The sequence below is a fragment of the Aquipuribacter nitratireducens genome, assembly GCF_037860835.1.
Taxonomy (GTDB): Bacteria; Actinomycetota; Actinomycetes; order Actinomycetales; family JBBAYJ01; genus Aquipuribacter; species Aquipuribacter nitratireducens.
Genome location: NZ_JBBEOG010000003.1, coordinates 115,343 through 172,307, shown reverse-complemented (window position 1 = coordinate 172,307; position 56,965 = coordinate 115,343). Strand labels below are relative to the sequence as shown.

56 protein-coding genes (2 of these 56 cut by a window edge) are annotated in these 56,965 nt (G+C 75.4%); 32 read left to right on the top strand and 24 right to left on the bottom strand.

The features are described from left to right. Nucleotides 1-466: the 3' portion of an LLM class F420-dependent oxidoreductase gene (locus tag WAB14_RS07090; protein WP_340268824.1), read on the top strand. Its footprint begins 341 nt before the window's first position; 466 of the gene's 807 nt are visible here — the last part of the coding sequence; the start codon falls outside the window, past its left edge; the stop codon is at nucleotides 464-466. A gap of 35 nt (nucleotides 467-501) precedes the next feature. Beyond that, nucleotides 502-1,662 carry a phosphoserine phosphatase SerB gene (gene serB, locus WAB14_RS07085; RefSeq protein WP_340268822.1) on the top strand — a complete coding sequence of 387 codons (1,161 nt, stop codon included), beginning with the start codon at nucleotides 502-504 and terminating at the stop codon, nucleotides 1,660-1,662. A 22-nt stretch (nucleotides 1,663-1,684) separates the two neighbouring features. Here serB and WAB14_RS07080 read toward each other — a convergent pair whose 3' ends face one another. The 3 genes from WAB14_RS07080 to WAB14_RS07070 are packed head-to-tail and all read right to left on the bottom strand — an operon-like array spanning nucleotide 1,685 to nucleotide 3,779. Then, nucleotides 1,685-2,257: a SixA phosphatase family protein gene (locus tag WAB14_RS07080; protein ID WP_340268820.1), complete on the bottom strand. Its 573-nt coding sequence runs from the start codon at nucleotides 2,255-2,257 to the stop codon at nucleotides 1,685-1,687. Nucleotide 2,258: 1 nt separating this feature from the next. After that, complete coding sequence (gene fabI, locus WAB14_RS07075) at nucleotides 2,259-3,029, bottom strand: enoyl-ACP reductase FabI (protein WP_340268818.1); 771 nt, start codon at nucleotides 3,027-3,029, stop codon at nucleotides 2,259-2,261. Between the two features lie 30 nt (nucleotides 3,030-3,059). Continuing rightward, nucleotides 3,060-3,779, bottom strand: coding sequence for an SDR family oxidoreductase (locus WAB14_RS07070; RefSeq protein WP_340268816.1), 720 nt, complete (start codon nucleotides 3,777-3,779; stop codon nucleotides 3,060-3,062). A 74-nt stretch (nucleotides 3,780-3,853) separates the two neighbouring features. On the opposite strand from WAB14_RS07070, the gene WAB14_RS07065 reads away from it, so the two are divergent. The 8 genes from WAB14_RS07065 to WAB14_RS07030 are packed head-to-tail and all read left to right on the top strand — an operon-like array spanning nucleotide 3,854 to nucleotide 10,338. Further along, nucleotides 3,854-4,846 (top strand): quinone oxidoreductase family protein, encoded by a 993-nt coding sequence (locus tag WAB14_RS07065; protein WP_340268814.1) that lies wholly within the window; start codon nucleotides 3,854-3,856, stop codon nucleotides 4,844-4,846. Between the two features lie 10 nt (nucleotides 4,847-4,856). Further along, nucleotides 4,857-6,356, top strand: a complete 1,500-nt coding sequence (locus WAB14_RS07060) for a TldD/PmbA family protein (RefSeq protein WP_340268812.1) — start codon at nucleotides 4,857-4,859, stop codon at nucleotides 6,354-6,356. After that, a complete protein-coding gene (locus WAB14_RS07055) occupies nucleotides 6,353-7,762 on the top strand; it encodes a metallopeptidase TldD-related protein (RefSeq protein ID WP_340268810.1) in 1,410 nt (469 codons plus the stop codon). Before WAB14_RS07060 ends, WAB14_RS07055 begins: the two co-directional genes overlap by 4 nt. 53 nt (nucleotides 7,763-7,815) lie before the next feature. After that, nucleotides 7,816-8,157, top strand: a complete 342-nt coding sequence (locus tag WAB14_RS07050) for a DUF3099 domain-containing protein (RefSeq protein ID WP_340268808.1) — start codon at nucleotides 7,816-7,818, stop codon at nucleotides 8,155-8,157. Then, nucleotides 8,141-8,389: a hypothetical protein gene (locus tag WAB14_RS07045; RefSeq protein WP_340268806.1), complete on the top strand. Its 249-nt coding sequence runs from the start codon at nucleotides 8,141-8,143 to the stop codon at nucleotides 8,387-8,389. The genes WAB14_RS07050 and WAB14_RS07045 overlap by 17 nt, the downstream gene beginning before the upstream one ends. Further along, a complete protein-coding gene (locus WAB14_RS07040) occupies nucleotides 8,386-9,186 on the top strand; it encodes an SURF1 family cytochrome oxidase biogenesis protein (protein WP_340268804.1) in 801 nt (266 codons plus the stop codon). Before WAB14_RS07045 ends, WAB14_RS07040 begins: the two co-directional genes overlap by 4 nt. A 55-nt stretch (nucleotides 9,187-9,241) precedes the next feature. Then, a complete protein-coding gene (locus WAB14_RS07035; RefSeq protein WP_340268802.1) occupies nucleotides 9,242-10,006 on the top strand; it encodes an SDR family oxidoreductase in 765 nt (254 codons plus the stop codon). After that, a complete protein-coding gene (locus WAB14_RS07030) occupies nucleotides 10,003-10,338 on the top strand; it encodes a biopolymer transporter Tol (protein ID WP_340268800.1) in 336 nt (111 codons plus the stop codon). Before WAB14_RS07035 ends, WAB14_RS07030 begins: the two co-directional genes overlap by 4 nt. 4 nt (nucleotides 10,339-10,342) lie before the next feature. On the opposite strand, the gene WAB14_RS07025 is transcribed toward WAB14_RS07030, so the two are convergent. The 4 genes from WAB14_RS07025 to WAB14_RS07010 form a co-directional block, all read right to left on the bottom strand. Next, nucleotides 10,343-12,244 (bottom strand): ABC transporter ATP-binding protein, encoded by a 1,902-nt coding sequence (locus WAB14_RS07025; protein WP_340268798.1) that lies wholly within the window; start codon nucleotides 12,242-12,244, stop codon nucleotides 10,343-10,345. Between the two features lie 26 nt (nucleotides 12,245-12,270). Then, nucleotides 12,271-13,047: an enoyl-CoA hydratase/isomerase family protein gene (locus WAB14_RS07020; protein ID WP_340269165.1), complete on the bottom strand. Its 777-nt coding sequence runs from the start codon at nucleotides 13,045-13,047 to the stop codon at nucleotides 12,271-12,273. Further along, on the bottom strand, nucleotides 13,044-13,268 hold the full coding sequence (locus WAB14_RS07015) for a helix-turn-helix domain-containing protein (RefSeq protein WP_465251626.1): 225 nt from the start codon (nucleotides 13,266-13,268) through the stop codon (nucleotides 13,044-13,046). Before WAB14_RS07015 ends, WAB14_RS07020 begins: the two co-directional genes overlap by 4 nt. Nucleotides 13,269-13,329: 61 nt before the next feature. Continuing rightward, nucleotides 13,330-14,928, bottom strand: coding sequence for an ABC-F family ATP-binding cassette domain-containing protein (locus WAB14_RS07010; RefSeq protein ID WP_340268796.1), 1,599 nt, complete (start codon nucleotides 14,926-14,928; stop codon nucleotides 13,330-13,332). Nucleotides 14,929-15,009: 81 nt separating this feature from the next. On the opposite strand from WAB14_RS07010, the gene WAB14_RS07005 reads away from it, so the two are divergent. The 4 genes from WAB14_RS07005 to WAB14_RS06990 all read left to right on the top strand — a co-directional run bounded on the left by WAB14_RS07005 (nucleotide 15,010) and on the right by WAB14_RS06990 (nucleotide 18,210). Beyond that, nucleotides 15,010-15,639: a biotin transporter BioY gene (locus WAB14_RS07005; RefSeq protein WP_340268794.1), complete on the top strand. Its 630-nt coding sequence runs from the start codon at nucleotides 15,010-15,012 to the stop codon at nucleotides 15,637-15,639. Between the two features lie 14 nt (nucleotides 15,640-15,653). Then, nucleotides 15,654-16,385 carry an energy-coupling factor ABC transporter ATP-binding protein gene (locus WAB14_RS07000; protein ID WP_340268792.1) on the top strand — a complete coding sequence of 244 codons (732 nt, stop codon included), beginning with the start codon at nucleotides 15,654-15,656 and terminating at the stop codon, nucleotides 16,383-16,385. A 4-nt stretch (nucleotides 16,386-16,389) separates the two neighbouring features. Further along, nucleotides 16,390-17,037: a CbiQ family ECF transporter T component gene (locus WAB14_RS06995; protein ID WP_340268790.1), complete on the top strand. Its 648-nt coding sequence runs from the start codon at nucleotides 16,390-16,392 to the stop codon at nucleotides 17,035-17,037. 234 nt (nucleotides 17,038-17,271) lie between these two features. Next, nucleotides 17,272-18,210, top strand: coding sequence for a hypothetical protein (locus tag WAB14_RS06990; RefSeq protein WP_340268788.1), 939 nt, complete (start codon nucleotides 17,272-17,274; stop codon nucleotides 18,208-18,210). A 67-nt stretch (nucleotides 18,211-18,277) separates the two neighbouring features. On the opposite strand, the gene WAB14_RS06985 is transcribed toward WAB14_RS06990, so the two are convergent. From WAB14_RS06985 to WAB14_RS06960, 6 genes are read right to left on the bottom strand one after another with little or no spacing between them, the layout of a single operon-like run. After that, nucleotides 18,278-18,928, bottom strand: coding sequence for an acVLRF1 family peptidyl-tRNA hydrolase (locus WAB14_RS06985; protein WP_340269163.1), 651 nt, complete (start codon nucleotides 18,926-18,928; stop codon nucleotides 18,278-18,280). Nucleotides 18,929-18,935: 7 nt separating this feature from the next. Continuing rightward, nucleotides 18,936-19,265, bottom strand: coding sequence for a metal-sulfur cluster assembly factor (locus WAB14_RS06980; protein WP_340268786.1), 330 nt, complete (start codon nucleotides 19,263-19,265; stop codon nucleotides 18,936-18,938). A 10-nt stretch (nucleotides 19,266-19,275) separates the two neighbouring features. Next, nucleotides 19,276-20,034, bottom strand: a complete 759-nt coding sequence (gene sufC, locus WAB14_RS06975; RefSeq protein WP_340268784.1) for a Fe-S cluster assembly ATPase SufC — start codon at nucleotides 20,032-20,034, stop codon at nucleotides 19,276-19,278. Nucleotides 20,035-20,078: 44 nt separating this feature from the next. Further along, nucleotides 20,079-21,329 carry a Fe-S cluster assembly protein SufD gene (gene sufD, locus WAB14_RS06970; RefSeq protein WP_340268782.1) on the bottom strand — a complete coding sequence of 417 codons (1,251 nt, stop codon included), beginning with the start codon at nucleotides 21,327-21,329 and terminating at the stop codon, nucleotides 20,079-20,081. Then, the gene (gene sufB / locus WAB14_RS06965) at nucleotides 21,326-22,780 is read right to left on the bottom strand and encodes a Fe-S cluster assembly protein SufB (protein ID WP_340268780.1); all 1,455 of its coding nucleotides are present in this window, start codon (nucleotides 22,778-22,780) and stop codon (nucleotides 21,326-21,328) included. Before sufB ends, sufD begins: the two co-directional genes overlap by 4 nt. Continuing rightward, entirely contained in the window at nucleotides 22,777-23,490 is a 714-nt protein-coding gene (locus tag WAB14_RS06960) for a helix-turn-helix transcriptional regulator (RefSeq protein ID WP_340268778.1), read from the bottom strand. The genes sufB and WAB14_RS06960 overlap by 4 nt, the downstream gene beginning before the upstream one ends. Nucleotides 23,491-23,656: 166 nt before the next feature. Between WAB14_RS06960 and WAB14_RS06955 the strand changes: the two genes are divergently transcribed. The 14 genes from WAB14_RS06955 to pgl all read left to right on the top strand — a co-directional run bounded on the left by WAB14_RS06955 (nucleotide 23,657) and on the right by pgl (nucleotide 39,272). Next, nucleotides 23,657-24,643, top strand: coding sequence for an ABC transporter ATP-binding protein (locus tag WAB14_RS06955; RefSeq protein ID WP_340268776.1), 987 nt, complete (start codon nucleotides 23,657-23,659; stop codon nucleotides 24,641-24,643). Further along, nucleotides 24,640-25,410, top strand: a complete 771-nt coding sequence (locus WAB14_RS06950; protein ID WP_340268774.1) for an ABC transporter permease — start codon at nucleotides 24,640-24,642, stop codon at nucleotides 25,408-25,410. Before WAB14_RS06955 ends, WAB14_RS06950 begins: the two co-directional genes overlap by 4 nt. Before the next feature lie 150 nt (nucleotides 25,411-25,560). Beyond that, nucleotides 25,561-26,373 carry a DUF4397 domain-containing protein gene (locus tag WAB14_RS06945; protein WP_340268772.1) on the top strand — a complete coding sequence of 271 codons (813 nt, stop codon included), beginning with the start codon at nucleotides 25,561-25,563 and terminating at the stop codon, nucleotides 26,371-26,373. Nucleotides 26,374-26,477: 104 nt separating this feature from the next. Continuing rightward, a complete protein-coding gene (locus tag WAB14_RS06940) occupies nucleotides 26,478-27,293 on the top strand; it encodes a class F sortase (protein ID WP_340268769.1) in 816 nt (271 codons plus the stop codon). 98 nt (nucleotides 27,294-27,391) lie between these two features. Continuing rightward, complete coding sequence (locus WAB14_RS06935) at nucleotides 27,392-28,036, top strand: RNA polymerase sigma factor (protein WP_340268767.1); 645 nt, start codon at nucleotides 27,392-27,394, stop codon at nucleotides 28,034-28,036. Further along, nucleotides 28,020-28,874 (top strand): anti-sigma factor domain-containing protein, encoded by an 855-nt coding sequence (locus WAB14_RS06930; RefSeq protein ID WP_340268765.1) that lies wholly within the window; start codon nucleotides 28,020-28,022, stop codon nucleotides 28,872-28,874. The genes WAB14_RS06935 and WAB14_RS06930 overlap by 17 nt, the downstream gene beginning before the upstream one ends. 77 nt (nucleotides 28,875-28,951) lie before the next feature. Continuing rightward, nucleotides 28,952-29,896, top strand: coding sequence for a COX15/CtaA family protein (locus WAB14_RS06925; RefSeq protein ID WP_340268763.1), 945 nt, complete (start codon nucleotides 28,952-28,954; stop codon nucleotides 29,894-29,896). After that, complete coding sequence (locus WAB14_RS06920) at nucleotides 29,893-30,846, top strand: heme o synthase (protein WP_340268761.1); 954 nt, start codon at nucleotides 29,893-29,895, stop codon at nucleotides 30,844-30,846. The genes WAB14_RS06925 and WAB14_RS06920 overlap by 4 nt, the downstream gene beginning before the upstream one ends. A 135-nt stretch (nucleotides 30,847-30,981) precedes the next feature. Beyond that, complete coding sequence (gene tkt / locus WAB14_RS06915) at nucleotides 30,982-33,108, top strand: transketolase (RefSeq protein WP_340268759.1); 2,127 nt, start codon at nucleotides 30,982-30,984, stop codon at nucleotides 33,106-33,108. Between the two features lie 45 nt (nucleotides 33,109-33,153). Further along, nucleotides 33,154-34,302 carry a transaldolase gene (tal, locus tag WAB14_RS06910; protein WP_340268757.1) on the top strand — a complete coding sequence of 383 codons (1,149 nt, stop codon included), beginning with the start codon at nucleotides 33,154-33,156 and terminating at the stop codon, nucleotides 34,300-34,302. Continuing rightward, nucleotides 34,299-35,969: a glucose-6-phosphate isomerase gene (locus tag WAB14_RS06905; protein ID WP_340268755.1), complete on the top strand. Its 1,671-nt coding sequence runs from the start codon at nucleotides 34,299-34,301 to the stop codon at nucleotides 35,967-35,969. The genes tal and WAB14_RS06905 overlap by 4 nt, the downstream gene beginning before the upstream one ends. Continuing rightward, the gene (gene zwf / locus WAB14_RS06900) at nucleotides 35,966-37,561 is read left to right on the top strand and encodes a glucose-6-phosphate dehydrogenase (RefSeq protein ID WP_340268753.1); all 1,596 of its coding nucleotides are present in this window, start codon (nucleotides 35,966-35,968) and stop codon (nucleotides 37,559-37,561) included. Before WAB14_RS06905 ends, zwf begins: the two co-directional genes overlap by 4 nt. Then, complete coding sequence (gene opcA, locus WAB14_RS06895; protein ID WP_340268751.1) at nucleotides 37,558-38,493, top strand: glucose-6-phosphate dehydrogenase assembly protein OpcA; 936 nt, start codon at nucleotides 37,558-37,560, stop codon at nucleotides 38,491-38,493. Before zwf ends, opcA begins: the two co-directional genes overlap by 4 nt. Then, nucleotides 38,490-39,272 (top strand): 6-phosphogluconolactonase, encoded by a 783-nt coding sequence (gene pgl, locus WAB14_RS06890; RefSeq protein WP_340268749.1) that lies wholly within the window; start codon nucleotides 38,490-38,492, stop codon nucleotides 39,270-39,272. Before opcA ends, pgl begins: the two co-directional genes overlap by 4 nt. Nucleotides 39,273-39,317: 45 nt before the next feature. Here the strand turns inward: pgl and WAB14_RS06885 are convergent, their stop codons facing one another. The 11 genes from WAB14_RS06885 to uvrA all read right to left on the bottom strand — a co-directional run bounded on the left by WAB14_RS06885 (nucleotide 39,318) and on the right by uvrA (nucleotide 51,953). Further along, nucleotides 39,318-39,668 (bottom strand): RNA polymerase-binding protein RbpA, encoded by a 351-nt coding sequence (locus WAB14_RS06885; RefSeq protein ID WP_340268747.1) that lies wholly within the window; start codon nucleotides 39,666-39,668, stop codon nucleotides 39,318-39,320. A 78-nt stretch (nucleotides 39,669-39,746) separates the two neighbouring features. After that, the gene (gene secG, locus WAB14_RS06880) at nucleotides 39,747-39,995 is read right to left on the bottom strand and encodes a preprotein translocase subunit SecG (RefSeq protein ID WP_340268745.1); all 249 of its coding nucleotides are present in this window, start codon (nucleotides 39,993-39,995) and stop codon (nucleotides 39,747-39,749) included. Nucleotides 39,996-40,122: 127 nt separating this feature from the next. Beyond that, a complete protein-coding gene (tpiA, locus tag WAB14_RS06875; RefSeq protein WP_340268742.1) occupies nucleotides 40,123-40,914 on the bottom strand; it encodes a triose-phosphate isomerase in 792 nt (263 codons plus the stop codon). A gap of 5 nt (nucleotides 40,915-40,919) precedes the next feature. Continuing rightward, nucleotides 40,920-42,155 (bottom strand): phosphoglycerate kinase, encoded by a 1,236-nt coding sequence (locus WAB14_RS06870; protein ID WP_340268740.1) that lies wholly within the window; start codon nucleotides 42,153-42,155, stop codon nucleotides 40,920-40,922. Between the two features lie 2 nt (nucleotides 42,156-42,157). After that, the gene (gene gap, locus WAB14_RS06865; protein WP_340268738.1) at nucleotides 42,158-43,165 is read right to left on the bottom strand and encodes a type I glyceraldehyde-3-phosphate dehydrogenase; all 1,008 of its coding nucleotides are present in this window, start codon (nucleotides 43,163-43,165) and stop codon (nucleotides 42,158-42,160) included. Between the two features lie 171 nt (nucleotides 43,166-43,336). Continuing rightward, nucleotides 43,337-44,317, bottom strand: a complete 981-nt coding sequence (whiA, locus tag WAB14_RS06860) for a DNA-binding protein WhiA (protein ID WP_340268736.1) — start codon at nucleotides 44,315-44,317, stop codon at nucleotides 43,337-43,339. A gap of 92 nt (nucleotides 44,318-44,409) precedes the next feature. Next, nucleotides 44,410-45,396 (bottom strand): gluconeogenesis factor YvcK family protein, encoded by a 987-nt coding sequence (locus WAB14_RS06855; RefSeq protein WP_340268734.1) that lies wholly within the window; start codon nucleotides 45,394-45,396, stop codon nucleotides 44,410-44,412. Nucleotides 45,397-45,428: 32 nt separating this feature from the next. Further along, nucleotides 45,429-46,328: an RNase adapter RapZ gene (gene rapZ, locus WAB14_RS06850; RefSeq protein WP_340268732.1), complete on the bottom strand. Its 900-nt coding sequence runs from the start codon at nucleotides 46,326-46,328 to the stop codon at nucleotides 45,429-45,431. A 34-nt stretch (nucleotides 46,329-46,362) separates the two neighbouring features. Beyond that, nucleotides 46,363-48,369, bottom strand: a complete 2,007-nt coding sequence (uvrC, locus tag WAB14_RS06845; protein ID WP_340268730.1) for an excinuclease ABC subunit UvrC — start codon at nucleotides 48,367-48,369, stop codon at nucleotides 46,363-46,365. 30 nt (nucleotides 48,370-48,399) lie between these two features. Next, the gene (locus WAB14_RS06840) at nucleotides 48,400-48,963 is read right to left on the bottom strand and encodes a QcrA and Rieske domain-containing protein (RefSeq protein WP_340268728.1); all 564 of its coding nucleotides are present in this window, start codon (nucleotides 48,961-48,963) and stop codon (nucleotides 48,400-48,402) included. Between the two features lie 71 nt (nucleotides 48,964-49,034). Next, nucleotides 49,035-51,953 carry an excinuclease ABC subunit UvrA gene (gene uvrA, locus WAB14_RS06835; RefSeq protein WP_340268726.1) on the bottom strand — a complete coding sequence of 973 codons (2,919 nt, stop codon included), beginning with the start codon at nucleotides 51,951-51,953 and terminating at the stop codon, nucleotides 49,035-49,037. 114 nt (nucleotides 51,954-52,067) lie between these two features. Here uvrA and WAB14_RS06830 point away from each other — a divergent pair, with 114 nt between their 5' ends. The 4 genes from WAB14_RS06830 to WAB14_RS06815 all read left to right on the top strand — a co-directional run. Next, nucleotides 52,068-53,912, top strand: a complete 1,845-nt coding sequence (locus tag WAB14_RS06830; RefSeq protein WP_340268724.1) for an HD-GYP domain-containing protein — start codon at nucleotides 52,068-52,070, stop codon at nucleotides 53,910-53,912. 91 nt (nucleotides 53,913-54,003) lie between these two features. Next, a complete protein-coding gene (locus tag WAB14_RS06825; protein ID WP_340268722.1) occupies nucleotides 54,004-55,932 on the top strand; it encodes a glycoside hydrolase family 15 protein in 1,929 nt (642 codons plus the stop codon). 83 nt (nucleotides 55,933-56,015) lie between these two features. Continuing rightward, on the top strand, nucleotides 56,016-56,657 hold the full coding sequence (locus tag WAB14_RS06820) for an MBL fold metallo-hydrolase (RefSeq protein ID WP_340269162.1): 642 nt from the start codon (nucleotides 56,016-56,018) through the stop codon (nucleotides 56,655-56,657). Between the two features lie 2 nt (nucleotides 56,658-56,659). After that, nucleotides 56,660-56,965, top strand: partial view of a pyridoxal phosphate-dependent decarboxylase family protein gene (locus WAB14_RS06815; RefSeq protein ID WP_340268720.1) — the 5' portion only. 1,113 nt of this gene lie beyond the right edge of the window; only the first 306 of its 1,419 coding nucleotides appear in the window; it begins with the start codon at nucleotides 56,660-56,662; its stop codon lies beyond the right edge, outside the window.

Below are 56,965 nucleotides of genomic sequence, written 5' to 3'. Positions count from 1 at the left end.
CATCGGCGCCGGGTGGTTCGAGCGGGACTACGACGAGTACGGCTACCCCTTCGGCACGGCCGGCAGCCGGCTCACGACGCTCGCCGACGCGCTCGTGCGGATCGAGGCCCGCTGGTCGGCGCTCAACCCGGCCCCGACGCGGCGCATCCCCGTCATGGTCGGCGGGGGCGGGGAACGGAAGACGCTGCGCCTCACGGCCCGCCACGCCGACATCTGGCACGGCTTCGGCGACGCCGACGTCATCGCCCGCAAGCACCGCGTCCTCGACGAGTGGTGCGACGCGGAGGAGCGCGAGCCGTCGGCGATCGAGCGCTCCGCCGGGGTCGAGGGCGAGCCGGACGACGTCGGCGAGCGGCTGCGCGCCCTCGGCACGCGCCTGTTCACGATCGGGCTCGGCGGACCCGACTACGACCTGTCGCGGGTGTCGCGCTGGGTCGCCTGGCGCGACCGCGTCAACGGCGGGTGAGCCCCGGCCTCACCGGCGGGGGGCCGACGCTCCTGGTGACCGTCTCGGGTGAGGACCGCCCCGGCCTCACGACGGCGCTCTTCACGGCGGCGTCGCTGCCGGGCGTCGAGGTCCTCGACGTCGAGCAGGTCGTCGTCCGCTCCCGGCTCACCCTCGCCGTGCTCCTCGGTCTCGGTCCGGGCACGGACGCCGCCGGGGTCGAGCGGGCGCTCGCGACCAGCGCGGCCGAGCTCGGCCTCGCGTGCGCGACGACCCCGGGTCGCGGCGACACCACGGTCCGCCGCGGCGGGCACCTCCACGTCACGATGCTCGGCCGGCCGCTGCTGCCGGCGGCGGTGGCCGCCGTCGCCGGGGTCCTCGCCGAGGCGGGCGCGAACGTCGACCGCCTGCGCCGGCTGGCCTCCGAGCCCGTCACCGCCCTGGAGCTCGACGTGTCCGGGGTGTCCGACATGACGGCGCTGCGCCTGGCCCTCACGCGCAGCGCGAGCGAGGAGGGCGTCGACGTCGCCGTCTCGCCCGGCGGGATCGTGCGGCACGGCCGCCGCCTCGTCGTGATGGACGTCGACTCCACGCTCATCCAGGACGAGGTCATCGAGCTCCTCGCCGCCCACGCCGGCCGGGAGGCGGAGGTCGCCGCCGTCACCGAGCGCGCCATGCGCGGCGAGCTCGACTTCGCCGCGTCCCTCCACGAGCGTGTCGCCGCCCTGGCCGGGCTGCCCGTGTCGGTCTTCGACGACGTCCGCGACGCGGTCCGGCTCACGCCGGGCGCCGGGACGCTCGTGCGGACCCTCCACGAGCTCGGCTTCACCGTCGCCCTGGTGTCGGGCGGCTTCATGGAGGTCGTGGGCCCGCTCGCCCGGTCCCTCGGGATCCGGCGGGTGCGGGCGAACCGGCTCGAGGTCGCCGGGGGCCGGCTCACGGGGCGGGTGCTCGGCGGGGTCGTCGACCGCGCCGGCAAGGCCGAGGCGCTGCGCGCCTTCGCGCGGGAGGAGGACCTGCCGCTGTCGCGCACCGTCGCGATCGGCGACGGCGCCAACGACCTCGACATGCTCGCCGCGGCGGGCCTCGGGGTCGCCTTCAACGCGAAGCCGCTCGTGCGCGAGCAGGCCGACGCCGCCCTCACCGGCCCGTACCTCGACGCCGTCCTCTTCCTGCTCGGCCTCGACGCCGACGAGATCGCCGACGCCGCGTCCTGAGCCCGGCGGCCGCGCGCGACCGTCAGGACCGCGGCACGACCACCCGCGCGAGCACGAGCCCGCCGAGCGGCGTGTCGACCCACGCCGAGCGGGTCCGCATGACGACGACGCCCGCGGTGGGGAACCGGTCGCTGAGGCCCGCGAGCTCCTGCGGGTCCGACGTCTCCGGGTCCGCGAGCGTCCTCGCGAGCGTCGACAGGCCCGGCTCGTGGCCGAACACCGCCACGGTGTGGGCGTCCCCGCCGTGCGTGCGGACGAGGTCGAGGACCGTGTCGGCGTCGGCGTTGTAGAGCCGCCGCTCCACGTGCACCTCCGGCTCCACGCCGAGCTCCGGCGCGACGAGCTCCCACGTGCCGAGCGCCCTGACCGCATCGGAGGTGAGGACGACGTCCGGCACGAAGCGCTCCGTCGCCATCCACCGCCCGACCGCGGCCGCGTCCCGCTCGCCGCGCTCGGTGAGCGGGCGGTCGTGGTCGACGACACCGTCAGGGTAGGCCGCCTTCGCGTGGCGGACGACGAGGAGCCGCCGCGAGCCGCGGCGGGTGCGGGACTCGCCGGCCGCCGTCGCGGCGATGCCTCCGGCCGCGTCGCTCACCTCAGGCCCCCATCGCGTGGAAGCCGCCGTCGACGTGGACGATCTCCGCCGTCGTCGCCGGGAACCAGTCCGACAGCAGCGCGCACACCGCGCGCGCCGTCGGCTCCGGGTCGCGGACGTCCCAGCCGAGCGGGGCGCGCTCCTGCCACGTCTCCTCGAACTGCTCGAAGCCCGGGATCGAGCTCGCCGCCGTCGTGCGGACCGGGCCCGCGGACACGAGGTTGACCCGGACGCCCTCCGGTCCGAGGTCGCGGGCGAGGTAGCGGGCCGTCGACTCGAAGGCGGCCTTCGCCACGCCCATCCAGTCGTACACCGGCCACGCGTAGGAGGCGTCGAACGTCAGGCCGACGACGGCGGAGCCCGGGTGCAGCAGCTCGCGGCACGCGACGGTGAGCGACTTCAGCGAGTACGACGACACGTGCAGCGCCGTCGCGACGTCGTCCCACCCGGCGTGGAGGAAGTCGAAGGCGCCCTGGGGGGCGAAGCCGATGGAGTGGACGACGCCGTCGAGGCGCCCGTCCTCCCCGAGGTGCGCCCGCAGCGCCGTCGGCAGCCCCTCGAGGTGGGTGGGGTCGGTGACGTCGAGCTCCACGACGGGGGCGGGGGCGGGCAGCCGCCGCGCGATCGCCTGCGTGATCTTCATGGTGCGCCCGAAGGACGACAGCACGACGTCCGCGCCCTCCTGCTGGGCGAGGCGTGCGACGTGGAACGCGATCGAGGTGTCCTTGAGCACACCGGTCACGAGCAGGCGCTTGCCGTCGAGCAGTCCCATGTGCGTCCCGTCCTCTCAGGTGGCTGTGTCTCAGTGGCCCATGCCGAGGCCGCCGTCGACGGGGACCACGGCCCCGCTGATGTACCCGGCCGCGTCGTCGAGCAGGAACGACACCGCCGCGGCGACGTCGTCGACGGCGCCGAAGCGACCCGCCGGGATCGCCCCGAGGTACGACTGCTTCCGCTCGTCGTCGAGCGCCGCCGTCATGTCGGTGTCGATGAAGCCCGGCGCGACGACGTTGCACGTGATGCCGCGCCCGCCGAGCTCGCGCGTGACGGAGCGGGCGAGGCCGACGAGGCCCGCCTTGCTCGCGGCGTAGTTCGTCTGCCCGGGCGAGCCGTAGAGCCCGACGACGGAGCCGACGAGCACGACCCGGCCCGTCCGGGCGCGGATCATCGACTTGCTCGCGCGCTTGAGCAGGCGCCAGGCGCCGCCGAGGTTGGTGTCGACGACGCCGGAGAACTCCTCCTCGCTCATGCGGAGCAGCAGCTGGTCGGCGGTGACGCCCGCGTTCGCGACGACGCGCGTGAGCGGCCCCCGGGCCTGCTCGGCGGCGGTGACGGCAGCGTCGACGGACGCCGCGTCCGTCACGTCGCACGCGACGACGCCCAGGCCCGCGGGCGCGCCGTCCGGCAGGGCGCCGCTGCGGGAGGTGGCGGTGACGGCGTACCCGTCGGCGAGCAGCCGCGTGGCGATCCCCAGACCGATGCCGCGGTTGCCGCCGGTCACGAGGACGTGCGCGTCAGGCATGGGGGCGAACCTAGCCGATGGACGCCTGTCGGCCCCTCCGGCGAGCGGGTGGTCCGCTCGCCTAGAGTGCGCGGGTGCGCGCCGTCGTCGTCCGCTCCTTCGGCGGCCCCGAGGTCCTCGTCCCGGAGGACGTGCCCGACCCGCGGCCGGGTCGCGCGGACCTCCTCGTCGAGGTGGAGGCGTGCGGGGTCAACTACGCCGACACCCACACCACCGAGAACACGTACCTCGCCCCGCAGCAGCTGCCCCTCGTGCCGGGCGCCGAGGTCGTCGGCCGCGTCGTCGAGGCGGGGCCGGACGCCGACGCGACGCTGGTCGGCCGGCGGGTCGTCGCGCTCGTGCCGAGCGGGGGCTACGCCGAGCTCGCGGCCGTGCCGCAGGCGACGAGCGTCGTCATCGACGAGGAGCTGCCCGCCGCGGACGCCTGCGCCCTCGTGCTCCAGGGCGTCACCGCGTGGCACCTGCTGCGCACGTGCACCCGCATGGCGCCGGGCGAGAGCGTCGTCGTCCACTCCGCGGCCGGCGGGGTCGGCACGGTCGCGGTGCAGCTCGCCCGGCAGTGGCGGGCCGGGCGGATCATCGCGTCGGCCTCGACGGTCGACAAGCGGGCCCTCGCCCACGACCTGGGCGCGGACGTCGTCGTCGACGTCAACGCCGCCGAGGCGGGCGGCGCCGCGTCCGTGCGCGACCTCCTCATCTCCGCCAACGACGACCGTCCCGTCGACGTCGTCCTCGAGATGACCGGCGGCGACGTCTTCAACGGCTCCTACCTCGCCCTCGCGCCCATGGGCCGCATGGTCGTGTTCGGTCTGGCCTCCCGGCGGGCGGGACGCAGCGTCGCCCCCGTCGACCTCATGGCGACCTCGCGCACCGTCGGCGGGTTCTGGCTGCAGGCGGCGCTCGCCCGCGGCGGCCTCGTGCCGATCATGGACGAGCTGCTGTCGATGGTCCGGGCCGGGCTGCTCCGCGCCGTCGTCGGCGGCACGTACAAGCTCGACGAGGCCGCGGCCGCCCACGCCGACCTCCGGGCCCGCAGGAGTGCCGGGAAGCTCGTCCTCGTCCCCTAGCGTGGGGCGGGTGCCCGGCAGCCGCGGCGTCGACGCCGACTTCCTCGCCCTCCCGCTCGACGCCCTCGTCGACGCGGCGCTGCAGGAGGCGCGCGACGCGGGTGCGACGTACGCGGCCGTGCGCGTGCAGCGGTCCCGGGACCGGGTCGTCCGCGTCCGCGACCGCGCTGTCGAGGGCGTCCACGACACCGTGCGGGTCGGCGTGAGCGTGCGGGTCGTGCTCGACGGGGCGTGGGGCTTCGCCGCCACCGGCGACCTCACCCCGGAGGCGGCGCGCGCCGCCGCCACCGTGGCCGTGCGCGGCGCCCGGGTCGCCCGCCCGCTCGTGCACCGTCCCGTCGAGCTCGCCGACGCCCCGGTCGAGCAGGGCACGTGGGTGTCGCCGTACGACGTCGACCCCTTCGACGTGCCGGCGGCCGAGCAGGCCGCCGTGCTCGTCGGCTGGTGCGGCGACGTCCTCGCCACCGGCGGGACGCACGCCGACGCGCTCGTCCACAGCGTGAAGGAGCAGAAGCTGTACGCCGACCTCGCCGGCACCCGGACGGTGCAGCAGCGGGTCCGCGTCCAGCCGGAGGTCACCGCCGTCGTCGTCGCCGACGACGGCCGCGCCGACACGATGCGCAGCCTCACCGCGCCGTCCGCGCGGGGCTGGGAGCACGTCGTCGCCCCCGGCGGCTGCACCGCCGAGGCCCCGACCCTCGCGCCCCTCGCGGCGGAGAAGCTCGCCGCCCCGTCGGTGGAGCCAGGACGCTACGACCTCGTCATCGACCCCACCCAGCTGTGGCTGACCGTCCACGAGTCCGTCGCCCACGCCACGGAGCTCGACCGCGCCTTCGGCTACGAGGCGGCGTACGCGGGCACGTCGTTCGCGACGCCCGACGGGCTCGGCACCCGCCGCTACGGCAGCGACCTCATGACCGTCACGGGCGACCGGACCGAGCCGCACGGGCTGTCGAGCCTCGGCTGGGACGACGAGGGCGTGCCCGCCCAGCGCTGGGACATCGTCCGCGACGGCCGCCACGTCGGCTACCAGCTCGACCGGGCGATGGCGGCGGAGCGCGGGGAGCGCTCGAACGGGTGCGCGTACGCCGACGAGCCCCTCCACGCGCCGCTGCAGCGCATGCCGAACGTGTCCCTCGCCGCCGACCCCGCCGGTCCCGCGTCGCTCGAGGCGCTCGTCGCCGGCGTGGAGGACGGGATCCTCGTCGTCGGCGACCGGTCGTGGTCGATCGACATGCAGCGCTTCAACTTCCAGTTCACGGCCCAGCGCTTCCACCGGATCCGCTCCGGGCGGCTCGACGGGATGCTCCGTGACGTCGCGTACCAGGCGAGCACGCCGGACTTCTGGTCGCGGCTCGCCGCGGTCGGGGGCCCCGGCACGTGGTCGCTGCAGGGGGCGCTCAACTGCGGCAAGGGGCAGCCGGGCCAGGCGGCCCCGGTGAGCCACGGCTGCCCGGCGGTGGTCGTGACGGACGTGTCGGTGCTCAACACCGAGGAGGAGGGCCGGTGAGCGTGCACCCGGACCCGGGGGTCGAGCAGGTCGTGGACGTCGCGCTCGCCGCCGCCCGGCGGCTCGGCTGCGACGACGCGGTCGTCGTCGTCACCGACGAGGGCTCGACGAACCTCCGCTGGGCCGCGAACGAGCAGACGACGGGCGGCACGACGAGCGAGCGGTCGGCGTCGGTCGCGGTCGTGCGGGACGTCGCGGGTGGCCGGGCCGTCGGCTCCCTCACCCGCGCCGTCGCGTCCCGGGACGACGTCGAACGGCTCGTCGCGGACGCCGTCCGGGAGCTCGACGGCGCCGAGGCGGCCGAGGACGGGGCCGCGCTGGTGGTGGGCCCGGTCCACGACGACTTCGCCGAGGCCGCCCCGCCCGTCACGCCCGAGGCGCTCGCCGGGACCGCCCGGACCCTCGGGGAGCTGTTCGCCCGCGCCCGCGGGGAGGACCGGGAGCTGTTCGGCTTCGCCGAGCACACGGTGACGACGACGTGGACCGCGACGAGCGCGGGCACCCGGCACCGCGTCGTCGAGCCGTACGGGACCGTCGAGCTCAACGGCAAGTCGCACGCCCGCTCGCGGTCGGCGTGGGCGGGTGCCGGCGCCCGCGACGTCGGCGCGCACGTCGACCTCCACGCCCTCGACGCCGAGGTGCGGCAGGGCCTCACGTGGCAGGCACGACGTGTCGACGTGGCGCCGGGACGCCACGACGTCGTCCTGCCGCCGTCCGCGACCGCCGACCTGCTCGGGTACTGGCTGCTGTCGGCGGAGGCCCGGGCCGCCGCCGAGGGCCGCTCCGCGTTCTCCCGGCCGGGCGGTCGCACCCGGGTCGGCGAGCGGCTGACCCCGCAGCCCCTGACGGTGCGGGACGACCCGGCGCACCCCGTCCTCGCGACGTCCGACGTCGTGTCCGCCACGAGCACGGACGAGGTCGCGTCGGTGTTCGACAGCGGCCTCGCCGTGCCCGGCACCCGCTACCTCGACGAGGGTGTCCTGCGGGCGCTGCCCTCGACCCGGCACACCGCGGCCCTCGCGGACGTGCCGGTGGCGCCGTGGGCGGGCAACGTCCTCGTCGACGTCACCGGCGGCGCGGGCGGCACGACCGACCTGCTCGCGGGCCTCGGCGACGGTCTGCTCCTCACGTGCCTGTGGTACGTGAGGACCGTCGACGAGCAGACCCTCCTGCTGACGGGCCTCACGCGGGACGGGGTCTACGTGGTCCGCGGCGGTGAGGTCGTCGGCGCGACGACGAACTTCCGCTTCAACGACTCCCCCGCCGCGATGCTGTCCCGCGTCGCCGGCGCCGGGGCGTCCCAGGTGTGCCTCGCGCGGGAGCTCGGCGACTGGCTCCCGCGGACCGCGGCACCGGCGCTGCACGTCCGCGACTTCCACCTGTCGTCGGTGTCGGAGGCGTCCTGAGGCCACCTGCCCCGTGGCGCCACCGTCCGCGCGCTGACGTACCGTTGTGCGTGATGGACGGCGACGGTTCCGGCCGGCAGGACCCCCGGGTGATCCCGGCGGAGCCGGTGGTGAGGATCACGACGGCACGCTCCTCGCACTCCGAGGACGTGAGCCGTCGCATGCGCAACTACGCGATCTCCATGGGGCTGCGGACCCTGTGCGTCGTCGGCTTCGTCGTGGTGATGCCGCACTGGTCCGCGTGGCTGTTCGTGCCGGGCGCCGTCTTCCTGCCGTACATCGCGGTGCTGCTGGCGAACGCCGGCCGCGAGAAGACCCCGGTGCGGCCGGCGGGTCTCGGGCCCGTGGCCCCGCAGCGCGCGGCGCTGCCCCCCACCCGTGACGACGCCGCCTGAGGCGCCGGAGCCGCCGGACCCCACGGAGCCCGTGCTCTGCAGCGCGAAGGGGTGCCGGGCGGAGGCGGTGTGGGCGCTGCGGTGGAACAACCCGCGCCTCCACACCCCCGAGCGGCGCAAGGTGTGGGCCGCCTGCGACGAGCACCGGGACCACCTGAGCCAGTTCCTCGCGGCCCGCGGGTTCCTCCGCGACGTCGTGACCCTCGAGGAGCTGCCCGAGGACCCCCGGTGAGGCGGGCGCTGCGGCAGCCGCGGTGGCTCGCCGGGCTGGTCGTGGCCGTCCTGTTCGCGCTCGCGTGCGTGTGGCTCGCGCAGTGGCAGCTCGACCGCCGGGTGCAGCGCGCCGAGCGCAACGCCGCCGTGCTCGCGAACTACGACGCCGCCGCGACGGACCTCGCCGACCTTCGCGCCGTCGCCGACGACGGGGTGGCGCCCGACGAGGAGTGGCTGCCCGCACGCGTGCGCGGCAGCTACCGGCCCGCGGACACGGTCCTCGTGCGGAACCGGCCGCAGGGCGGCAGCAACGGCTACCTCGTCGCGGTGCCCTTCGACGTCGCGCCGTCCGACGGTGCGGTCGCGACCACGCTCCTCGTGGTCCGGGGCTGGGTGCCCGCCGGGACCGACGCGAGCCGCCCCGAGTCGGTCCCCGTGCCGCCCGCGGGGCAGGTCGAGCTGCTCGTGCGGCTGCGGGCGACGGAGTCCGCCGCGACGCGGGGCGCGCCGGAGGGCCAGACGTACCGGCTCGATGTGGGCGCGCTCCTGCCCGGCGACGCCGCCCTCGACACCGGGTACGCCGTGCTCGCGACCGAGGACGAGGCCGAGCCGGCGGGCCTCGCGACCCTGCCCCGGCCGGACGTCGACCCGGGCCCCCACCTGGCCTACGGCGTCCAGTGGTACCTGTTCGCGGCCGCTGGGCTCGTCATCTGGGTCGTCCTCGCGCGGCGTGCCGGCCGAGACGACACCGCGGCGGGCGCCGGCGGGGGCGACGACGCCGCGTCCCCGTGGGTGTACGAGCCGGGTCGCGGCTGAGACCGACCGCGCGTCCCGGCGCGGCGGAGGCGTGTCGTGCGCCACGATGACGCCCATGGACTGCGGACTGGACGGACGGGTCTACGTCGTCTCCGGCGGCTCGTCGGGGCTCGGCCTCGCGACCGCGCGCGAGCTCGTCACCGAGGGCGCGAAGGTCGTGCTGTGCGGGCGGGACGAGAACCGGCTCGAGGAGGCGGTGGCCTCCCTCGCCGCGGGCGACCGTGTGCTCGCCATGCCGGGGGACCTCGCGGACCCCTCGACGTCGGGTCGGCTGGTCGCGAGCGCCCACGCCCGCTTCGGCCGTCTCGACGGGGCGCTCGTCAGCGTCGGGGGCCCGCCCGCGGCCCGCGCGTTCGAGGCGAGCGACGAGCAGTGGCGCTCCGCGTTCGAGTCCGTGTTCCTCGGCGCCCTCCGCCTCACGACGGCCGTCGCGCGCAGCGCCGGCTTCGAGGGCGCCTCGGTCGTCCTCGTCCTGTCGACGTCCGCCCGGCAGCCCATCACGGGCCTCGGCATCAGCAACGGGCTCCGGCCGGGGCTCGCGATGGTGGCGAAGGAGCTCGCCGACGAGCTCGGCCCGTCCGGGGTGCGGGTCAACGCCCTCCTGCCCGGCCGCTTCGACACCGACCGGGTCCGCGAGATCGAGGAGGCCACCGGCGACCCCACCGCCGCGCGCCAGGCGTTCGAGGAGGGCGTGCCGCTGCGCCGGGTCGGCATGCCGGAGGAGTTCGCGAAGGTGGCGACCTTCCTGCTGTCCCCGGCGGCCTCGTACGTCACGGGCACCGCGGTCGCCGTGGACGGTGGTCTCACCCGCTCCCCGTGAGCCCGCTCGTGACGCCCGACGGCCGCTACCTCGTGGTGCGCGGCCGGCTGTGGCGGCGGGCCGACCCGCGGCTGCCCGAGGACGAGCGCGCGCGGCTCACCCGCGAGCTCATGGCCGCCCGGCGCGACAAAGGTGCCGCCGTCCGCCGCGGGGACGACGCCGCGCGGGAGGACGCCCGCCGACGCGTCGAGGCGGCCAAGCGCGCCCTCGGGGAACGCGGACCGGTGTGGTGGGACGACGGCGCGCCCGACCTCACGCGGCACCTCGCGAGGACCGGGCCGTACGCCGACTGGTACGCCTCCGTCGACGACCACAGCGGGCAGAACAGCTAGGCCCTCAGCGCGCCTCGGCGGCGAGCTCCTCCTCGGCCGCCGTCGCGCCCTCGAGGTCGGCGAGCAGCTGCGTGCGGTACAGCGTGGCGTAGAGGCCGTCGGTCCCGGCGAGGGTGGCGTGGGTGCCGCGCTCGACGATCCGCCCGTCCTGCACGACGAGCACGAGGTCGGCGTCGCGGACCGTCGACAGCCGGTGCGCGACGACGACGGCCGTCCGACCGGCGAGCGTGCGCTCGAGCGCCGCCTGGACGGCGGCCTCGGAGCCGGAGTCGAGGTGGGCGGTCGCCTCGTCGAGGACCACGACCCCCGGGTCGCGGAGCAGGAGCCGGGCGATCGCGAGGCGCTGCTTCTCCCCGCCGGACAGCCGGTGCCCGCGGTCGCCCACCACGGTGTCGAGGCCCTCCGGCAGCGAGCGGACGAGGGGTGCGACCTGCGCGTCCTCGAGCGCCTGCCACATCTGCTCCTCCGTCGCCCCGGGCGCGGCGTACGCCAGGTTCTCGCGGATGGTGTCGTGGAACAGGTGCGCGTCCTGCGTGACGACCCCGACCGCCTGGCGGAGCGAGGCGAACGAGGCGTCGCGCACGTCGACGCCGCCGAGGCGAACGGCTCCCCCGTCCACGTCGTACAGGCGCGCGACCAGCGCCGTCATCGTCGTCTTGCCGGCCCCGGACGGCCCGACGAGCGCGACCTTCGAGCCGGGCGCCGCGACGAACTCGACCCCCTGGAGGACCGGCCGCCCCTCCGGCGTGACGGGCGCACCGGTCTGCTCCAGCGACGACAGCGACACCTTCTCCGAGCCGGGGTAGGTGAAGGTGACGTCGTCGAAACGCACCTCGAGCGGCCCGTCCGGCAGCTCGACCGGGTCGTCCCGCTCCGTGACGAGGGGCGGCAGGTCGAGGACCTCGAAGACCCGCTCGAACGACACGACGGTCGTCATGACGTCGACGCGGACGTTCGACAGGCCCGTGAGCGGCCCGTAGAGGCGCCCGAGCAGGGCCGCGAGCGCGAGCAGGGTGCCGATCGTGAGCTCGCCGGAGATCGCGAGGAGGCCGCCGATGCCGTACGTGAGGGCGGTGGCGAGCGCCGCGACGAGGGCGAGGGCGGCGACGAAGAAGCGGTTCGCCATCGCGATGCGGATGCCGATGTCGCGGACCCGGCCGGCGCGCTCGCCGTACTGCCGGCTCTCCGTCGCGGGCTCCCCGAGGAGGCGGACGAGGAGGGCGCCGCCGACGTTGAACCGCTCCGTCATGCGGGTGCCGAGCTCGGCGTTGAGCGCGAACGACTCGCGGGTGAGGGACTGCAGGCGCCGCCCGACGTAGCGGGCGGGCACGAGGAACAGCGGGACCAGGGCGAGGGAGGCGAGCGTGATCTGCCACGACAGCGCGAACATCGTGACGACCACGACGACGACGCTCACGACGTTGCTGAGGACGCCGGACAGCACCGTGGTGAACGCGCGCTGGGCGCCGATGACGTCGTTGTTGAGCCGCGTGACGAGCGACCCCGTCTGCGTGCGGGTGAAAAAGGCGACGGGCTGGCGCTGGACGTGGTCGAAGACCTGGGTGCGCAGGTCGAAGATGAGGCCCTCGCCGATGCGGGCGGAGAGCCAGCGGGTCACGAGGGTGACGGCGGCCTCGACGAGCGCGACGACGACCGTGAGGCCCGCGAGGAACAGCACGACGCCCCGGTCGCCCTCGGTGACGCCGTCGTCGACGAGGCGCTGGAGGATGAGGGGCGTCACGACGACGAGCAGGGACGTCACGACGGTGAGGACGAGGAAGATCCCGATCCGCCACCGGTACGCCGCCGCGTAGCCGGCGACGCGCCGCCACGTGTCGCGTGCGACGTGGCGGCGCGCGACCTCGGGGTCGCGGCTGAAGCTGCGCATCACGCTGTGCGCGCCCATCCCTGACATGCCTGACATCAGCGGCGTCAACCCCGGGTGGACGTCCCGGCTTCCCGGGGGCCGCTCCGCTCCGCCGCCAGCGAACGCAGCCGCCTCGCCTGCGCGGCGCGCTCGAGACCCTGTTGGTGCGCGGCGTCGCGCTCGGCGGCGCCGCGGAGCAGGTCGAGGGTCTCGGCGGCGGCCCCGGCGGGGGTCGCGAGCACGGCCTCGACGAGGTCGTCGACGGCGGCGTCGAGCTCCGCCCGGGGCACGACGAGCTGGACGAGGCCGAGCCGCGCCGCCTCCGCGGCCCCGACCTCGCGGCCGGTGAGGCACAGCTCGACGGCACGGGCCTCGCCGACGGCACGGACGAGGGGCCCGGTGCCGGCGAGGTCGGGCACGAGGCCGAGCGAGGGCTCCGCCATGCGGAAGCGGGCGTCGTCCGCGGCCACGCGGAGGTCGCAGGCGAGGGCGAGCTGGAAACCGGCCCCCACGGCGTGACCGGCGACGGCCGCGACGCTCAGCACCCCCGGGCGCCGCCATACGGTGAACGCCTCCTGGTAGGAGGCGATCGTCGCGTCGAGGGCGGCGTCGTCGAGCGTCGCGAGGTGGGCGAGAGTGCCCATCGCCGCACGGTCGAGCCCGCTGCTGAACGCGCGGCCGCGCCCGGTGAGCACGACGACGCGGACCTCCGCCGGCAGGCCGCGCGCCGCGGTGGTGAGGGCCGCCCACGTCTCGGGGGTCTGCGGGTTGAGCCGGTCGGGGTCGTCGAGGACGACGCGGACGACCTCGGCGCGTGGTCGTTCGAGGGTGACGCCGCTCAGGTCTTCGCGCCCCGGGTGGCCCCGCCCCGCCCCCGCAGGGTGACGTCGGACTCGCTGAGGACGCGGTGGACGAAGCCGTAGGAGCGGCCCGTGCTCTCCGCGAGCGAGCGGATGCTCGCGCCCTTCTCGTACTCCTTCACCAGCTTCGCAGCCAGCTTGTCGCGATCGGCCCCCGTCACCCGGGCGCCCTTCTTGATCTCGGCCACGGCCCCTCCAGTCATCGATCGCCCCTCATCGTGGAGGTCCCGGCCGGGGCTCGCCACCTGAGCGCGGCGCCCGTCCTCACGCGAGGGCGACGAGGTCGCGGTACGTGGTGCTCCACAGGTCCTCGTCGCCGTCCGGCAGCAGGAGCACCCGCTCGGGCTCGAGGGCGTCGACGGCCCCCTCGTCGTGGGTGACGAGGACGACGGCCCCGGTGTAGCCCCGCAGCGCCCCGAGCACCTCCTCGCGGCTGGCGGGGTCGAGGTTGTTCGTCGGCTCGTCGAGCAGCAGGACGTTCGCCCCGGACACCACGAGCGTCGCGAGCGCGAGCCGGGTCTTCTCCCCGCCCGACAGCACCCGAGCGGGCTTGTCGACGTCGTCGCCGCTGAAGAGGAACGACCCGAGGACGGTCCGCACGCGGGTGTCGTCGAGGTCGGGGGCGGCGGTGCGCATGTTCTCCAGCACCGTGCGGTCGGGGTCGAGGGTGTCGTGCTCCTGGGCGTAGTAGCCCAGACGCAGCCCGTGACCCGGCACGACCTCGCCCGTGTCAGGCGCCTCCGTGCCCGACAGCAGCCGCAGCAGCGTCGTCTTGCCCGCGCCGTTGAGCCCGAGCACGACAACCCTGCTCCCGCGGTCGATCGCGAGCGAGACGTCGGTGAACACCTCGAGGGAGCCGTAGGAGCGGCTGAGCCCCTCGGCGGTCAGCGGCACCCGGCCGCACGGGACGGGGTCGGGGAAGCGCAGCGCGGCGACCTTGTCGGCGCGGCGGACCTCCTCCAGCCCGTCGAGGAGGCGCTCGGCCCGGCGGGCCATGTTCTGCGCGGCGACCGCCTTCGTCGCCTTCGCCCCCATCTTCGCCGCCTGCAGCTGGAGCGCGGAGGCCTTCTTCTCGGCGTTGGCGCGCTCGCGGCGCCGGCGCCGCTCGTCGAGCTCGCGCTGCTTGAGGTAGGCGCTCCAGCCCATCGAGTAGACGTCGAGGACGGCGCGCTGGGCGTCGAGGTGGACGACCGTCGTCACCGTCGCCTCGAGCAGGCCGGTGTCGTGGCTGATGACGACGAAGCCGCCGGGCCACGCCGCGAGCCGCTCCCGCAGCCACACGATGCTGTCGGCGTCGAGGTGGTTCGTCGGCTCGTCGAGGAGCAGGGTGTCGGCGCCGGAGAAGAGGATGCGGCTCAGCTCGACGCGGCGGCGCTGACCGCCGGACAGGGTGCCGATGGGCTGGTCGAGCTGGCGGGCGGTGAGCCCGAGGTTGCTCGCGATGCGCTCCGCCTCGCTCTCCGCGGCCCAGCCGCCGGCGGCGTCGAACTCCGCGTCGGCGCGGGCGTAGCGGTCCATGGCGCGCTGCCGCGTCGCGTCGTCGCCCTCGGCCATCTGCCGCTCGGCCTTGCGCAGGCGGGCCGCGAGCACGTCGAGCCCGCGCGCGGACAGGATCCGGGTGCGGGCCGACTGCTCGAGGTCGCCCGTGCGGGGGTCCTGCGGGAGGTAGCCGATGGTGCCGCTGCGGGTGACGGTCCCGGCGGCGGGAGCGGCCTCCCCCGCGATCACCTTCGTCAACGTGGTCTTCCCGGCGCCGTTGCGACCGACGAGGCCGACACGGTCGCCCGCGCCCACACGGAAGCCGGCCCCGGACACGAGCAGGCGCGCGCCCGCCCGGAGCTCGACGTCGTCGACGGAGATCACGAGGGGGCGCCGGACGGGGAAGAGGTCAGCGTGGCCACGGCTACTTCATCGTAACGGCGCCCGACGGGTACCTTCGCCGCCGTGACCACCCCTGCTCCGGTCGAACCCGCCGCGACGTCGCGGACCGCGGGACGCGACGTCGCGCTCGTGTCCGTCTTCGCGGCGCTCATCATCGTGCTCGCCCTCGTCCCCGCCGTCCCGGTCGGCGCCGCGGGCGTGCCCATCACGCTGCAGAGCCTCGGCGTGCTGCTCGCGGGGCTCGTGCTGGGGCCGTGGCGCGGGGTCGCCGCCGTCGCGGTCTACGTCGCGCTCGGGCTCGCCGGGCTGCCTGTGTTCGCCGGTGGGGTCGGCGGTCTCGCGGTGCTCGCCGGGCCGACGGTCGGCTACATCATCGGGTGGCTGCCGGCGACCTTCGTCACCGGGGTGGGGGCCGCGCTCGTGCTGCGTCGGCGGCGAGGACGCCTGCCGGGCCTCATCCTCGCCGGCGCCGCGGGCGGGGTCCTCGTCACGTACCTCGGGGGCTGGCTCGGGCTCCAGCTCGTCGCGGGGCTCGACCCGCTCGCGGCCTTCCTCGGCGGGGTGCTGCCCTTCCTGCCGGGCGACGGGCTCAAGCTCGTCGTCGCCGCCTTCGTCGCCGCGAGCGTCCACCGGGCGTTCCCGGACGTCCTCGCCCGCCGGGCGGCAGGGCCCCTGCCGGCGGAGGCGTCCTGACCGTCCCCGCTCCCGTGCACCGGCCGGGCGTCGCCGGGCAGGGGCAGGTGTACGCCCGCTTCGACGGCGTCCGGCTCGTCGTGGACGGGTACGTCGTGCTCGACCGGATCGACCTCGCGCTCCACGAGCGCAGGGTCGCGCTCGTCGGGGCCAACGGCTCGGGCAAGTCGACGCTGCTGCGCTGCTTCAACGCGCTCGTCGTCCCGTCGTCGGGGGGCGTGGTCCTCGACCTGCCCGGGACGGGCGCGCTCGACCCCGCCCGCTCCCCCGCCGCCGCCCGGACCGCCGTGGGCTTCGTCTTCACCGACCCCGACGCGCAGGTCGTCATGCCGACGCCCGCCGAGGACGTCGCCCTGTCGCTGCGTCGGCTCCGCCTGCCTCGGCACGAGCGGGACCGCCGGGTCCGGCAGGCCCTCGCCGACGTCGGGCTCGCCGACCGCGCCGACGTGCCCGTCGGGGAGCTGTCGAGCGGGCAGCGACAGCTCCTCGCCGTGGCCGCCGTGCTCGCGACGGGGCCGCGACTCCTCGTCCTCGACGAGCCCACGACGCTGCTCGACCGCCGCAACACGCGCCTGGTCCGCCGGACGGTGGAGGCGCTCGACATCCCGGTCGTCCTCGCGACCCACGACCTCGGTCTGGCCGCAGGCTGCGACCGGGTCGTCGTCGTCGACGCCGGTCGTGTCGTCGCCGACGGGGCCCCGGACCCGGTGCTCGACGTGTACCGCCGGCTCATGGACGGGGACTAGCGCGGTGCGCCGCCCCGCCCTCGTGCCCGCCCACCGTCCGGGGACCACGTGGCTGCACCGCGCACCGGCGGGCGCGAAGCTCGCGGTCCTCGCCGTCGTCGCGGTCGTCGTGGTCGTCGTGGTGACGGCCCGGTCGGGCGACGTCGCACTGCTCCTCGGGGCGGCCGTGCTCGTCATGGCCGTGCTCGGCCACGTCGCGGTCCGCACCCCTCGCCGGGTGTGGGGCGGCCTCGTCGTGCGGCTGGCGCCCGTCCTCGTGGTCCTGGGGGTCTACCAGGTCGTGCTCGGCTCGCCGTGGCGAGGGGCCGAGGTCGTGCTCGACCTCCTCGGTCTGGTGCTGCTCGCCGGCCTCGTGACGGTGACGACGCCGACGGACCGGCTCCTCGACACGATCACCTCTCTCGTGGCCCCGTTGCAGCACCTGCCCCGGCTGGGCCCCCACCTCCACCCCGACCGGGTCGCCCTCACCCTCGCCCTCGCCGTCCGCAGCGTCGACGTGCTGTGGGACGTCGCCGTCCAGGCGCGCGACGCCGCCCGCGCCCGCGGCCGGAGCCGCGACGTCCGCGCCCTCGTCACCCCCACGGTCGTCCGGGCGGTGGGCCACGCCCGGGCCACCGGCGACGCCCTCGCCGCGCGTGGCCTCGTGGACTGACCTGCCCCACCCCCGACTGGGACGTCCTCCCGCCGACTGGGACGTTGTCCCGCCGAGTGGGACGTTGTCGGGGATCTGCCCCGCCGGACAGCCCGAAGTCGTCCCAGTCGAGGAGCGCCGACGCGTGGGACGCCGTGGCCGCGGTCGTGTCCACACGGCAGAGAGAGGCGCGTCGTCCACAGGCGGGCGTCCACGCACCACGGGAGTCCGCGCCAAGACGGCGACCCTCGGGCCGTGGACGCACGCCAGCTGAGCAGCGAGCCCTTCCGGACCAGCGCCGCAGCCGGCCTCGAGACACCGGACGCGCTCCGGGGACCCCGCTACCGCCAGGTGCTCCACGGGGCGGTGCAGTCGTCGGCGCTGCCCCTCACGCACGGCGCCAGGGTCCGCGCCTTCCGCGCCGTCGACGGCGACGACCACGTGCTGCTCGGCCCGAGCGCGGCGTGGGCGCTGGGGGCACGCTTCGCCGAGCCGAGCGAGCCTGTCGTCGTCGGGATGGACCGTCCGCACCGCATCCGCCGGCGCGCCGAGGTGGTCCCGCACCTCGCCACCCTGCGTCCGGAGGAGGTCGTGAGCACCGCCTGGGGGCTCGCGACGGGCGCGTCCCGCACAGCCTTCGACCTCGCGCGGGCGACGGGGACGCCCGAGGTGCCGCACGACCTCCGCGTCGCCCGGGTGGACGCGGTGCTACGGGCGACGGGGCTCCCGCTGCACGAGGTCCGTGACGACCTCGTCCGCTGGCGCAGCCTGCGGGGCCTGCGGTCCGCGCGCGACGTGCTCGCCGACGCCGCGGACGGGGTCGACTCCTTCCGGGAGACCCGGCTGCGCCTGCTCGTCGTCCGCGCAGGGCTGCCTCGTCCCCGTACGCAGTGCCCGGTCGTCCTCGACGGGCGTCGGATCGCCCGGCTCGACCTCGGCTGGGAGGAGCTGCGGGTGGGGTGCGAGTACGACGGCGCGGTCCACGACGAGCCTCGCCAGTACGCCGTCGACCGCGCCCGCCACAACGAGATCCGGCTGGCCGGGTGGCGGGTGCTCCAGGTGGACCGCGTCATGATGCGGAGACCGAGCAGGGTCGTCGACGCCCTCGTCACCCTCATGCGTCAGCAGGTGGCCGCCGGACTGGGACCTCCGCACGGCGACTGGGACGTCCTCGGGCTCAGCAGTGCCCGCTGAGCCCGAAGACGTCCCACTCGACGACAGGACGTCCCGGTCCGGGCGACGTTACGTCCCGAGTCACGCCTCAGGCGTCGTGGACCGTGACGCGGACCGCGAGCACGCGCTCGGCGAGCTCGTCGAGGTCGGCGCGGCGGGGCTCCCCCACCTCGAGCGGGCCGAGCCTCGGCAGCGCGGCGGCGGGCGAGCCGTCGAGCACGCCCTCCACCAGGGCCCGGTCGCCGGCGACGGCGACCGCCACGGGCCCCACCGGCAGCGCCGCCCCGAGCACCTGCCGCAGCACGGCACCGGCGTCGCGGGCGAGCTTGTCGGTCTGGTTGCCGCGGCGCCGGGCGAAGCGCTGCTGCGACCAGCCACCGGCCGCGGTGGTTCCCTGCACGTACCGTCGGCCGACCTTCCCCGCGAGCACGCGCCCGTCGCGGACGACCGCGACCCCGTACCCACCGCGTCGAGCGGCCACCACGAGCAGGGGCACCGACGCGGCCGCGTGGGCGGCGAGGTGGGCGGAGACGACCGACGGGTCAACCGGGTCCGCCGCCGACGACCAGCCCTCCGGACGCAGGAGACGCAGGTGCGCCTGCCCGCCCTCGTCGGGGACGAGCAGCAGCCCGTCGGCGACCGCGCGGGCGACGACGCGCCCGTCGCGCGCCGCGACGTACCGGTCGACCCAGCCGGTCACCCGGCCGGGTGCGACCTCGAGGAACCGGCTCCCGCTCAGCCGCTGGTCAGACGTTGAACGAGAGCGCGCGCAGCTGCTCGCGGCCCTCGTCGGTGATCTTCTCCGGGCCCCACGGCGGCATCCACACCCAGTTGATGGTCGCCGAGGCCGCGAGCGGCGCCAGGGCGTTGCGCGTCTGGTCCTCGATGACGTCGGTGAGCGGGCACGCCGCGCTCGTCAGCGTCATGTCGAGGACGACGTTGCGCTGCGGGTCGACGTGGATGCCGTAGACGAGGCCGAGGTCGACGACGTTGATGCCGAGCTCGGGGTCGACGACGTCCCGCATCGCCTCCTCGACGTCGGCGACGTCGACGGGGGTGTCCGGGGTCTCGCTCATGGTCGCCTCCTCAGGCGCTGGCGGTGACGAAGCGGTCGTAGCCCTCGTTCTCGAGGCGCTCGGCGAGCTCGGGCCCGCCCTCCTCCGCGATGCGGCCGTCGACGAAGACGTGGACGAAGTCCGGCTGCACGTAGCGGAGGATCCGCGTGTAGTGGGTGATGAGGAGGACGCCGAGGCCGAGCTCGGAGCGGACGTCGTTGACGCCCTCGCTCACGACGCGGAGCGCGTCGACGTCGAGCCCGGAGTCGGTCTCGTCGAGGATGGCGATCCTCGGCTTGAGGAGCTTCATCTGGAGGATCTCGTGGCGCTTCTTCTCGCCGCCGGAGAACCCCTCGTTGACGTTGCGCGCGGCGAAGGAGGAGTCCATCTTCAGCCCCTCCATGGCCTCGCGGACCTCCTTCACCCAGTGCCGGAGCACGGGCGCCTCGCCGGTGACCTCGGTCTTGGCGGTGCGGAGGAAGTTCGACACCGACACGCCTGGGACCTCGACCGGGTACTGCATGGCGAGGAAGAGCCCGGCGCGGGCCCGCTCGTCGACGGTCATCTCGAGGACGTCCTCGCCGTCGAGCAGGACGCTGCCGCCCGTCACCTCGTACTTCGGGTGCCCGGCGACGGAGTAGGCGAGCGTCGACTTGCCGGAGCCGTTGGGGCCCATGATCGCGTGGGTCTCCCCCGAGCGGACCGTGAGGTCGACGCCCTTGAGGATCTCCTTCGCCTCGCCGTCGGCGGTGACGCTGACGTGCAGGTCGCGGATCTCGAGTGTGGTCATCGTGGTGGTGTGGTCCTCTGCGTGTCGGGCCGGGCTCGGGTGGCTCAGGCCGGGGTGGTGGGGAAGGTGTCGGGCGTCACGGCGAGGGCCTCGTCGGACAGCCGGCGCTCGACGACGTCGAGCAGACGGGTCTCGACGGCCTCGATGCCGATCTTCTGGAGGATCTCGGCGAAGAAGCCGCGGACGACGAGCCGGCGCGCCTGGAGGGGCCGCATGCCGCGGGCCATGAGGTAGAAGAGCTGCTCGTCGTCGAAGCGACCGGTCGCCGACGCGTGGCCCGCGCCCTCGATCTGCCCCGTCTCGATCTCGAGGTTCGGCACCGAGTCGGCGCGGGCCCCGTCGGTGAGCACGAGGTTGCGGTTGAGCTCGTACGTGTCGATGCCCGTCGCCTCGGCCCGGATGAGGACGTCGCCGACCCACACCGTGTGCGCGCCGTCGCCCTGGAGGGCCCCCTTGTACTGCACGTCCGACGTGCACGTCGGCTGGCTGTGGTCGACGAAGAGCCGGTGCTCGAGGTGCTGCCCGGCGTCGGCGAAGTACAGCCCGAGGCACTGCGAGCTCGCGCCGGGCCCGGTGAAGTCGACGTTGACGTCGAGGCGCACCGCGCTACCGCCGAGGCTGACGGCGATGTGGCGGAACGTCGCGTCGCGACCGAGGACGGCGTCGTGCTGCCCGACGTGGACGGCGGTGTCGTCCCACGACTGCAGGGAGACGACCGTGACGTCGGCGCTGTCGCCGACGCGGATGCCGACGGTCCCGCCGAAGGTGGCGTCGCCGGTGTGGTCGAGGACGACGGTGGCCCTGGAGAACGCGCCGACGTCGACCACGAGGTCGACCGCCCCGCGCCCGCCCGCGCCGACGAGGTCGACGAGCACGGGCGCCGTCAGCGCCGTCTCGGCCGGCACCTCGACGGTCGTGCGGACCGCGGCGCCGGCCGCGGCGACCGCCGCCGCCCGGTCGCCCGGGCGCACGAGGCTCTCCTCGGCGGAGTGCTCGCGGACGACGACCGAGGAGTCCTCGCTGCGGACGTCGACGCGCACCGCGTCGGGCCGGCCGTCGGCGACGGGCTCGAACAGCGGGCGCACCCGGCTGAGCGGCGTGAAGCGCCACTCCTCCTCGCGACCGGTCGGGACGGGGAACGCCTCGACGTCGCGCGAGCGCGTGCGGTCGGCCCGGCTGACGTCGGGGACCTTCGCGTCGAGGACGGAGCGGACGCTGTCGCGCGTGACCTCCGGAGCGGCGCCGCCGAGGGCCTCGGCGACCTGGGGTGCTCCTGACATGACCTCCGTCGTCACCCGACGGCCCCTTCCATCTGCAGCTCGATGAGCTTGTTCAGCTCGAGGGCGTACTCCATGGGCAGCTCCCGCGCCACGGGCTCGATGAACCCGCGGACGATCATCGCCATCGCCTCGCTCTCCGGCATGCCGCGCGACATGAGGTAGAAGAGCTGGTCCTCGCTCACCTTCGAGACCGTCGCCTCGTGGCCCATCCGCACGTCGTCCTCGCGGACGTCGACGTACGGGTAGGTGTCGGAGCGGCTGATCTGGTCGACGAGGAGGGCGTCGCACAGCACGGTGCTCGCGCTGTGGTGGGCGCCCTCGAGCACCTGCACGAGGCCGCGGTAGGACGTGCGCCCGCCGCCGCGCGCGATCGACTTCGACACGATCGAGCTCGACGTGTGGGGCGCGGCGTGCACCATCTTGGCGCCGGCGTCCTGGTGCTGGCCCTCGCCCGCCATCGCGATCGACAGGGTCTCGCCGCGGGCGTGCTCGCCCATGAGGAAGACCGCCGGGTACTTCATCGTGACCTTGGAGCCGATGTTGCCGTCGATCCACTCCATGGTGGCGCCGGCCTCGGCGACCGCGCGCTTGGTCACGAGGTTGTAGACGTTGTTCGACCAGTTCTGGATGGTCGTGTAGCGGACGCGGGCGTTCTTCTTCACGACGATCTCGACGACCGCGGAGTGCAGGGAGTCCGACTGGTAGATCGGCGCCGTGCAGCCCTCGACGTAGTGAACGTAGGAGCCCTCGTCGGCGATGATGAGCGTGCGCTCGAACTGACCCATGTTCTCGGTGTTGATCCGGAAGTAGGCCTGGAGCGGGATCTCGACGTGGACGCCCGGCGGCACGTAGATGAACGACCCGCCCGACCACACGGCGGAGTTGAGCGCGGCGAACTTGTTGTCGCCGACGGGGATGACGGAGCCGAAGTACTCCTTGAAGAGCTCCGGGTGCTCCTTGAGGCCCGTGTCGGTGTCGAGGAAGATGACGCCCTGGCGCTCGAGCTCCTCGTTGATCTTGTGGTAGACGACCTCGGACTCGTACTGCGCGGCGACCCCGGCGACGAGGCGCTGCTTCTCGGCCTCGGGGATGCCGAGGCGGTCGTACGTCGCCTTGATGTCCTCGGGCAGGTCGTCCCACGTGGCGGCCTGCTTCTCCGTCGACTTCACGAAGTACTTGATGTTGTCGAAGTCGATGCCGGACAGGTCCGAGCCCCACGCGGGCATCGGCTTGCGCCCGAACATGGTGTGGCCCTTGAGGCGCAGCTTGAGCATCCACTCGGGCTCGCCCTTGCGGGCGGAGATGTCGCGGACGACCTCCTCCGACAGGCCACGACGCGCGCTCGCGCCCGCGGTGTCGGGGTCCGCCCAGCCGAACTGGTAGCGACCGATGGTCTCGAGCTCGGCCTGCGTGGCCTCCGGGACCGGCGAGCCGGTCGGCTGCGAGGTCTCGGGGTGCGTGGTCATCGGGTGTCCTTCCTGAGGGCAGGCGTGGGGACGAACGTGGTGCAGACGTGCTCGCCGTGGGCGATGGTGGCCAGTCGCTGGACGTGGACCCCGAGGAGCTCGGAGAACACGCGCGTCTCGGCCTCGCACAGTTGGGGGAAGCGCGCGGCGACCGCGTGCACGGGACAGTGTCCCTGGCACAGCTGGACACCGCCCACCGGGGACGCCCCGCCCGGTCGGGCGAGCGGGGACACGGCGACGGTACGGGCGCTGGCGGCGAAGCCGTCCTCCGACAACGCCCGGGCCAGGGCCCGGGCGCGCTCGCGGGGGTCGGGTCCGGCGGCCTCGACGAGGGGGCGGTAGCGGGCGGCGAGGTCGCCGAAGCGGTGCTCGGCGAAAGCCCGCACCGCGGGCTCCCCCAGCTGCTCCGCGAGGTACTCCAGGGCCGACACGGCGAGCTCGTCGTACAGCCCGGGCGCCTGCGCCTGGCCCCGCTCCGTGGCGACGTAGACCCGGGCCGGTCGACCCCGGCGACCGGTGGCGCGCGCGGAGCGGGCCTCGATGAGCCCGTCGTCGGTGAGCGCCTCGAGGTGCCGCCGGACGGCCGCGGGCGTGACGCCGAGCCGCGAGGCGAGCGCCGCCGCCGAGACCGGGCCGTGCTCGAGGACGGCCGCGAACACTCGCTCGCGCGGGGTCTCGGCATCACGCACGGCCGCGTGGGCCTCGTGCACGCCGGGACCGTCCTGCGTCATTTGCACACAGCGATTGTGACGTAATTCCGGTGGGATCTCCAATCGCGCGGGACTGCAGCGTGTCCGCACCGGCGGGCGCGTCCGCCCGGGTGGCCGCCAAGTCCACCCGGACGGGCGCGGGCAGGGCGGACCGTACGATCGTGACGTGCCCGACACCGCCGCCGCCGTCGTCGTCGACGGCGTCGGGCGACGCTTCCGCGGCCGGCGCGGCAGCGGCCCGGTCGTGGCGCTCGACGGGGTCGACCTGCGGGTCCACGCCGGCGAGGTGGTCGCGCTGTGCGGCCCGAACGGGGCCGGCAAGACCTCGCTCCTCGACTGCGTCACCGGCATGCGGCGCCCCGATCTCGGCCGGGTCCGGGTGCTCGGCCACGACCCGTGGTCCGCGGACGCCGCCGGCCGCGCCAGGACGGGCGTGGTGCTGCCCGACCTCGGCCTGCCCGCCGCGGCCCGTGCGGCGGAGGTGCTGCGCCACCACGCGGCGCTGCACCTGCACCCGCGCCCCGTCCCGGAGCTGCTCGGGCTCCTCGGCCTCGACGAGGTCCGCGACCGCGGCATCCGCCGGCTGTCGACGGGACAGCGGCAGCGGCTCGCCGTCGCGTGCGCCCTCGTCGGCCGTCCGGACGTCCTCGTCATGGACGAGCCGACCGCCGCCCTCGACCCGGAGGGCCGCCGCGCCGTGCTCGACGTCGTGGCGGCGGCCGCCGCCGGCGGGACGGCCGTCCTGTGGTCGTCGCACACCCTCGCCGACGTCGAGCGCGCCGCCGACCGGGTCGTCGTGCTCCACCGCGGTCGCGTCCTCGCCGACGGACCCCCCTCGGAGGTGACCGGGGAGGAGGTCGTCCGCTTCGAGGCCCCGCCGGGCAGCCCGACCGCCGGCCTGCTCGCCGCCCTCGGGCCCGGCGCGCGGCTGGAGGAGGTCGTCCCCGGTCGGTTCGAGCTGCGGGGCGCGGGTGCCGCGGAGGAGCTCGTGAGCATCGCGGCGTGGCAGGCCGGTCACGGGGCGCGCGGCGGCATCACGGTCGGACGGCCGTCGCTGGAGGACCTCGTGCTGCGGCTCGCCGACGACCCCGGCGCCGTCCCCGGCGCCACCCCGGTCGCACGGCCACGGACCACCGCCAGGGAGCCCGCGTGAGCACGACGACACAGGCGCCGGCCACGGGGCCCGCGCCGCTGCGACGCCGTGTGCTCGCGCAGGCGGGCTGGGACCTGCGGGCCGTGCTCCGCAACGGCGAGCAGCTCCTCGTGACGTTCGTGCTCCCGCTCGGGGTGCTCCTCGGGGTCGCCCGCACCGGGGTGCCCGACCTGTCTCCCCTGCCGCAGGGGCAGGCCGCCTGGGCGGGGGCGCTCGCGGTCGCGGTCGTGTCGTCCGCCTTCACGGGGCAGGCGATCGCGTTCGGCTTCGACCGGCGCGCCGGCGTCCTGCGCCTGCTCGCGACGACGCCGCTCGGGCGGGGCGGTCTCCTGGCGTCACGCTCCCTCGGGGTGCTCGCCGTCGTCGCGCTCCAGCTCCTCGTGCTCACGACGGCTGCCGCCGTCCTCGGCGTCCCGCCGGGCCCCGCGGCGGTCGCGGCGGCGCTGCCGGCCCTCGTCCTCGGCACGGTGGCCTCCCTCGCCGCCGGCCTGCTCCTCGCCTCCCTCGTGCGCGCCGAGGCCGTCCTCGCCCTCGCGAACCTCGCGTGGGTTCTCGTCCTCGTCGGCGGGGGGCTCGTGCTGCCCGTCGCCGGGGTCCTGCCGGACCCGCTCGCGACGCTCGTCGCGTGGTCGCCCACCGGCGCGCTCGGGGAGGCGCTGCGCACGGCGGCCGTCGACGCACGGGTGGCGTGGGGCCCGCTCGCGGCGCTCGCGGCGTGGTCGCTCGTCCTCGCCTGGGCGGCGCGGCGCCTCCTGCGCTGGGACTGACGCGGCCTGCGGACGACCGTCCGGCGATCGGGCGGCGGGTGCATCCACCTCGCGGTGTGCGCCGGAAGAGGGGGTGTCAGTGACCGACGAGGTCACCGGCGGGTGCCCTCGGGGACACCTCGCCGGCCGACACCGACCGAAGGGACCCACATGCGGACCATCCTCGCTGCCACCGGTGCAGCGCTGCTGCCCCTCGCCTTCGCCGCGCCCGCCGCGGCGTCCGGCTCCGGCGACGCCCAGGTCGCCGTCTTCCACGGCGTGCCCGGCCTGACCGTCGACGTCTACGCCAACGGCGACGTGCTGCTCGAGGACTTCGAGCCCGGCACCATCACCGACCCCCTGACGCTTCCCGCCGGTTCCTACGACCTCGCGGTGTACCCGGCCGGGGCCGACCCCGAGGCCGACGACGCCGCGATCGAGCAGACCGCCGAGGTGCCGGCCGGAGCCAACGTCACGGTCGCCGCGCACCTCGACGAATCCGGCGCCCCGGTCCTCACCCCGTTCGTCAACGACACCTCCGAGGTGGCCGCGGGCGAGGGCCGCCTGACGGTCCGCCACACCGCGGCGGCGCCCGCCGTCGACGTCCTCGCCGGAGGCGACCCGGTCTTCACCGGGCTGACCAACCCGAACGAGGAGACCGCGGACCTGCCCGCCGGCACGGTCGAGGCGGCCGTCGCGCTCGCCGGCACGACCGACCCGGTGCTCGGGCCGGCCGACGTCGACGTCGCCGAGGGCGTCAACACCATCGTCTACGCCTACGGCTCCGCCGAGGAGGGCACCCTCGACCTCGCCATCCAGACGATCAGCGGCCTCGGGAGCAGCCCGTCCGGTGTCCCGTCCGGCACCGGCGGCCTCGTGTCCGACGCCTTCCCGTGGCAGCTCGCCGTCGTCGGCGCCCTCGGCGCCGGTGCCGTCGTGCTCCTCGGCGGGCGCGCGGTCGCCGCTCGCTCGGCCCGCGACTGACGGGTCCTACCCTCGTGCCGCCCGTCCCACCGGGGCGGGCGGCACGTCCCCCCTGACGTCTCCCTCACGTCCCCCTCAGTTTTGCCACCGTCCGGAGGACGACCGTGACCGGCTCCACCGACCGCCCGGACGGGCGGACCGACCGCCCGCTGCCGACGGCTGCCGGCGCCTCCCGCGCGACGGGGCTCCGCTGGGCCGCCGTCGTCGTCGTGGCGCTCGCCGTCGGGCTCGCCGGGCCCGTCGGGTGGTGGGTCACCCGCCCCGACCCCCAGGCCGGGGCGACGCTGGCCGAGGTCCGTGCGGGTGGGGGCACGGCCGCGGACCCGGTCCCCACCGGGGAGCCGGTCCCGTCGGCGTCGCCGGCCCCGGCCGCGCCGTCCGCGCCCGTCCCGGACCGCACCCCGGCCTTCGGCGAGGTCACCGTCCGCGACGCCGGGCTCGCGGCGGCCCGGGCGGAACGCGACCCCGATCCCGTGCACCTCACGATCCCCGCGCTCGACGTCGACGCCGCGGTGGAGGCCGTGGGGGTCGAGGACGACGGTTCCATGACGATCCCCGCCGAGATCGCGTCCGTCGGCTGGTACCGCTGGGGCGCCGCGCCGGGCGCCGACTCGGGCAACGCGGTCCTCGCCGGTCACGTCGACGCCGCCGGCGAGGGCCCGGGCGCGCTGTTCCCCCTCCGCGAGGTCGCCGTCGGCACCGTCGTCACCGTCACCGACGAGGCCGGGGAGCAGCACGCGTACGAGGTCGTCGGCCGGGAGACCATCACGAAGTCGGTGCTCCCCGTCGACGAGATCTTCGCCCGCGACGGCGACCACGTCCTCGTCCTGGTGACGTGCGGCGGCCCCTTCCAGCCGGAGCTGCGCAGCTACCGCGACAACGTCGTCGTGACCGCCGTGCCCGTCGGGGACGGCGCGTGACCGCCGTGGCGACGCGGCGGTCGGCGGGGCGGTCGGCGGGTCGGCCGCCGTGCGGCTCCGGGATGTCCCACCGCCCCGCCCCGCCTAGCCTCGTGCTCGTGGAACCCGTGCCCTCGCACCGCCGCGACGCCGGGCACCGGGGGAACGCGGCCGACCGTCCCGTGGCTCCCGGACCCGACCACCCCGAGACCTGCGACGACGAGACCCTCGCGCTCGCGTTCGCCGCAGGGCACGAGTGGGCGCTCGCGGAGGCCTACAGCCGGTGGGCCGGCCTCGTGCACGGCATCAGCCTGCGCGCGCTCGCCGACCGGCAGGACGCCGAGGACGCCACCCAGCAGGTCTTCGTCCGCGCGTGGCGTGGTCGCGAGACGTTCGACGCCCGCCGGGGCACCATCGCGGGCTGGCTCATCGGCATCGCGCGGCACGTCTGCGCCGACACGTGGCAGCAGCGAGCCCGTCTCGCCCGGCAGCACGAGGCCGCCCGCGCCGCGGTGGGGCCCGAGACCGTCCCCGCGTCCTCGCTGCCCGAGCAGGCGGTCGAGCGCCTCACGGTCCTCGAGGCTCTCGACGGCGTCGACCAGCCGGCGCGCGGCATCGTCGAGCTCGCGTTCTTCCACGACCTCACGCACAAGCAGATCGCGGACCGCCTCGGCATGCCGCTGGGCACCGTGAAGAGCCACATCCGGCGCACCCTGCTGCGGCTGCGCGACTCGCTGGAGGTGGCGCGTGCGGCCACACCCTGACGAGGGGACCCTCGCGCTGCACGCTCTCGGCGAGCCCGCCCTCACGGCGGAGGACGCCGAGCACGTCCGCACGTGCGCGACCTGCCGCGTGACGGTCGAGGAGCTGGCCCGCACCGTCGACGTCGTCCGCGGCCCGCGGGCCCGCGACCTCGACCCCGTCCCCGTCCCCCCTCACGTGTGGCAGGGCGTCGCCGCCGAGCTCGGGCTCGGCGCCGGCACGGTGCCCCGACCCGACCACGGACCCGACCCCTCCCCCGTTCCCGACGCGGGCGCGAGCGCCCCGGCCGTGCCCCCGGCGCCGCGACGCGACGACGAGCTCGCGGTCCGGCGGCGCACGGGCGGCCGCGGCCGGCGGGTCGGCCCGTGGGCGGTCGCAGCCGCCGCGGCCGTCGGTGTCGTGGTGGGCGCGGTCGGTGTCGTGGCCGCGCGGGGGCTGCCGGGCGGAGCCGGTGCGCCGGGACCGGGCGGCGACGCCGCCGTCCTCGCGGCCGCCGACCTGGAGGAGTTCGGCGCGGGCGCGGGCTCGGGAGCCGCGGGCCTCGCCCGCCTCGTCCAGCCCACCGGGGCGCCCGGGCCCGTCCTCCAGGTGTGGCTCGACGGCCTGCCCGACACCGGTGACGACTTCCTCGAGGCGTGGCTCATCGACCCCGACACCGGGGCGATGGTGTCGCTCGGACCGGTGGTCCCCCAGCAGCCAGGGGACGCGACGGCGGACCTCACGGTGCCGAGCGGGCTCGACGTGGGCCGGTTCGCCCTCGTCGACGTGTCGGCGGAGCCGACGGACGGCGACCCGACGCACTCGGGCGCGAGCCTGCTGCGCGGCGCCCTCGAGCTCTGAGCGCGCCGGGGCCGGAGCAGCCGGGGCGGTCGGGGCGCTCCGACGGGTCCGACCCGCAGGCGCCTATCCTTGGGCGCATGCCAGCCGCCACCGGCCGGGTCCCCCGGTTCGTCACCGCCGTGGTGGTCGTCAACCTCGTGTGCCAGGTCGGCATCGTGGTCACCGGCGGCCTGGTCCGGCTCACCGCCTCGGGCCTCGGCTGCCCGACGTGGCCGGAGTGCGTGCCCGGCTCCGTCGTGCCGGTCGAGGAGCAGGCGCTGGGGCTGCGGCCCTACATCGAGTTCGGGAACCGGCTCCTCACCTTCGTCGTCGGCCTCGCCGCGCTCGCCACCCTCGCGCTGCTCGTGCGGTACCGCCGCCGGCTGTGGGGGTACGGGGCGGCCGTGCTCGCCGGCACCGCCGGGCAGGCCGTGCTCGGCGGCATCACCGTCCTCACCGGGCTGCACCCGACGACCGTCGCGGCGCACTTCCTGCTCTCCGGCCTCCTCGTCGCCGTGAGCGCCGTGCTCCTGCTGCGCCTGCACGAGCACGACGGACCGCGCCGACCCGTCGTGCCGCGCGCGCTCCTCGTGCTCTGCGGGGGCCTCGTCGTGGTCGCGGCGGCCACGCTCGTGCTCGGCACCGTCGTGACGGGGACCGGACCGCACTCCGGGGACAGCGAGGTCCCGGTCCGCTTCGACCTCGACTACCGCACCGTCGCCGTGCTCCACGCCGAGGCCGTCGTCCTGTTCGTCGGCCTGCTGCTCGGCCTGCTCGCCGGTCTCCACGCCGTCGGAGCGCCCCGCCGCGCGACCGGGCGGGCGTGGCTGCTGCTCGGGGTGACCCTCGCCCAGGGCGGCACCGGGTGGGTCCAGTACTGGCTCGGTCTCCCGCGCGCCCTCGTGAGCCTCCACATGCTCGGCGCCTGCCTCCTCGTCGTCGCGGTGGCGGCGCTCGTCGTCGGGCTCCGCGTCCGCGCCCCGGCCGCGCAGGCGGCGGAGGTGCCGCAGGCCCGGGCCCGGGGCGAGCTGGTCGGATCGTGACCCCGCCGTCCCGTCTCACCGTCCCCGAGGCGCCCCCCGCCCTCGCCGCGGCGGCGCCCGCACCGGCGCGCAGCCGGCTCGCGGCGTACGTCGCGCTCACGAAGCCGCGCATCATCGAGCTGCTCCTCGTCACGACCGTGCCGACGATGGTGCTCGCCGCCGGCGGCCTCCCCGACTGGCGGGTCGTGCTCGCCACCCTGGTCGGCGGCACCCTCGCCGCCGGCAGCGCGAACACCCTCAACCAGGTCGCCGACCGCGACATCGACGCGGTCATGGAGCGCACCCGGCACCGCCCCATCGTCACCGGCGAGGTCTCGCCCCGGGCCGCCCTCGGCTTCGGACTCGCGCTCGGCGTCGCGGCCGTCGCGCTGCTGTGGTGGGGCACCACGCCGCTCGCGGCCCTCCTCGCGGTCGCCGCCGTCGTCTTCTACGCCGTCGTGTACACGCTCGTCCTCAAGCGACGCACCTCGCAGAACATCGTGTGGGGCGGCGCCGCCGGGTTCATGCCCGTGCTCATCGGCTGGGCCGCCGTCACGGGCTCGCTGGCGTGGGCGCCCGTCGTGCTGTCGGCCGTCATCTTCTTCTGGACGCCGCCGCACTACTGGCCGCTGTCGATGCGCTACCGCGACGACTACGCCCGCGCGCAGGTGCCGATGCTGCCGGTCGTCGGGTCCGCGCGGTCGCTGGCGTGGCAGACCGTCGCCCACACCCTCGCGATGGTCGCCTGCACCCTCCTGCTGGTGCCCGTCGCAGGGATGGGCGTCGTGTACACGGTGACGGTCGTCGTCGCGGGCGCAGTCTTCACCGCGGCGGTGCTCGGGCTCGCGCGACAGCTGCGCACCGCCGGCGAGGTGTCGACCGTGGTGCGCCCCATGCGCGTGTTCCACCTGTCGATCACGTACCTGTCGGTCGTCTTCCTCGCCGTCGCCGTCGACCCGTTCCTCGTCTGAGGCCGGCCCCGCCGCCGAGCGGACCGGTCCTCGTCTCGCCCGCTCGACGTCCGCGAGGCGAGTGTCCGCCGGGTCACTAGGGTGGTCGCGACGAGGCTGGAACGAGGGGTCCTGCGGACCCGGACGGAGCACGCCGTGAGCGACAGCACCACCACCGACCTCCCCGCCCTGCAGTGGGACGCACTCGACTCCCGGGCCGTCGACACGGCCCGCGCACTCGCCATGGACGCCGTGGAGAAGGTCGGCAACGGCCACCCCGGCACCGCCATGAGCCTCGCCCCCGCGGCGTACCTGCTGTACCAGCACGTGATGCGGCACGACCCGGCCGACCCGGCGTGGACGGGCCGGGACCGGTTCGTCCTCAGCGCCGGCCACTCGAGCCTCACGCAGTACGTCCAGCTGTACCTCGCCGGGTACGGCCTCGAGCTCGCCGACCTCCAGGCGCTGCGCACGTGGGGCTCACGCACGCCCGGGCACCCCGAGTACCGGCACACCCCCGGCATCGAGACGACCACCGGGCCCCTCGGGCAGGGCCTCGCGACGGCCGTCGGCATGGCGACCGCCGCGCGCCGCGAGCGCGGCCTCCTCGACCCCGACGCAGCGCCGGGCACGTCCCCCTTCGACCACACGATCTGGGTGATCGCCTCCGACGGTGACATCGAGGAGGGCGTCACGAGCGAGGCGTCGTCGTTCGCCGGCCACCAGGAGCTCGGCAACCTCGTCGTCGTCTACGACGCGAACCAGATCTCCATCGAGGACGACACCGACATCGCCCTCAGCGAGGACACCGCCGCCCGCTACGAGTCGTACGGCTGGCACGTCACGACGGTCGACTGGCGCTCCAGCCGCGAGTCCGAGGACGGCTACACCGAGGACGTGCCCGCCCTCCACCGGGCCCTCCTCGAGGCGAAGGCCGACCCCCGGCCCTCCCTCGTCGTGCTCCGGACCGTCATCGCGTGGCCGGCTCCCAACGCGCAGGACACCGGCGCCTCGCACGGCTCCGCGCTCGGCGACGACGAGATCCGCGCGACGAAGCAGCTCATGGGCATGGACCCGGACGCCACCTTCGCGGTCGCCGACGACGTGCTTCAGCACGCCCGTCAGGTCGGGCGCCGCGGCGCCGACGTCCACGCCGAGTGGAGCGAGCAGTTCACGGCGTGGCGGGCCGCGAACCCCGAGCGCGCCGCCCTCCTCGACCGCATGCAGGGCCGGCAGCTGCCCGACGGGTGGACCGACGCCGTCCCGACCTTCGAGGCGGGCACGAAGCTCGCGACGCGGGCGGCGTCCGGTGAGGTCCTCACGGCGCTCGCCGGCGTGCTGCCGGAGCTGTGGGGCGGCTCGGCCGACCTCGCCGGCAGCAACAACACGACGATGAAGGGCGAGCCGAGCTTCGTGCCCGAGTCGAAGGCGACGAAGAAGTTCCCCGGCGACCGCTACGGCCGCACCCTCCACTTCGGCATCCGCGAGCACGCGATGGGCGCCATCCTCAACGGGATCGCCCTCCACGGCGGCACCCGCCCCTACGGCGGCACGTTCCTCGTCTTCAGCGACTACATGCGGCCGGCCGTGCGCCTCACCGCGCTCATGGGCCTGCCCGTCACGTACGTGTGGACCCACGACTCCGTCGGCCTCGGCGAGGACGGCCCCACCCACCAGCCCGTCGAGCACCTGGCGGCGCTGCGGGCGATCCCGGGGCTCGCGGTCGTCCGACCCGCCGACGCGAACGAGACCGCCGTCGCGTGGCGGTCCACGCTGGAGCGGGCCGAGCCCGTGGGCCTCGCGCTGTCCCGGCAGGGCCTGCCCGTCCTCGACCGCGACGACGAGCGCACGGCCTCCGCCGAGGGGGCCGCCCGCGGCGGGTACGTCCTGCGAGAGGCCTCGGGCCTCGGTGAGGGCGAGCTGCCGGACGTGCTGCTGCTCGCGACCGGCTCCGAGGTGCACGTCGCCCTCGCCGCGCAGGACGCGCTCGGCGAGGAGGGCGTCCGCGCCCGCGTGGTGAGCCTGCCGAGCCTCGAGTGGTTCGCCGAGCAGGACGCCGCCTACCGCGACTCCGTCCTCCCCCCGGCGGTCCGCGCCCGCGTCTCCGTCGAGGCCGGGGTCTCGATGCCGTGGCACGCCCTGGTCGGGGACGCCGGTCGGTGCGTGAGCCTCGAGCACTTCGGCGCGTCCGCCGACGCCGCCACCCTCTTCCGCGAGTTCGGCTTCACCCCGGACAACGTCGCGGCGGCCGCGAGGGAGAGCATCGCCGCCGCACGCGCCTGACCGCCCGACCCGCCTGCACGAACCGTCGCACCGCCAGGAGGTCCCATGAGCACCGCACCCACCGTCTCCGAGCCCGTGGCCGCGCTCAGCCGGCACGGCGTCTCCGTCTGGCTCGACGACCTGTCGCGCGACCTCGTGCGCAGCGGCGACCTCGAGCGTCTCGTCGCCCGCGGGGTCGTCGGCGTCACGAGCAACCCGACGATCTTCGCCTCCGCGCTGGCGAAGGGGACGGCCTACGAGGACCAGGTGCGCGAGCTCGTCGCGTCCGGGGCGACGGTCGAGGAGGCCGTCACCGCCGTCACGACGACCGACGTCCGCGAGGCGTGCGACGTCCTCGCGCCCGTGTACGAGGCGACCGGCGGGCAGGACGGGCGGGTGAGCCTCGAGGTCGACCCCCGCCTCGCGCACGACACGGCGCGGACGATCGAGCAGGCGAAGGCCCTCGCCGCGACCGTCGACCGCCCGAACGTCATGATCAAGATCCCGGCCACGGTCGAGGGCCTGCCCGCGATCACGGCGGTGCTCGCGGAGGGCATCAGCGTCAACGTCACCCTGATCTTCAGCCTCGACCGGTACCGGGCCGTGCTCAACGCGTGGCTCGACGGTCTCGAGCGGGCGCAGGAGGCGGGTACGGACGTCACGGGCATCCGTTCCGTCGCGTCGTTCTTCGTCAGCCGGGTCGACTCCGCGGTCGACGCCCGCCTCGACGAGGTGGGCGGCGACGCCGCGGCATCGCTGCGCGGGACCGCGGCCGTCGCCAACGCCCGGCTCGCCTACCAGGCGTACGAGGAGGTGCTCGCGTCCACGCGCTGGGCGGACCTCGAGGCGGCCGGCGCGCACCCGCAGCGGCCGCTGTGGGCGAGCACGGGCGTCAAGGACCCCGCCTACCCGGACACCAAGTACGTCGTCGACCTCGTGGCGCCCGACACCGTCAACACGATGCCCGGCTCCACGCTGGCCGCCACGGAGGACCACGCGGAGATCGCGGGCGACACCGTCCGGGACACCTACACCCAGGCCGCCGAGCAGCTCGACGCGGTCGAGCGGCTCGGCATCGGGTACGTCGACGTCGTCACGCAGCTGGAGAAGGAGGGCGTGGCGAAGTTCGAGGCGAGCTGGGAGGAGCTGCTCGGCACGGTCGAGCAGGCGATGGCCGAGGTCCGTGAGAGCGGCGGCCAGGCGGAGCACCGGTGAGCCCGGGCGGGGAGCAGGAGCCCGTGGTGCGCGTCGAGGTGTCGGAGGCCGTGGCCGCCGGTCGCGGCGAGGCCCTCGAGCGGCTCGTCGCCGAGCGGGTGGCGAGCCGTACCGCGTCCGGCGACGCCACCGTGTGGGGCCCGGAGGCGGAGGCGGAGGCGTCGAAGCGGCTCGGCTGGACCCGCCTCCACGAGACGTCCCGGGGCCTGCCCGCCGAGATCGCGGCCCTCCGTGGGGAGCTGCTCGCCGAGGGGGTCGACCGGGTGGTCCTCGCGGGAATGGGCGGGTCCTCGCTCGCCCCCGAGGTCGTGTGCGCGGCGCACGGCGTCCCGCTCGTCACGCTCGATGCCACCGACCCCGGTCAGGTCCGCGACGCGCTCGTCGAGCTCGAGCGGACGGTGGTCGTCGTCTCGAGCAAGTCCGGCGGCACCGTCGAGACCGACAGCCAGCGCCGCGCGTTCGTCGAGGCCTTCGAGCAGGCCGGCATCGACCCCGCCCGGCGCGTCGTCGTCGTCACCGACCCCGGGTCGCCGCTGGAGACCGCCGCCCGCGAGGCGGGGTACCGGGCGGTCTTCCTCGCCGACCCCGAGGTCGGCGGACGCTACAGCGCGCTCACCGCGTTCGGCCTCGTGCCGTCCGGGCTCGCCGGGGCCGACGTCGACCGCCTCCTCGACGAGGCTGCCGCGGTCGCCGGCGACTGCGCCCGCGACGACGCCGCCAACCCCGCGCTCCAGCTCGCGGCGGCCATGGCGGCCGTCCCCTCGGCGGACGGGCAGGGTCCCCGTGACAAGCTCGTGCTCGTCGACGACCCCGCCGGTGCCCTGCCCGGACTGCCCGACTGGGCGGAGCAGCTCGTCGCGGAGTCGACCGGCAAGGAGGGCGTCGGGGTGCTGCCCGTCGTCGTGCCGCCCGGCGCCCCCGAGGTCACCGCCGGCCTGCCCGACGCCGTGGTGGTCCGCTGCGCGGCCACGCACGTGCCGCACGGCACGGCCGACGTCGAGGGTCCCGAGGACGCCCACGTCGTCGTCACCGGGCCCCTCGGCGCGCAGCTGCTCCTGTGGGAGCACGCCACGGCGGCCGCAGGGTTCCTCCTCGGGATCAACCCCTTCGACCAGCCCGACGTGGAGAGCGCGAAGCAGGCGGCCCGCGGGCTGCTCGAGAGCACACCCGCCCCCCGCGAGGCCCGCTCCACCCACCACGGCGTCGACGTCGTCGCCGACGACGCCACCCTGGGCTCCCGTGGTGCGGACGGCCTCGACGAGGCCGTCGAGGCCCTGCTCGGCCACCTCGGGCCGCACGGCTACCTCGCCGTCATGGTGTACCTCGACCGCCTCGCGCACGCCGACCTCGCCGGCGCCCGGGACGCCCTCGCCGCCCGGTCCGGCCGCCCGGTGACGTTCGGGTGGGGTCCGCGCTTCCTCCACTCGACCGGTCAGCTCCACAAGGGCGGCCCGCCCGTCGGGGTGTTCCTCCAGGTGGTCGGCGACCTCGCCGAGGACCTGCCCGTCCCCGGTCGCGACTTCACCTTCGGCCGGCTCAAGGCCGCGCAGGCCGACGGCGACGCCGGCGTGCTGCGCGACCACGACCGCCCGGTCCTCACGCTCCGGGTCCGTGACGCGGCGGGCCTCGCCGCGGTCGACGCGGCGCTGCGGGGGCGCGCGGGATGAGCGTCTCGACCACGGGGAGCGGGCCGGGTGGGTCCGGTGCCGGTGGGCTCAGCGGTCTCGCCGGCGGCGCCCCACGTGCGAACCCGCTGCGCGACCCCCGGGACCGGCGGCTGTCCCGCATCGCCGGACCCGGCGGGCTCATCATGTTCGGGGTCACCGGTGACCTCGCCCGCCGCAAGCTCATGCCCGCGGTGTACGACCTCATGCAGCGCGGTCTCCTGCCGCCAGGCTTCGCCCTCGTGGGGTTCGCCCGGCGGGACTGGGGACGGCAGGACTTCATGAAGGTCGTCCACGACGCGGTCAAGGAGAACGCGCGCACCCCGTTCACCGAGGAGACGTGGACGCAGCTGTCCGACGGGCTGCGCTTCGTCCAGGGCACCTTCGACGACGACGACGCCTTCGACGAGCTCGCGCGGACGGTCGCGGAGCTCGACGAGCACCGCGGCACCCGCGGCAACCACGCGTTCTACCTGTCGGTGCCGCCGGACTCCTTCCCCGTCGTCGTCAAGCAGCTCGCGCGCAGCGGCCTGTCGGACTCCGTCGACGACGCGTGGCGGCGGGTCGTCGTCGAGAAGCCGTTCGGACGCGACCTGCGGACCGCGCGGGAGCTCAACGACGTCGTCGAGCAGGTGTTCCCGCCCGACGCCGTCTTCCGCATCGACCACTACCTCGGCAAGGAGACCGTCCAGAACCTGCTGGCGCTCCGTTTCGCCAACCAGCTGTTCGAGCCGGTGTGGAACGCCCACTACGTCGACCACGTCCAGATCACGATGGCCGAGGACATCGGCATCGGCAGCCGCGCCGGCTACTACGACGGCATCGGTGCCGCCCGCGACGTCATCCAGAACCACCTGCTCCAGCTCTTCGCCCTCACGGCGATGGAGGAGCCGGTCTCGTTCGAGGCCCACGACCTGCGCACGGAGAAGGAGAAGATCCTCTCCGCCGTCCGCCTGCCGGCCGACCTGTCGACGGCGACGGCCCGGGGGCAGTACGCCGCGGGCTGGCAGGGCGGCGCACGGGTCCGGGGGTTCCTCGACGAGGACGGCATCCCGGCGGACTCGGAGACCGAGACGTACGCGGCGATCCGGCTCGACGTCGACACGCGGCGCTGGGCGGGTGTCCCGTTCTACCTGCGCACCGGCAAGCGCCTCGGGCGCCGGGTCACGGAGATCGCCGTCGTCATGAAGGAGGCCCCGCACCTGCCGTTCGAGGCGACCGCCGCGCGCGGGCTGGGGCAGAACGCCATCGTCATCCGCGTCCAGCCCGACGAAGGGGTCACCCTGCGGTTCGGCTCGAAGGTGCCGGGCACCGCCATGGAGGTCCGGGACGTCACCATGGACTTCGGGTACGGCCACGCCTTCACCGAGTCCTCCCCCGAGGCGTACGAGCGCCTCATCCTCGACGTCATGCTCGGCGACCCGCCGCTGTTCCCCCGCCACGAGGAGGTCGAGCTCTCGTGGCGCATCCTCGACCCCATCGAGGAGTTCTGGGCCGGTCAGGGCCAGCCCGAGCAGTACGCCTCGGGCGGCTGGGGGCCCGCCGGCGCGGACGAGATGATGGCCCGGGACGGACGCACCTGGAGGCTGCCGTGATCGTCGACCTGCCGGGCACCACGACCTCGGCCATCAACCGCCGGCTCGTCGACCTGCGCGCGGACGCCGGGGCGGTCGCGCTGGGCCGGGTCCTCACCCTCGCCGTGCTCGTCGACGCCGACCGGGCGGAGGACGCCATCCGTGCAGCCACCGACGCCAGCCGCGAGCACCCGAGCCGTGTGCTCGTCGTCGTGCGCGGTGACCGGTCCGGGGAGACCGGGCTCGACGCGCAGATCCGCGTCGGCGGTGACGCCGGCGCGGGCGAGGTCGTCGTCCTCGGGCTGCGCGGCGAGCTCGCCGACCAGGCCTCGGCCGTCGTCGTCCCCCTCCTGCTCCCGGACGCCCCGATCGTCGCGTGGTGGCCCGGTGACGCCCCGGAGCAGCCCGCCGAGGACGCCGTCGGCCGCCTCGCCCAGCGCCGCATCACCGACGCCGCCGCCTGCCGGGACCCGCTCGCGGCCCTCGCGACTCGGGCGGCCCGCTACTCCGACGGCGACACCGACATGGCGTGGACGAGGACCACGCGGTGGCGGGCCCTCCTCGCCGCCGCCCTCGACCTGCCCCCGCACGAGCAGGTCGAGCACGCCACGGTGCGCGGCGCCGCGGACAGCCCCTCCACGGACCTCCTCGCGGCGTGGCTCGGCCTCCGGCTGGACTGCCCGGTCGAGCGGCTGACCGCGGGCGACGCCGGCGCGGGGCTCCACAGCGTCGAGCTGGAGCGTGCGGCCGGCACGATCCGGCTCGCCCGGCCGAGCGGGAGCACCGCGGTGCTGAGCCAGCCCGGCGAGCCGGACCACCGCCTCGGGCTCCCCCGGCGGGGGCTCGCGGAGTGCCTCGCCGAGGAGCTGCGGCGCCTCGACCCCGACGTCGTCTACGGCGAGGTGGTACGGCGGCTCCGGGACGGCGCCGACGCGCCCGCGGGGGCCGCGTGACCTCGCCGACGCTCGTCGTCGTCCACCGCGACCAGCAGACGCTGGCCGCCGCGGCCGCGGCGCGCTTCCTCACGACCGTGACGGACCTGCAGTCCGCCGGTGCGGTGCCGCACGTCGTCCTCACCGGGGGCGGGCTCGGCACCCGCGTGCTCTCCGAGCTGCGCTCCTCGCCGGCGCGCGCCGCCGTCGACTGGTCGCGGCTGCACGTGTGGTGGGGCGACGAGCGCCACCTGCCCACCGGTCACCCCGACCGGAACGAGACGCAGGCCCGCGAGGCGCTGCTCGACCACGTCGATGTCGCGCCCGACCACGTCCACCCCGTCCCGGCACCGGACTCCCCCGGGGACCCCAGCCCGGAGGAGGCGGCGGCGGCGTACGCGGCCGAGCTCGCGGCCCACCGACGGCCCGGGGATGCGGTGGACGTCCCCCGCTTCGACGTCCTCCTGCTCGGGATGGGACCGGACGGTCACGTCGCGTCGCTGTTCCCCGAGCACCCCGCGCTCCACGCCGACGGCACCGTGACGGGGGTCCGCGGGTCGCCGAAGCCGCCCCCGGAGCGCGTGAGCATGACGTTCGGGGCGATCCGCGCCGCCGTCGAGGTGTGGTTCGTCGTCGCGGGCGACGACAAGGCCGCCCCCGCCGCCATGGCCCTGCAGGGTGCCGGTGAGCGGCAGGTGCCCGCCGCGGGCGCGCACGGCACCCGGCGGACGCTGTGGCTGCTCGACCGGGGGGCCGCGACGCGGGTGCCCGCGGCCGTCACCCGGATCGCGAGCCCCTGAGGGCCGCTCGCTGCGGCGGCGCCGTCGAGCCCGTGCCGCAGCCGGTCAGACGATGATGCGCCGCTCGCGGAGCTTGGCGAGCGCCTCGTCGAGGATCGCGGCGCCGTCGGCGTCGCTGCGCCGCTCCTTCACGTAGGCCAGGTGCGTCTTGTACGGCTCCACCTTCGGCGGGGCCGGCGGGTTCTCCGGGTCGCGGCCCGCGGGGAAGCCGCAGCGGGGGCAGTCCCACTGCTCGGGGACCTCGGAGCCGGACTCCTCCGCGAAGGAGGGCCGGACGGTGTGCCCGTTGGCGCAGTAGTACGTGATGTTGACCCGCGGGGCGGCCTCGCCCCGCTCGGCCTCGCCCATGGGGCCCGCCCCGACCCTGCTCCCCCGGATCGCGCTGCCGCCTGCCATGTGGGTCTCCTGTGTGCTCGTTCTCGTGCCGGCTCGTGCCGGCGGGTCACCGGGTGCCGTCGTGGCACCCCGACCAGGTCAGATGTCGAAGCGCGTGAGCAGGTTGAGCAGGACGATGACGACCGCCCACACGAGCCCGACCGAGATGGTGAGCCGGTCGAGGTTCTTCTCCGCGATGCTCTGCTGCCCCATGCCCGACGACGCGCCGCCCCCGAACATGTCGGAGAGCCCGCCACCGCGCCCCTTGTGGAGGAGCACGAGCAGGATCAGCACGACGCTGGTGATCACGAGGAGCACCTGGAGCACGATCGAGAGGACGTCGGTCACGGCTGGGTCGGTCTCCGTCGGAAGCGGCGGCCGGCCCGGTGGGCCGCCGCCTGGGTGGCTGGTGCGTGCGGCGCTCGGCGCCCTGCGTGCGGGACGGACGGTGATCCGTCCCGCACGCGAGGATACGTCACGCCGTGGGGTGCTCCCGGAATCTCACGATCCCGGCGAAGTCCTCGGCCTTCAGCGAGGCCCCGCCGACCAGGGCGCCGTCGATGTCGGCCTGCGCCATGATCCCGGCGACGTTCGAGGGCTTGACCGAACCGCCGTAGAGGACCCGGACCCGCCCGGCGACGTCGTCGCCGTGGGTCGCGGCGAGCCTGGCCCGGATCGCCGCGCACACCTCCTGGGCGTCGTCGGCGTCGCACGTGCGACCCGTCCCGATCGCCCAGACGGGCTCGTAGGCGACGACCGTCGCCGCGACCTGGTCGGCGCTCAGCCCGGCGAGGGACCCGTCGAGCTGCGCGAGGGTGTACGACACGTGGTCGCCCGCCTCGCGGACCTCGAGCGGCTCGCCGACGCAGACGATGGGCACGAGGCCGTGGCGGTGGGCGGCCTGCGCCTTCGCCGCGACGGTCGCGTCGTCCTCGCCGTGGTGCTCGCGCCGCTCGCTGTGCCCGACGCACGCGTACGTGCAGCCGAGCCGCGCGAGCATCGCCCCGCTCACCTCGCCCGTGTAGGCGCCGGAGTCGTGCGCCGACAGGTCCTGCCCGCCCGTGCGGACGGGGAGGTCGTCGGCCTCGACGAGCGTCTGCACGCTGCGCAGGGACGTGGCGGCCGGGAGCACCGCGACCTCGACGGCCGTGTGGTCGTGCCCGGCGTCGCGCAGGAGCCACGCGAGCTTCTGCACGAGGTGGGTCGCCTCGAGGTGGTCGAGGTTCATCTTCCAGTTGCCCGCCATGAGCGGGGTGCGTGTCGCCATGGGTGTCAGTCCTCCAGGACGGTGAGACCGGGCAGCGTGCGACCCTCGAGGTACTCCAGGCTCGCCCCCCCACCGGTCGAGACGTGGCCGAAGTCGTCGTCGGAGAAGCCCAGCGCGCGCACGGCGGCGGCGGTGTCACCGCCGCCGACGACACCGAGGGCGCCGAGGCCCTCGAGCGCGGCGAGCGACGTCGCGACGGCCCGTGTGCCCTCGCTGTACGGCGCCATCTCGAAGACCCCCATGGGGCCGTTCCAGAAGACGGTCCGGCAGTCGGCGAGCCACGTGCCGAAGGTCGCCGCCGACTCGGGGCCGATGTCGAGCCCGAGCCGGTCGGCGGGGATCGCGTCGACCGGGTACACGTCGTGGTCGGCGTCGGCGGAGAACGCGGTCGCGGCGACGACGTCCGTGGGCAGGACGACCTCGACCCCGCGCTCGTGGGCCTGCTCGAGGTAGCCCCGGACGGTGTCGACCTGGTCCTCCTCGAGGAGGCTCTTCCCCACCTCGTGGCCCTGGGCCTTGAGGAAGGTGAAGACCATGCCCCCGCCGACGAGGATCCGGTCGGCGGTCTGCAGCAGGCTCTCGATGACCTTGAGCTTGTCCGACACCTTCGCGCCACCGAGCACGACGGCGTAGGGCCGCTCGACGTCCTCGGTGAGCCGCTTCAGCACCTCGACCTCCGCGAGGACGAGACCACCGACCGCGTGCGGCAGCCGCCGCGCGACGTCGTAGACGCTCGCCTGCTTCCGGTGGACGACCCCGAACCCGTCGGAGACGAACGCGTCGGCGAGGTGGGCGAGCTCGTCGGCGAAGGCGCCGCGCTCCCCGTCGTCCTTGCTGGTCTCGCCCGGGTTGAACCGGAGGTTCTCCAGCAGGAGCACGTCGCCCGGCCCGGCCTCGGCGACCGCCGCCTCGGCGACCGCCCCCACCGTCTCCGGGACGAAGCGCACCGGCCGCTCGAGGAGCTCCGACAGCCGCTCGGCCACCGGGGCGAGGGAGTACTTCTGCTCGGGCGCGCCCTTGGGGCGGCCCAGGTGCGCGCACACCACGACGACGGCGCCCGCGTCGGCGAGCTGCCGGATGGTCGGCACGGAGGCCCGGACCCGGCCGTCGTCGGTGATGCGCGGGGACCCGCCGCTGCCTTCGGCGGGCTGCTCGAGGGGGACGTTGAGGTCGCTGCGGACGAGCACCCGGCGGGATCCGAACCCGCCGAGCGCCTGCCCGAGGGCGTCGACGTCCTGCACGGTCAGAGACCGCGCCCGACGAGAGCGCTGATGTCGACGAGGCGGTTGGAGTAGCCCCACTCGTTGTCGTACCAGCCGAGGACCTTGACCTGGTCGCCGAACACCTTGGTGACCCCGGCGTCGAAGATGCACGACGCGGGGTCCGTGACGATGTCGGTCGAGACGATGGGGTCCTCGGTGTAGCTGAGGTACGGGGCCAGCGGGCCGGACTCCGCCGCGGCCTTCACCGCGGCGTTCACCTCCTCGACGCTGACCTCCCGGCCCACCTGGACGGTGAGGTCGGTCGCCGAGCCCGTCGGGACCGGCACGCGCATGGCGTAGCCGTCGAGCTTGCCCTTGAGCTGCGGGAGGACGAGCCCGATCGCCTTCGCGGCGCCCGTGGACGTCGGCACCATGTTGAGGGCGGCGGCGCGGGAGCGGCGCAGGTCCTTGTGGGGGCCGTCCTGCAGGTTCTGGTCCTGCGTGTAGGCGTGGATCGTCGTCATGAGCCCCTTGACGATGCCGAACGCGTCGTCGAGGGCCTTCGCCATCGGCGCGAGGCAGTTCGTCGTGCACGACGCGTTCGAGATGATGTGGTGGTTCGCGGGGTCGTAGTCGCCGTCGTTGACGCCCATCACGACCGTGATGTCCTCGTTCTTCGCCGGCGCGGAGATGATGACCTTCTTCGCCCCGGCGTCGATGTGCGCCTTCGCCTTGGTCGCGTCGACGAAGATGCCGGTGGACTCGATGACGACGTCCGCACCCAGCTCGCCCCAGGGCAGCGCGGCCGGGTCCCGCTCCGCGGACGCGCGGAAGGTGTGCCCGCCCACGGTGATCGAGTCCTCGGAGTGCGAGACCTCGGCGTCGAGCCGGCCGAGGATGCTGTCGTACTTGAGCAGGTGGGCGAGCGTCGCGTTGTCGGTGAGGTCGTTGACCCCCACGACCTCGATGTCCGCGCCGGCGGCGAGCGCCGCCCTGAAGAAGTTGCGGCCGATCCGCCCGAACCCGTTGATGCCGACCCGTACGGTCACGTCGGTTCCTCCTGTGCTGGTCGCTGGTGCCTGGTGCGCTGGGGTGCGCCGTTCACTGCGAGCTGGAGTGTCGTCCTCGTCACACCTCGGTCGACCCTACAAGCGCCCGTCGCGGGCGGGAAATGGCGTCCCGGTGGTGGACGCCGCACGCCGGGGCGCCGGGCGCCGGCCTCAGACCTCGAGCATGTCGGGCGTGAGGTTCGCGTCCGTGCCGGGGACGCCGAGCTCGCTCGCGCGCTTGTCCGCGAGCGCGAGCAGGCGGCGGATGCGGCCGGCGACGGCGTCCTTCGTCATGGGCGGGTCGGCGAGCTGGCCGAGCTCCTCGAGGCTCGCCTGCTTGTGCTCCAGGCGCAGCCGCCCGGCCTGCCGCAGGTGGTCGGGGATCTCGTCGCCGAGGATCTCCATCGCCCGCTCCACCCGGGCGCCCGCGGCGACGGCCGCGCGCGCGGAGCGACGTAGGTTCGCGTCGTCGAAGTTCGCGAGCCGGTTGGCGGTGGCGCGGACCTCGCGGCGCATGCGCCGCTCCTCCCACACCATGACGGCGTCGTGCGCACCGAGCCGGGTGAGGAGCGCGCTGATCGCCTCGGCGTCGCGGACGACGACCCGGTCGACGCCGCGGACCTCGCGGGCCTTGGCCTGGATGCCGAGGCGGCGCCCGGCGCCGACGAGGGCGAGGGCGGCCTCGGGGCCGGGCGCGGTGACCTCGAGCGCGCTGGAGCGGCCGGGCTCGGTGAGCGAGCCGTGGGCGAGGAAGGCCCCGCGCCACGCGGCCTCGGCGTCGCACACGGCCCCGCCGACGACCTGGGGCGGCATGCCGCGGACGGGGCGGCTCCGGGCGTCGAGCAGCCCGGTCTGGCGGGCGAGGGTCTCCCCCTCGCGGCTCACGCGGACGACGTACCGGGTGGCACGACGCAGCCCGCCGGGCTGGAGCACGAGCAGCTCGCTGGGGTGGCCGTACACCTCGCCGATCTCGCGGCGGAGTCGGCGCGCGGCCTGGGCGGTGTCGAGCTCGGCCTCGATGACGACGCGGCCGGCGACGATGTGGAGCGCGTTCGAGAAGCGCAGCATCGCCGTAACCTCGGCCTTGCGGCAGCACACCCGCGTGACGGGCAAGCGGCTCAGCTCGTCCTTGACCGATGCCGTGAGCGCCATCCCGTCATCCTGCCATCCGCACCCGGGCGGGCTGTCCGGTTCGCGAGGCCCGCCCGCACGCTGCAGGTCTGCGTTCGTGCCGACGCCCGAGGTCAGCGGCGCAGGTCGGCGGTGACGCCGGCGAAGACGTCGGCGTACGCGGCGGCGAGGCGCAGCGGGTGGTGCCGGGCCGTGCCGTCGCTCCACGACACCTGACGCATGACGAGGTTCGCGCCGAGCTGACCGGCCGCGTGCGCGAGCGCGTCGACGTCGTCGACCGCGGCGGGGTCGGCGACGACGGCGTCGAGGGTGAGGCCGGGCGCGTAGGCGCCGAGCACCTCGAGCAGCTGCTCGGGGCGGTACCCGGCGGTCTCGTTGGTGCCGGGGTCGAGGTTGAGGGTGACGCAGCGGCGCGCGGTCGTGCGCTGCAGGGCGTCGGCGAGCTCCGGCACGAGCAGGTGCGGGCACACGGAGGTGAACCACGACCCCGGCCCCATGACGACCCAGTCGGCCTCGAGGACCGCTCGCACCGCCTCGGGGTTCGCGGGCGGGTCGGTCGGGTCCAACCGCACCCAGCCGACCCGGCCGGCGGTGGTCGCGACCTCCTTCTGCCCCCGCACCGTGCCGGTGACGCCGTTCGCGGGGTCACGGACGTCGGCCTCGATCGTGAGCGGGCGGTCGGACATCGGCAGCACGCGGCCCTGCGCGCCGAGGAGGTCCCCGATGACCCGCAGCCCGTCGACCGGGTCGTCGAGCAGCTGCCACAGGGCGACGATGAGGAGGTTGCCGACCGAGTGCCCGGCGAGCGGCCCGTCGCCGGAGAAGCGGTGCTGCAGGACGTCGCGCCACAGGTGGCCCCACTGCGAGTCGTGGCACAGGGCCGCCAGCGCCATGCGGAGGTCGCCCGGCGGCAGGACCCCGAACTCCTCGCGGAGCCGGCCCGAGGACCCGCCGTCGTCGGCGACGGTGACGACCGCGGTGACGTCCTCCGTGACGTGCCGCAGTGCCGCCAACGACGCGGCGAGGCCGTGCCCGCCGCCGAGGGCGACGACCCGCACCGGCGCGCGGGCGCCCCGGCGCGACCGGGCCGCGGCCGGCACCCGCCGCCTCAGTCCCGTGGGCGCGGGTCCGCTCACTCCCGCCCCAGGTCGCGGTGCACGGCGTGCGTGACGACCCCGTCACCGGAGAGCCGCTCCGCGAGCTGCTCGGCGACGGCGACGCTGCGGTGCTTGCCCCCGGTGCACCCGACGGCGACGACGGCGAACCGCTTCCCCTCGTCCCGGTAGCCCTTCGTCATGATGCGCAGGCAGCGGGAGTACGCGTCGACGAACTGCTCCGCCGCCGGGTCGCCGAACACGTGCTCGGCGACCGCCGGGTCCAGACCCGTCCGCGGCCGCAGCTCCGGCACCCAGTGCGGGTTGGGCAGGAAGCGGACGTCGGCGAGGTTCTCCGCGTCGACCGGCACACCGTGCTTGAACCCGAACGACAGGACGGTGAGGTGGAGGTCCGCCCCGCCCGCGCCCGCCGGTCGCATCGCCGCGCGCACCTTCGCCGCCAGCTGGTGGACGTTGGTGTCGCTCGTGTCGATGAAGATGTCCGCCATCTCGCGCACCGGCTCGAGGAGCTGCCGCTCCTCCGCGATGGCGTCGAGCACCGTCGCCCCCTGCGTCTGCAGCGGGTGCGGTCGGCGGACGGACTCGAAGCGGCGGACGATGACGGGGTCGGCCGCGTCGAGGAAGAGGACGACGGGCGACAGCCCCTTCGCGCGGACGTCGTCGAGGGCCCGGCTGAGGTCCGGGGTGACGGTGCGGCCGCGGGCGTCGATGGCGACCGCGAGCCGGGGCACGGCGCCGGCGGCGCGGATGGTGAGCTCCGCGAGCGGCGGCAGCATCTCCGGCGGCAGGTTGTCGACGACGAACCAGCCGTCGTCCTCGAGCACGTTGGACACCGTCGAGTGCCCGGCACCGGACATGCCGGTGACGATGAGGACCTCGGAGGCCTCGGGGGCGTCGCCGTCGAGCGGCTCGGTCACGGGTGCGTCTCCTCGGGCTGGGTGAGGCGGGGTCTCAGCCCACCACCTCGCCGGTGCTCGTGTCGACCGAGACACCCGCGCCGTCGCCCGGGCGCAGGGCGGCGACCACCGCGGCGGCGAGCGCCGGACCGATGCCCTTCACCTGCGCGACGGCGGCCTCGTCCGCCTCGCGGACGGCGCGGACGGAGCCGAACGCGTCGAGCAGCGCGCGACGCCGGGCCGGCCCGAGGCCGGGCACGGCGTCGAGCTCGCTGACGGTCATGCCCTTGCTGCGGCGGGCCCGGTGCTTGGTGATGGCGAAGCGGTGCGCCTCGTCGCGCAGCCGCTGCAGCAGGTAGAGCCCCTGGCTCGAGCGCGGGAGCACGACGGGGTGGTCGTCGTCCGGCACCCACACCTCCTCCAGGCGCTTGGCGAGGCCGACCACGGCGACGTCGGCGATGCCGAGGTCCGCGAGGGCCTGGCCCGCCGCCGCGACCTGAGGGGCGCCGCCGTCGACCACGACGAGCTGCGGCGGGTAGGCGAAGCGGCGCGGTCGTCCTGTCGTCGGGTCGATCGCGCCGGGCGCTCGCGCCCCCTCGTCGTCGCCCTCGTCCGGGTCGGGGCCCATCTCGAGGTCGCCGGCCTGCTCGCGGTCCTCGAGGTAGCGCCGGAACCGCCGGCCGAGGACCTCCCGCATGGCGGCGGTGTCGTCGTCCCCGAGGTCGCCCCGGACGTTGAACGTGCGGTACTCCGACTTGCGTGGCAGGCCGTCCTCGAAGACGACCATCGACGCCACCCGGTTGCTGCCCTGCAGGTGGGAGACGTCGTAGCACTCGATCCGCAGGGGTGCCTCGGGCAGGGCGAGCGCCTCCTGCAGCTCCTGCAGGGCGAGGCTGCGGGTCGTGAGGTCGCCGGCGCGGCGGGTCTTGTGCAGCGCGAGCGCCTGCGTGGCGTTGGTCCGGACGGTGTCGAGCAGCGCGCGCTTGTCGCCCCGCTGCGGCACCCGGACGTCCACGCGCGACCCCCGCAGGCCCGACAGCCACTCACGGACCTCGTCGGCGTCGGCCGGCTCCTCCGGGACCAGCACCTCGCGCGGCACCGCCCCGCTCGGGTCCCCGCTCGGGTCGTCGGCGCCGTACACCTGCTGGAGGAGCCGTTCGACGAGCTCGGCGGTGGTGACGTCCTCCACCTTCTCCACCACCCAGCCGCGCTGCCCGCGGATGCGGCCACCGCGGACGTGGAAGACCTGGACGGCGGCCTCGAGCTCGTCCTCGGCGAGGGCGAAGACGTCGGCGTCCGTCGCATCGGGCAGCACGACGACGTTGCGCTCGAGCGCCCGCTGCAGCGCCCCGATGTCGTCACGCAGCCGCGCGGCCCGCTCGTAGTCCAGGGCCGTGGCGGCCGCCTTCATCTCCCGCTCGATGCGCCGGACGAACTTCTGGGTGTCCCCCGCCATGAACTCGACGAAGTCGTCGACGAGCGCGCGGTGCTCCTCGGCGCTCACCCGGCCCACGCACGGGGCGGAGCACTTGTCGATGTAGCCGAGCAGGCACGGTCGACCGACCTGGCCCGCGCGCCTGAAGACGCCCGCGCTGCACGTGCGGACGGGGAACACGCGCAGGAGCTGGTCGACGGTCTCCCGGATCGCCCACGCGTGAGAGTAGGGACCGAAGTAGCGGGTGCCCTTCCGCTTGGCCCCTCGCAGCACCTGGACGCGCGGGAACTCCTCCCCCACGGTCACCGCGAGCCACGGGTAGGACTTGTCGTCGCGGTACTTGACGTTGAAGCGAGGGTCGAACTCCTTGATCCAGGAGTACTCGAGCTGGAGCGCCTCGACCTCGGTGCGCACGACCGTCCAATGGACCTTCGTCGCGGTGAACACCATCTGCTGGGTGCGCGGGTGGAGCCCGGCGGGGTCGGCGAAGTAGCTCGTGAGCCGCTGACGCAGGCTCTTGGCCTTGCCGACGTAGATGACGCGGTCGTGTCGGTCCGAGAAGCGGTAGACGCCGGGCTGGTCCGGGATCTCGCCGGTCCTCGGCCGGTACGTCGAGGGGTCCGCCACCGCTCCAGGGTAGGTGCGGGCCCCGACGGCTCAGGCGGGGGTGAGGACCACCTGGTCGCCCTCGACACGGGCCGGCACCGACGGCAGCGGCGTCGGGGCGGGGCCGGCGACGACCGCGGCGCCGTCGCCGGCGTCGAACCGGCTGCCGTGGTTGGGGCAGAAGAGCTCGAGCCCGCCGGCGGCCTCGACGGTCGTGCCCTGGTGGGTGCAGGCGGCGCTGAAGGCGACGACCTCGCCCGCCGTGGGCTGCGCGACCACGAGCCGGGTCCCGAGGGCGTCGACGACGACCGCCTCGCCCACCGGGACGTCGGCGAGCGGGACGGTGGCCTCGGCGGAGGCGTCCGTGCCGCCGGCGGTCGTCCCGGTCCCGGCCTGCGACCCCGTGTCCGTCCCGGCCTCCGTACCGGCCCCGGACCCGCCTGTCGCACCGGCGGCGGTCCCGTCGCCCGCGCCGGCCGCGTCCGTGGCGACGGCGTCCTCCTCGCCGTTTCCGCACGCCGCGAGCACGCCCGCGGCGATGGTCGTCACGCCGACCCCGGCGAGCGCCCGCAGCAGCGAGCGCCGTGACGAGCAGGGGAACGTGTCGTCGGCCATGTGTCCTCCTGGGGCGGGGATGTCGTCGAGGGGTACGGCACCGAGCCGGTCGGCGGATGCGTAGGGGGTCCTCAGCCGGCCTTGCGCCGGGCGGGCGCGTCGCCGTCGAGCATGGGGGCGAGGAAGCGGCCGGTGTGGCTCGCCTCTACGCACGCCACCTGCTCGGGCGTGCCCTGCGCCACCACGGTGCCGCCGCCGGACCCGCCCTCGGGGCCCATGTCGACGACCCAGTCGGCGCTCTTGATGACGTCGAGGTTGTGCTCGATGACGATGACGGTGTTCCCCTTGTCGACGAGACCCTGGAGCACGCCGAGCAGCTTGCGGATGTCCTCGAAGTGCAGGCCGGTCGTCGGCTCGTCGAGCACGTAGACCGTCCGCCCGCTCGAGCGCCGCTGGAGCTCGGTCGCGAGCTTGACGCGCTGCGCCTCGCCGCCGGACAGCGTCGGTGCGGGCTGACCGAGCCGGACGTAGCCGAGCCCGACGTCGTTGAGGGTCGTGAGGTGGCGTGCGATGGCCGGCACCGCGGCGAAGAACTCCGCCGCCTCCTCGATCGGGCTGTCGAGGACGTCGGCGACGGTCTTGCCCTTGAAGTGGACCTCGAGCGTCTCCCGGTTGTACCGGGCGCCGTGACACACCTCGCACGGGACGTAGACGTCCGGCAGGAAGTTCATCTCGATCTTGAGCGTGCCGTCGCCCTGGCAGTGCTCGCAGCGCCCGCCCTTGACGTTGAACGAGAACCGACCCGGCTGGTAGCCGCGGATCTTCGCCTCGGGCGACTGGGCGAACAGCTTGCGGACGTGGTCCCACACGCCGGTGTACGTCGCGGGGTTGGACCGCGGCGTGCGGCCGATCGGGCCCTGGTCGACGTGGACGACCTTGTCGAGGTGCTCGAGCCCCGTGACGGTGCGGTGCCGACCGGGCACCTGCCGGGCGCCGTTCAGCTTGTTGGCGAGCACCGTGTAGAGGATGTCGTTGACGAGCGTCGACTTGCCGGAGCCCGAGACACCGGTGACGGCGCAGAGGACACCGAGGGGGAAGTCGACGTCGATGCCGCGGAGGTTGTGCTCGCGGGCCCCCCGCACGCCCAGCATGCGCCCCCGGTCGACCGGGCGCCGCCGCGCCGGCATCGGGATCTCGCGGCGGCCGGCGAGGTAGGCGCCGGTGAGCGACGCCGTGTTGCCGAGCAGCTCGTCGAGCGGTCCGGAGTGGACGACCTGGCCGCCGTGCTCCCCCGCCCCCGGCCCGATGTCGACGACCCAGTCCGACGCCTTGATCGTGTCCTCGTCGTGCTCGACGACGATGAGGGTGTTGCCGAGGTCCCGCAGCCGGGTGAGGGTGCCGATGAGGCGCTGGTTGTCGCGCTGGTGCAGCCCGATGCTCGGCTCGTCGAGGACGTAGAGGACCCCGACGAGCCCGGCTCCGATCTGCGTGGCGAGCCGGATGCGCTGCGCCTCGCCACCCGACAGCGTGCCGGCGGCGCGGTCGAGGCTCAGGTAGTCGAGCCCGACGTCGAGGAGGAACCCGAGGCGGGCGTGGATCTCGCGCAGCACCCGGTCGGCGATCGTGTGCTCGCGCTCCGTGAGGTCGAGGTCGGCGAGGAACTCCGCCGCCTCACCGATCGTCAACGACGACACCTCCGCGATGTTGCGCCCCGACACCGTGACGGCGAGCACCTCCGGGCGCAGCCGCGCCCCGTGGCACACGGGGCACGGCACCTCGCGCATGTAGGCGCCGTAGCGGTCGCGCGCCCACTCGGAGTCGGTCTCGGCGTGGCGGCGGCGGATGAACGGGATGACGCCCTCGAAGCCCGCCCGGTACGCCCGCTGACGGCCGTGCCGGGTGCGGTAGCGGACGTCGAGCTGCCCGTCGAGGCCGTGGAGCACGGCCGTGCGGGCGCGCTCCGGGAGGGCCCGCCACGGCGTGTCCACGGAGAAGCCGAGTGCGTCGGCGAGGCTCGTGAGCAGCTTGTCGAAGTAGTCGACGCTCTGGGTGCCCTGCGACCACGGGGCCACGGCGCCCTGGGCGAGCGACAGCTCGTCGTCGGGGACCACGAGCTCGGGGTCGACCTCGAGCCGGGTGCCGAGACCGCTGCACTCCTGGCACGCGCCGTACGGCCCGTTGAAGGAGAACGTGCGGGGCTCGATCTCCTCCAGCGCCACGGGGTGGTCGTTGGGGCACGCGAGCCGCTCGCTGAAGCGGCGCTCGCGCGGGGCGAGCTCGTGGTCGGCCGTGCTCGCCCCGGCGGGCACGTCGACGAGCTCGACGACGACGATGCCGTCGGCGAGCCGCAGCGCGGTCTCGACGGAGTCGGTGAGGCGCCGCTTCGTGGCGCGCTGCCGCTCCTCGTCGCCCTCGGAGCGGGAGACGAGCCGGTCGACGACGACGTCGACGTCGTGCTTCTTCCGCTTGTCGAGCGCCGGTGGCTCGGCGAGGCTCACGACCTCGCCGTCGACCCGGGCGCGGGAGTAGCCCGTGGACTGCAGCTCGCGGAACAGCTCGAGGTTCTCGCCCTTTCGCCCGCGGACGACCGGCGCGAGCACCTGGAACCTCGTGCCGTCCGGCAGCTGGAGGAGCCGGTCGACGATCTGCTGCGGCGTCTGGCGGCCGATGGGCTCGCCGCAGACCGGGCAGTGCGGACGCCCGGCCCGCGCGTAGAGCAGGCGGAGGTAGTCGTGGATCTCCGTGATCGTGCCGACCGTGGAGCGCGGGTTCCGGTTCGTCGACTTCTGGTCGATCGACACCGCGGGCGACAGGCCCTCGATGAAGTCGACGTCCGGCTTGTCCATCTGCCCGAGGAACTGGCGGGCGTACGCGCTGAGGGACTCGACGTAGCGCCGCTGCCCCTCCGCGAAGATCGTGTCGAAGGCGAGGGACGACTTGCCGGAGCCCGACAGGCCCGTGAAGACGACGAGGGAGTCCCGGGGGATGTCGACGCCGATGTCCTTGAGGTTGTGCTCGCGGGCACCGCGGACGACGAGACGTTCTGCCACGCCTCAAGGGTAGGTCGCTCCTCGGACACCGCCGTCCGGGACGGCGTGCCCCCGAACGGTTGACGTCGAAACCACAGCCTGCGAGCACGGGCCGGTCCTGCCGATCCCCTGGCCGTGACGACGACCCGAGAATCGCACCCGCGGGGCGGGTCGCGCGAGGAACGCTGGGCGTCGCGACCGGTCCTGGCGGCCACGCTGCGGATCTCGATGCTGTGCCTGCCCGCGGTCGCGGCCGCGGCCGCCGGACTCGCCGCGGGACGGCTGCTCGAGGCCGCGGCCGCTCCCACCCGCGTCCTCGCCGTCATGGTCGCCTCGTTGGCCGTCGCCGTCCTCGCCGAGGTCGCGACGCGCAGGTTCCTCCCGCTGCACGCCCTGCTGCGCATGTCGATGCTCTTCCCCGGCCGCGCCCCGTCCCGGCTGGCCGTCGCCCGCCTCGGCCGCGACCGCGGCAGGGTCGAGGCGGTGCTCCGTTCGAGCGCGCCCGCCGAGGAGGTGGCCGCCGCGATGCTCGCCCTCGTCACGGCCCTCGGACGCCACGACCGACGCACCCGCGGTCACAGCGAACGCGTCCGCATGCTCACCGACCTTCTCGCCGAGCAGCTGCGGCTCCCGCAGCAGGACCGGGACCGGCTGCGCTGGGCGGCCCTCCTCCACGACATCGGCAAGCTCGACATCGCGGCGTCGGTCCTGTCGAAGCCGTCGCGCCTCGACGCCGACGAGTGGGCTCTCATGCGGGAGCACCCCACGAGCGGCCTCCGGCTCGCCGGCCCCTTCGCGACGTGGCTCGGCGAGTGGGCCGGCGGCATCGGCCACCACCACGAGCGCTGGGACGGCGCCGGCTACCCCGACGGTCTCGCCGGCACGCACATCAGCCGCGCCGGGCGCCTGGTCGGTGTCGTCGACGCCTTCGAGACGATGACCGCCGCCCGGTCGTACAAGCGGGCGGGCAGCACCCGCGCCGCCCTCGCCGAGCTCACCCGGTGCGCCGGCACGCAGTTCGACCCGGCCGCCGTCCGCGCCTTCATCGGCATCCCCCTCCCCCGGCTCTGGTGGGCGACCGGACCGCTCGGTCTCGTCCTGCAGGTGCCGGTGGTCGGCAGCGCGCAGCAGGCCGTCGTCCAGGTCTCGGGATCCGTCGTCGCGGCGTCCGGTGCCGGCGCCGCCGCCGCCGGCACCGCTGCTGTCGCGGCGGGCACGGCGGCGGTCGTCGGCGTGGGTGGCGCGCTCGCCCTGGCCCCCCTCGCCGCCACGGCGGCGGAGCACCTGCCCGCACTGAGCCTGCTGGTCGGTGGGACGTCGTCCACGGCGGACGCGATCGGCACCGGGGGGACGAGCGGGACGAGCGGGACGGTGGGCCCGACGGGCGCGTCACCCTCGACGGGACCCGGCGCCGGCCCCGCGGTCGTGAACACGGCGCGGGCGACCGGGGGACCACCGCCGGGACCCGCCCCCCAGAGGCCCGAGAGCACCGGACGGGCGGCGTCCGGTGCCGCACCCACCGGTCGAGGAGCCCCGACCGGCACGTCGGGTCCGGGGGCGGGACCCGTCGCCCCCGGGGCGTCGGCACCGACCGACGCCGGCCGGGAGCCCTCCGCCGACGTCCCGGGTGCGGACCGCAGCCCGACTCCGGCCCCGCCGACCCCTGCCCCGACGACCCCGCCGGTCCCCGCGGCGCCGGTGGACACCCACACGACGGTGCCCGCCAACCGCACCAGCACCACCCCACCCGCCGCCCGCACCACTCCTCCTGCACCCCGCACCACCCCTCCTGCACCCCGACCCACCGCCCCCACCGCTCCCGCCGCTCCCACCACGCCCACCGCTCCCACCACGCCTGCCGCTCCGGGTGCACCCGACCAGCCGGGCGGCGCACCCGCCGCTCCGGAGCCCGCGACAGCCTCGGCGAAGGCGGGTCCCGGCGCCGCACCCGGCGCCGCGCCGGCCCCCTCGACGGGCTGAGACCCGCACGCCCGCCGGGGGGCGACGCACGGGCGTCCCGCCGCGTGCCGAAGTCCCGCGCCCGCGGGGCGGCGGGGGTAGCGTCGAGGTCGTGGGACCGACCCTGCCCTCGGGCTCCCTGCCGCAGCCCATCGGGAGCTATGCCCTCCTCGGCGACCTGCACTGCGCCGCGCTGGTGTCGGAGGAGGGCAGCGTCGACTGGCTCTGCCTGCCGCGCTTCGACTCCCCCGCGTGCTTCGCCGCCCTCCTCGGCACGCCGGACGACGGGCGGTGGCTGCTGCGACCGGCCGACGACGACGCCGAGCTCCTCGAGCGGGGCTACCGCGCCGACACCCTCACCCTCGAGACCGTGTGGCGGACCGGCACGGGGACCGTCCGGGTCACGGAGACGATGCCGGTCGGCGGGCGCCGTGCCGACCTCGTCCGCCGCGTCGAGGGGGTCGAGGGCACCGTGCGCATGCGGCAGGAGCTCGTCCTCCGCTTCGGCTACGGCGCGGACATCCCGTGGGTGCGACGCATCCGGGACGACGGCTCCGCCGTCGACGCCGCGTTCGCGCTGCCCGCACCGCGCCAGACGAGGCTCCGGGGCGTCGGCTCGGGCCCGAACGCCGCGACCTCCGCCAGCGACGACGGCGGCGCGCAGGCGCTCCTCGCCGTCGCGGGCCCCGACGCCGTCCTGCTGCGCTGCGACCCGCTGCCCGTGCCGGTCGACCACCGCCACGCCGGGGAGTTCGACGTCGCCGCGGGCCGCCGGCACGACCTCGTCCTCACGTGGTACCCGTCGCACCGGCCGCCGCCGGAGCCCGTGTACGTCACCGCGGCCATCGACCGGACGGACGCGTGGTGGAAGGACTGGGCGTCCCGCTGCGCGCACGAGGGCCGCTACTCAGGGCCGGTCAAGCGGTCCCTCCTCACCCTCCGGGCGCTCACCCACGAGGACACCGGGGGGATCGTCGCCGCGGCGACGACATCGCTGCCGGAGGACATCGGCGGGGAGCGGAACTGGGACTACCGCTACGTCTGGCTGCGCGACGCCGCGCTCACCCTCGAGGCCCTGCTCGCGCACGGCTACCTCGACATCGCCGACTCCTGGCGGCAGTGGCTGCTGCGCGCCGTGGCCGGCGCCCCCGAGGACGTGCAGATCATGTACGGCATCGCCGGCGAGCGCCGCCTCGAGGAGTACGAGCTCGACCACCTCGCGGGCTACGCGGGGTCGCGGCCCGTGCGCGTGGGCAACGCCGCGGTCGCCCAGCTCCAGGTCGACGTCATCGGCGAGGTCATGGTCGCCCTCCACGCCGCGCGGTGCGCCGGCCTGCCGACGGACGTCTTCAGCTGGTCGCTCCAGGCGGCGCTGCTCGACCACCTCGCCGAGATCTGGGACCGCTACGACAACGGCATCTGGGAGATCCGGGGTGAGCTCCGCGCGTTCACCCACTCGCGGATCATGGCGTGGGCGGCCTTCGACCGGGGGGTGCGGGCCGTCGAGGACTTCGGCCGACCGGGTCACGTCGAGGTGTGGCAGCGGACGGCCGACGAGATCCGCGAGCAGGTCCTGCGGGACGGCGTCGACCCGGAGCGCGGCAACCTCGTGCAGTACCTCGGCGGGACCACCGTCGACGCCGCCCTGCTGCAGGCGGCCCAGGTCGGGTTCCTCGACTGGGACGACCCCGTCATGCTCGCGACCGTCCAGGCGGTCGAGAGCGACCTCGTGCGCGACGGCCTCGTGCTCCGCTACCGCGCCGAGACCGGCGTCGACGGGCTCGCGGGCGACGAGCACCCGTTCCTCGCGTGCTCGTTCTGGCTCGTCGAGCACTGGGCGCGGACGGGTCGGGAGAAGGAGGCGACCTCCCTGATGGACCGCCTCGTCTCGCTCTCGACCCCCGGCTTGGGGCTCCTCGCCGAGGAGTACGACCCCGCGGCAGGCATCTTCACCGGCAACTACCCGCAGGCGTTCAGCCACCTCGCCCTCGTCCGCGCCGCCGAGGCGCTCGACCACGTCGACCAGCGGGACGAGTGGTGACCTCCCCCCGGGTGGTGCGACCGAGCGAGCCGGACACGCCACGCCTCACGACGCGCCGCGGCGGGCCCGCGGTCCACCTCGACCTGGGACCGGTCGTCGTGTCGAAGGCCTCGGTCAGCGAGCAGGACAACTGCTGCTACGTCGTCACCGCCCGCGACGGCGGGGTCCAGCTGCTCGTGGACGCCGCCGACGACGCCCCGGCCGTCCTCGCGCTCGCGGACGAGGCCGCGACGGTGACCGCCGGTGGCCGCGCGGCGCGGGACGTCCGCGTCGTCGTCACGACCCACGGGCACTGGGACCACCACCGGGCGCTGCCGGACGTCCTGGCGGCGACCGGGGCCTCGAGCGCGGTGGGAGCCGACGACGCGGCCGACCTCCCCCGACCGGCGGACCGCGAGCTCCACCACGGCGACGTCGTGGACCTGCCCGGGCTCCGCCTCGACGTCGTCCACCTGCGCGGCCACACCCCCGGCTCGGTCGCCCTCGTGCTGCCGGGCACGGCCGAGCACCCGCCGGTCGCGTTCACAGGCGACTCGCTGTTCCCCGGCGGGGTGGGCAACACGTGGCAGGACCCGGGACGCTTCGCCTCGCTCCTCGACGACGTCGAGGCCCGGCTGTTCGACGTGCTCCCTGATGCGACGCTCGTCCTGCCCGGTCACGGCGACGGCACGACGCTCGGGACGGAGCGACCGCAGCTGCCCGGGTGGCGGGCGCGGGGCTGGTAACGGTGCGCACGTACGACGGCTGGGAGGAGCTGCTGGCGCGTGCGGCGGCCCACGCGGCCCGCTGGGCGGACGGGCTGCCCGGACGCCGCGTCGTGCCCGCGGTGCGACCGGAGGACCTCACCGCCCTCGGCGGTCCCCTGCCGGAGGCGCCCGAGGCGCCGGCGGACGTCCTCGAGCGGCTCGCCGCGGGCGCGGAGCCCGGGCTGACCGCCACCGGCAGCGGACGGTTCTTCGGCTTCGTCATCGGAGGTGCGCTCCCGGCCGCGCTCGCCGCCGACGTGCTGGGCGTCGCGTGGGACCAGAACACC

What these genes read in the sequence shown, in the direction of transcription:
- WAB14_RS06885 (WP_340268747.1), bottom strand. Translation starts at nt 39,668, where the DNA reads ATGGCAGGCGGCAGCGCGATCCGGGGGAGCAGGGTCGGGGCGGGCCCC.
- WAB14_RS06840 (WP_340268728.1), bottom strand. Translation starts at nt 48,963, where the DNA reads ATGGCCGACGACACGTTCCCCTGCTCGTCACGGCGCTCGCTGCTGCGG.
- WAB14_RS07025 (WP_340268798.1), bottom strand. Translation starts at nt 12,244, where the DNA reads ATGGGCGCGCACAGCGTGATGCGCAGCTTCAGCCGCGACCCCGAGGTC.
- sufC (WP_340268784.1), bottom strand. Translation starts at nt 20,034, where the DNA reads ATGACCACACTCGAGATCCGCGACCTGCACGTCAGCGTCACCGCCGAC.
- tpiA (WP_340268742.1), bottom strand. Translation starts at nt 40,914, where the DNA reads ATGGCGACACGCACCCCGCTCATGGCGGGCAACTGGAAGATGAACCTC.
- WAB14_RS07035 (WP_340268802.1), top strand. Translation starts at nt 9,242, where the DNA reads ATGGACTGCGGACTGGACGGACGGGTCTACGTCGTCTCCGGCGGCTCG.
- whiA (WP_340268736.1), bottom strand. Translation starts at nt 44,317, where the DNA reads ATGGCGCTCACGGCATCGGTCAAGGACGAGCTGAGCCGCTTGCCCGTC.
- fabI (WP_340268818.1), bottom strand. Translation starts at nt 3,029, where the DNA reads ATGGGACTGCTCGACGGCAAGCGCCTGCTCGTGACCGGTGTGCTCAAG.
- zwf (WP_340268753.1), top strand. Translation starts at nt 35,966, where the DNA reads ATGAGCGTCTCGACCACGGGGAGCGGGCCGGGTGGGTCCGGTGCCGGT.
- tal (WP_340268757.1), top strand. Translation starts at nt 33,154, where the DNA reads ATGAGCACCGCACCCACCGTCTCCGAGCCCGTGGCCGCGCTCAGCCGG.
- WAB14_RS07070 (WP_340268816.1), bottom strand. Translation starts at nt 3,779, where the DNA reads ATGCCTGACGCGCACGTCCTCGTGACCGGCGGCAACCGCGGCATCGGT.
- WAB14_RS07015 (WP_465251626.1), bottom strand. Translation starts at nt 13,268, where the DNA reads ATGACTGGAGGGGCCGTGGCCGAGATCAAGAAGGGCGCCCGGGTGACG.
- WAB14_RS06980 (WP_340268786.1), bottom strand. Translation starts at nt 19,265, where the DNA reads ATGAGCGAGACCCCGGACACCCCCGTCGACGTCGCCGACGTCGAGGAG.
- WAB14_RS07050 (WP_340268808.1), top strand. Translation starts at nt 7,816, where the DNA reads ATGGACGGCGACGGTTCCGGCCGGCAGGACCCCCGGGTGATCCCGGCG.
- WAB14_RS06925 (WP_340268763.1), top strand. Translation starts at nt 28,952, where the DNA reads ATGCCAGCCGCCACCGGCCGGGTCCCCCGGTTCGTCACCGCCGTGGTG.
- WAB14_RS06945 (WP_340268772.1), top strand. Translation starts at nt 25,561, where the DNA reads ATGCGGACCATCCTCGCTGCCACCGGTGCAGCGCTGCTGCCCCTCGCC.
- sufB (WP_340268780.1), bottom strand. Translation starts at nt 22,780, where the DNA reads ATGACCACGCACCCCGAGACCTCGCAGCCGACCGGCTCGCCGGTCCCG.